Source organism: Prosthecobacter sp. (genome assembly GCF_046154365.1).
Classification (GTDB): domain Bacteria; phylum Verrucomicrobiota; class Verrucomicrobiia; order Verrucomicrobiales; family Verrucomicrobiaceae; genus Prosthecobacter.
Genome location: NZ_JBJXFV010000051.1, coordinates 1 through 41,601 on the forward strand (window position 1 = coordinate 1; position 41,601 = coordinate 41,601).

Below are 41,601 nucleotides of genomic sequence, written 5' to 3' on the forward strand. Positions count from 1 at the left end.
TGATCGAGCGCATCGAGCGTCGCCACGAGAAACGTCGTCGTGCGGCAGCCAACGCCCTCAAACGCCAACGCAAACGGGAAAAAGTTGCTCCGGCGAAGGCTTCAACCTCCTAACAAAGCAGAATTAGCCATGCTTCCGTGGCTCGCCTCGGCGGCTCCGTTTACGCCTGGCAATGTCGTGGTTTATCGCGTCGGCGCGGGTGGTGCTCCCACGTTGCTGAACACGGGCAACCCCGTGTTCCTGGATGAATACACGCCGGGCGGCACACTTGTGCAGTCCGTGGCGATGCCTACGTCCATCAGCGGGGCCAACAAGCGGCTCATCGCGTCGGGCACGGCCTCGGGCGATGGCATTCTCACTCGCTCCGTGGATGGGCGATACGTGATCGCGACGGGCTACGATGCGGCGGCTCCGTTCACGAGTTTGACCAGCACCGCCGCCAGCACGGTGAACCGCGTGATTGGCCGTGTGGACGCATCCGCAACCGTGGACACCACCACGGCCATCGCGGATGCAGCCTTTGCCGATAACCAGCGCGGTGCGGCCTCCATCAATGGCACGGCCTTTTGGACCAGCGGCGGCGCGACGAGTGGCGTGCGGTATGTGAGCAGCTTGGGTGGCACCACTTCCACGCAGCTCAGCACCACGATCACTGACATCCGGCAGCTCGGCATCTTTGGCAGTCAGCTCTATGTGGCCAGCAGCGCAGGCGCGATCCGCATGGGCCAAGTCGGTGCGGGAGTGCCGACCGCCGCCGGCCAGACCATCGTCAGCATCACGGGCTATCCCACCAGCGGCGCGAACCCCAAGGGCTTCGCTTACTTCGATCTAGATAGCGGTGTGGCAGGCGTGGACACGGTCTATGTGGCCGATGATGGAACCACCACGGGTGGCATCATCAAATATTCGCTGACGGGTGGAACGTGGACCTCACGCGGCATCACGGGCGTGGCCACGGATACGTATCGTGGCATCACAGGCTTTGCGTTGGGCAGCACCGTCACGCTTTACCTCACTCGCAAAGGGGGCGGTGCCGCAGCGGGCGGAGGTGAACTCGTGTCACTCGTGGACGCAGGTGGCCCCACAGCAAACATCACTGGCACCCCCACGCTGATCGCCACCGCGGCAACAAACACCGCCTTCCGTGGCGTGGCACTGGCTCCACAGGCCATTTTGCCCGATCTCATCGTCACTGGCATCACGGCGCCAGCGAATGCCTCCACCGGCACCAACTTCAGCTACACGATCACCGTCGCCAACAGCGGCACGGCTACCGCCAACAGCGTGGCAGCACGTTTCACCATCCCCGCTGGCCTGAACTATGTGACTGGCAGCGGCACGAGCAGCTTCAGCCCAGCGCACTCGGCTGGCATCGTGAATTTCACTGGCGGAGCGCTAGCGCCTGGTGCCGTAGCCACGCTCAGCGTGACCGTCTCCACCGCTACGGCAGCCACTTACACCGCCGCAGTCGACTCCGTGACCATGGATCCGAGCAGTGCGATCACCGAGACCTCTGAGTCAAACAACGGCAACACCAGCACCGCCGTGACAGCCGTCACCATGCCGAACACACCGCCGAGCTTCACCACGCATCCGGCCAACGTGAGCATCGCCAATGGTGCCACCACCACGCTCACCGTCCTCGCCGCTGGCAGCCCGGTGCCGACTTATCAGTGGTATCAGGGGCCGAGTGGAAACACTTCAAACCTCATCGCTGGTGCCACGAGTGCGAGCTTCACCACGCCCGCTTTGTTCGTGAATGCCACCTACTGGGTCCGCGCTACGAACACGCAAGGCACCGCAGATAGCACCGCCGCGCTCGTCACCGTGGCAGCGTCCTCGAATGCGAACCTCAGCCTGCTCACGGTTGGCTCGCAGTTGCTGCAGCCGAACTTCGATCCAGCGGACACCAGCTACATTACCTTCGTCGCCAGCACGGTCACCAGCATGACAGTCACTCCCACTTTGGCCATGCACCTCGCCAACCTCAGCGTGAATGGCACAGCCCTCGCCAGCGGAGCCACCAGTGCGCCCATCACTCTCGCTGAAGGTGCAAACGCCATCGCCATCGCCGTCACCGCTCAGGATGGCACCACGTTGAAAACTTATGCCGTGAATGTGTTCCGCAGCGCACCGCCGCTCGCAGCGGGAGCCATTGCCTTCATCGGTTTCAATGCGGATGGCCTCGATGACCTCGCCTTTGTCGCTCTCACAAACATCCCCGACAATGCGGTTATCCATTTCTCCGACAACGAGTGGAATGGCACCGCCTTCACCGACTTCCTCGAAAGCGAATTCGTCTGGATGCCGCCCGCAGGTGGCATCGCCGAAGGCAGCGTGGTCGTCATCAGCAACATCGGCGACAAACCCACCGCCTCGACCTCACGCGGCACCATCGTGTTTAGCGATGGCACGCCCGGCCTCGGCACCACAGCGGAGTCGCTTTATGCCTTCAATGGCGGCACTCGCGCACCCGAAGGCTTCCTCGCTGCGATCTCCATGGATCCCGCCTTCGTCGTCACCGGCACCGGCCTCACCCTCGGCAGCACCGCCGTGAAACTTACCGACAGCGTGGACGGCGCGGCCTATGTCGGCCAGCGCAGTGGTCAGGCCACTTATGCCAGCTATCTCAGCCTGATCGGCAACACCGCCAGCGTAGCGAACTGGTCGCAGATCACCGACGTTTCCGGCGGGCTAGGCACGGACTTGCTGCCGTTCTCCACCGCCTCGTTCTCGCTCATCGGCTCGGCTATCTACACCAGCTCAAACCGCGACGTGCTCAATCCCAATCGTGATGTGTGGACCAGCGCAGGCGTCACGCTCGGCAGCAAACTCAAGATGGTGAATCTCGGCCTGCAAGGTGTGGGCCGTGTGCCCGCCAGCCAGCTCGATCCCGTCACGGGCGAGACCATCGGCAGCATCTCCGACCTCCAGATCACCGGCTTCACCAACAACGGCAACGGCAGCTTCAGCGGCAGCTTCCACTTCATGCCTGATGGCGGTTACCGCAGCCCCAGCATCGATCCAAACTTCGCCGCTCGCATCAACACCTTCTCCTTCACCTTCACGCCCTACACCGGCAGCACCGCGATCACGGCGCAGAACCAAATTGCGATGACCTTCGGCAGCTCCACTCGCTTTACCTTTGATCACGATAGCAACAACGGCACGCCCGCCATTTTCACCACCGGCCTGACTCCGACCGGCGTCGGCACGCAGTTCGGCATGTCGGTGCCTGTTTATTCATCCAGCGCCGTGCAGAGTGACGGCAGCTTCGCCAATCGCCTCTGCTTCACCGGCGAAGGCCTCGTGCTCGATAAGCGTGCAGGCAAGACCGGCACCGGTTGGATCAGCGATGAGTTCCGCCCCGGCGTTTATCGCTTCGACAGCAGCAAACAGCTCGTCGGTCGTGTCGGCGTGCCCGAGGCACTCGTGCCACGCTCCGCCCCTGGCGTGACCGATTTCGCCACCACCTCTCCCAGCTCCGGTCGCCGCGACAATCAAGGCCTCGAAGGCCTCGCACAAAGCCCCGATGGCACGCGCCTCTTTGCCATGATGCAGAGCGCTACCATCCAGGAGAGCGACAGCGGCAATGAAGGCCGCTTCAACACACGCGTGCTGGTCTATGACATCAGCACCACCGACACGCCGACCGCTCCCATCGCCCAATACATCCTGCAACTGCCACGCATCGATGACACCGGCTCCACCACCAACGGCACCACCGTCACCCGCACCGGCGGCCAGAGCGCCATCGTCGCCCTCACCAATAGCTCCCTGCTCGTGCTGTCCCGCGATGGCAACGGACGCGGCTCCGCTGGCTCTGCCTCGCCGGTTTTTAAATCCATCCTGCTCGCCGACCTCAGCAGCGCCACCAACCTCGGCGCGGCCTACGACGCCGAAGACGGAGCCGCCGCCCCCATAGGCACGCTTAACGGCACCATCACTCCCGTCTCGTGGACTCAGGCGCTGAACCTCGTCGGCGGCCTCGGCACCTTCACCACAGAGGTCGCCAAATTTGGCCTCAATCTCAATGGCGGCCACGGCACCACCAACACCCTCAGCGACAAATGGGAAGCGCTCGGCCTCGTCCCCGTCGGCGACGCCGCCAACCCGCACGACTTCTTCCTCTTCATCGGCAACGACAACAACTTCAGCACCTTCGGCGGCAAAGCCATGAACAGCTCCGGCTCGCTCACCACCTACAACGCCGACATCGCCATGGACAGCATGGTCCTCGCCTACCGCGTGCGTCTAGCCGCCCCCACACTCACCGTGGCCTCTCAAACACCCGTGGCCAATATTCCCGACAACAGCGCCACCGCGCATGATTTCGGCTCCACCGCCATCAGCGGGCAAACCACGCAAAGTTTCACCATCACCAATGCATCGCTCTCCCGCAGCGACAGCCTCTCCGCCGCCATCACTGGTGCTGATGCCGCCAGCTACGCCATCACCGCCCAGCCCACCACTCAACTCAGCGCCAATGGCACCAGCACCCTCAGCATCCGCTTTTCACCCACCAGTGCAGGCGTGAAAAACGCCAGCGTCGTTGTCACCATCGTCATCGAAGGCATGACCACCACGCATACCTTCCCCATCACCGGCACTGGCGCTAGCCCGTCTGAGATCTCCACCTGGCGGCAAACCTACTTCGGTGAGTCCAACAACACCGGCAACGCCGCCGACACCTTTGACGCTGATGGCGACGGCATCGTCAACCTGCTCGAATTTGCCCTCAACACGGTGCCCACCGACGCCAGCAATGCCCAGGGCATCGGCGCACTCCCCACCGGCTTGATGGCTGACTCCGACTCGCTGCTGACCGACCGCTTTGCCATCACCTTCCGCATCCCATCTCCCAGCCGCTCCGCCATCACCCTCATCGTGCAAGTGAGCGACAACCTCACCACCTGGACCGACGTCGCGTCCAAAGTCAGCACCGGCGCCTGGACCTGGCTCGGCGGCGGCACCTCGCGCATCGTGCAAAGCACCGCTAGCAGCATCACCACCCTCAAAGTCGGCGACAGCGTGTCGATCAACAGCGCACCTCAAGCCCGCCGCATGATGCGGCTCAAAGTCACTTCTCCCTAAACCAACACCACTGAACCACCCCTTGGATTCCCGCCATGCTGGCTCAACGATTCGAACTCAAATACATCATCCCAGACTCCATCACTGCCGCCATTGATGCGTTCATCGCCGTGCACATGGAGCTCGACCCTTACTCGGACAAGAATCCCGAGTGCTCCTACTCCATCCACAGCGTCTACTTGGACTCAGACAGTCTGCACACCTACCACGCAGGCATCCAGGGAGACAGAAACCGCTTCAAACTGCGAGTGAGGTTCTATGACGACAATCCAGAGTCCGTGGCCTTCTTGGAACTCAAGCGCCGGCACAAAGAAGTCATCCAAAAGAAGCGCTGCATGTTGCCACGCCATGCTGTGATGGAGGCTTTAGCCGGAGACACCTCTTACGTTCGGGACAAGGACCGTGAAGCCCATGACGCCTTTTGCCATCACATGTATCTCATCAATGCGACCCCTCGAGTGCATGTCGGGTATGAACGTGAAGCCTGGGTCAGCCGTGATGGCAGCGCCGTGCGAGTCACCATCGACCGCAACGTCAGAGCCGAGGCCCAATTTGATCTGAATCTCGCCACCGCCATGGCCGAGCCTGTTTATGTCTTTGGCCAGAGCACCGTGTTGGAGCTGAAGTTCACCGATCGTGCGCCGGACTGGATGTTCGAGATGGTGCGCCTCTTTAATCTCAAACAATCTGGCGGCCCCAAATACGCCGGAGGCATTCGGCTTATAGGCGAGCAGTGTCTCCATGGACCACGCAACGAATGCTTCCAGCTTCCCTCCCTCCAGTGCGCCGACGAAAACCGAACCTCCTCCGAGTTCGAAACCCCCATTTCCCAAAGTCTGATCCATGCTTGACCAACTGCTCCAAGGCGACTTCGCCGCCAGACCCATAGATTACCGCATCGTCACGCTGTCACTGCTGATCTCGTTTTTATGCGGTCATCTGATTGCTTGGCTCTACACCTGGACGCACACCGGCCTGTCCTACTCGCGTTCCTTTGTCAAAGCGCTCGTCATCATGCCGGTCATCGTTTCCCTGGTGCTCATGGTGCTCTCCAACAGCCTCGTCACCGCCTTCGGACTCATGGCCGTGCTCGCCATCGTGCGCTTCCGCAATGTGCTGCGTGACACCTTGGACACCAGCTTCCTCCTCGCTGTCATCGTCCTTGGCATGGCCGCCGGCACCCAGCGCTTCACCACCGCCATCGTCGGCTGCGTCGTCGTTTCTGCCATTTTCCTCTACCTCTGGGGCACCGCCTTTGGCACACGCCAAAACTTCGACTACATCGTGAATCTGAACTGGAAGCGCCCGCTCGATGAACTCGACGTGCTGTCCAAGCTCCTCGCTCGTCATAGCCTGCTCACCACCTGCGCCGCGCAAAACGGCTCCCGCTCAGGCGGCACCGACATGTCCTACCGCGTCATGCTGCGTGATCCCGCTCGGGCTGAAGAACTCATCCATGAACTCCGCGAGCTGCCTGGCGTCGAACGCGTGCACTCCATCCCCGCTGAAAACGAATCCGAACTATGAGCCAAACCCTCAAACCCATCCCCGTTTCATTCAAACGGCGAAGGCACCAGTTTCAGTCCAAAGTCGTCCCACTGCTGGTCTTTGGCGCTGCTGTATTCTTAGCAGCCATGCTCTGGCGTGACGCCGTCTCTCCCGCCATGCTCATCGGCGAGGTCACCTCCGTCAAAACCAGCGTGACCAGCTCCGTCGCCGCCTCCGTGCTGCGCATGCACCCGCAGCGCCTACAAATGGTCAAAGCAGGTGACATCATCGCCGAATTGCGTCCCACCGACACCCGCGAGGCCTTGGACTTCATCCAGAGCAAACTCACCCTGCTCCGCCTCGAAGCCGGCATGGGCGACTCCACCCAGGATGTCACCGCAACTCAGCGCCGCGAGATTCTCGACTTCGAACGCCTCCGCGTGGACTGGCTCATGGAAAAAGTGAACCTTGCCATCGCCGAAGGCAAAGCCAAACGAGCCACCCTCGAACTCGAACTCGCCAAAAGCATGGTCACCGAGCCCGCCAACTCCCAGCGCTACCTGCAAGACGCCGATCTCGCCAAAACCACCGCCGACGCCGAACTCACCGAGCGCCGCTCCTTGGTCGAAAGCCTCGGGCTTCGTATCAAAGCCCTCGAAGCCAGCGGCATCCAGTTACCCCCCACCCAAAACGAACGCTTCAAAGAGGAGGTGGCCACCCTCGAAGAGCGCCTTTCCACCTTCAGCAGCAATCAAGACACCATCACCCTCCGTACACCCGCCGACGGCATGGTCACCGAGGTCCTGAAGCGCACCGGCGAAAACGTCACCGCTGGCGACAACCTCGTCGTCATCACCTCCACCCAGCCGCAGAGCATCATCGGCTACCTGCGTCAGCCACTCCCACTGGATCCCATCGTAGGCATGGAAGCGGAAGTGCGTTCGCATAACCGTGAGCGTTCGCAGGGAGTAGCGACGGTGACACGCGTGGGCGCTCATTTTGAGCCAATCCTCAATCCAGCCCTGCATCCAGCGACAACACCAGAGGTGGGCTTGCCCGTTCTGGTCTCACTACCGCCGAATCTGAAACTGCGACCCGGCGAGCTGGTCAGTATCGTCATTCGCCCTTCCTCAGGGAACAAGCCCACTCTTTGACTACCTTATGCGTGGCTCCCTAGCTCTATCCTTACTCTTCAGCGCCTCGGCATTCGCTGCCACACCAGCGGCACCTGCTCGCCCATCAGCGGCTATTCCTTCTGCCGAGTCCATCGCCGCCATGGTGCCTGCGAGTGGAAAATTGAGCGAGCGTGAATTGATCCTCATGGCCATCTCGCAGCGGCCAGATTTGGAAAAGCTCCGTGGAGCCATCGCTACGGCTACCGCGCTCAAACGAGCCGCGCGTGATCTAGAGAACCCCGAGCTGCGCTTGAGCTACGCACAAGATAGGGATGATCGCATTGATGACCCCTACACGGAGTATGAGACCCTTCGGAGCAGCACCAGCGAGACTGCCACCACAATCACCGGCGAGAGCAGTCTATCCATAGGCGCGGGCGGCGTGGGGACCGCCAAGACGTCCACCGGCGCTGAGACTAGCCTCACCAACAAAAACCGCACCCGTGTGATCGAGCGTGAGGTCACACCTGGAGCTACCAAGGATGTCATCGTTGAGCGTGTCTACGAGACCAATAGCAGCACCTCCTCATCCCGCTTCAGTGAGGCCGAACTAAAAGGCACCACGCCGACGAATACAGAGGGGACAAAACAGGAGAGAGAAAAACGCAGACTCGTCGGCACCACACGCCGTGAGATCCTGCATCCTGACGTTAGTGGCCGTGACAATGCTCTAGGCATCATGCTGCGTCTAAAGCTGCCGCATCCCTGGGAGCGCAAGGCCCGCATCCAGCGAGCCGCAGCCGAGATCAGCCTCGCTGAAGCCGAATATTACGCCGGAGAAGACACCGTGGTGAGAACCGTGCGCAAGACCTTCCAAGAGCTAGGCATCCTGCAAGGCAAGCTCACGGCACAAAACGCCCGCAAGACTGGCCATGAGGCCTATCGTGATTGGCTAGAGTCTCGCAACACACCCAAGCTCGGCCTCGATCTCGCCGCAGCACGGGCAAAGGTGCATGGCTGCATGGCTGACATCCGCAGCCTCGAAGACAACATCGCCACCATGCGCGGAGAGCTAGCCGCCTATTGCGGCCTCACCGATGCCAATCGCATCGACACCACCAGCAAGACTCGCCTGATTTACAGCCCCAGCACATTGGATGTCGAATACCTCACCAGCATCGCCATGTTATATCGCAGTGATGTCCTTGGGGACCAAGCCCGGCTCGCCATCGCCCAGGCGGAACTCGCTGAAGTCAATGCACGCCGTATTCCCTTCAGCACCTTCGTGGATTTTGGCTACACCGAGGTAGAGAGCCTGCGCCGCAGCGGCATGAGGGGTGAGTGGTTTGGCCGCGTCGGTGTGTCGATCCCGCTGTGGGATTGGATTGGCGTTAACAAGAAACACAAAGTCTTTGAAGCCACTCAGCAGTCCCTCGGCACAAAGATCGAGCTGCAGCGCCGCCTCATCGCCGCCGAGATCAGCCAAGCGGTGAAGCGCCTCGCCGCTGCTGAGGCTCAGCTCAGCAGCCAAGACAAGGATTTAGCCGAGCTGAAGGCTGATATGAAGAAGTCCATGAACGATGCCCAAATGGCCACGCTCGACGTGGATGATCTCGCCAAAGCCAAGCGCATCGATCAAGAGTTCGCCGACCTCACTCAGCAGTTTGAGCTGAGCCGATTCACCTCGCTATCCGCCTATCAAGATGCCCTCATGGCCTTGGAGAAAGCACTTGGCATCCGCCTTGAGCGCGCGCTGAGCCGGACGCATACCCCATGAATGCATCGCGAGCGCTGGTCACGCTATTCGCCATACTCAGCCTCCAATCTCATGCCGATGAGGGCTGGTTGATCCGTGCTGGCACAAGCATGAGTGTCGAAGGCACAGTTCAAGATCCAAAAGACATCAGTGGCGCCGCTAGTTACGTCGGTGGCAGCGGAGTGCTCGTGAGTGATGAAACCAGAGTCGTTCAACCCTTCCGTTGTAACCTGCCGGACGAGAAAATCATCATCGGCGAGCCAGTGAACTTGCTGGCTAGTGACGGCAAAGAGTTTGATCTCGAAGCCATCACCGCCGCACAAGAAAGCGCCTGTTATTATGCAACCGGCTCACACGGCGTCGCCCGGAAGTCCGGAAAAGTGCAGGCAGATCGCCAGCATGTCTTCCGTCTGCCAATTGAACCCTCATTAGGCAAGATAAAGCCTGAATCCATCACGGTAACGACCCTTTTGCCCGTCCTGAAGTCCGAGCCGCTTCTAAAAGACGCCATCGGCAAAAGCTCCGATGAAGGCGGACTCGACATCGAAGGCCTAGCCGAGCATGACGGCACACTTTTCTTCGGCCTCCGCTCACCCAATCTCGGTGGAAAAGCATTCATCATCGAAGTGCCAGCCAGCGAGCTATTCGCCAATGCCGAGACTGCCACGCATCGCACCCATCAGCTCGCGATAGGGAAGGGGATTGGCATTCGAGACATCGCCGCCATTCGAGATGGCTTCCTGCTCATCGCAGGTCGCGCTGGCAATGACGAATCCGTATCGGGCTTCACGCTCCATCAATGGGCCGGTCCAGGCGGTAAACTCACGAAGATAGGCGAGCTACCCGCAGCAGCCGGAAAAGCCGAAGCACTGCTTGTCGCAGATGAAAGTGAAGCGGAGGTAACCGTCGTCATCTTTTACGACGGCGTAACGAACGGAGTGCCAATGAGTCTGCGGATCATCAAACCTGGCCCCTCTGAGCCCCTTGCAAAACCTCTGCGGTGAATCCAAACCTACCCAGCGGTCAATGACTGGATTTTCACCCTCCGCCCTGACGGCCTGAAGGCCGGGAATACTCTCAGCTGCCATGCGCTCGGCTTTGGAGAGTATTCCCGGGCTTTAGCCCGCTAGAGCTTTGTATGCGGAGTGCGCCCTGAAGAATCACATCGCTCGGCCTGCGGGAGTTCGGACGGCCTGAAGGCCGGGAATACTCTCTGCGGCCATGCGCTCGGCTGTGGAGAGTATTCTCGGACTTTAGTCCGCCACAGCTTTGCATGCGGAGTGCGCCCTGAAGTATCACATCGCTCGGCCTGCGGGAGTTCGGACGGCCTGAAGGCCGGGAATACTCTCTGCGCTGGGCTTGAGACTCATTTCAGCGTCATGAGGTAGCTCATGAGGTCGGTGATCTGGGTTTCGCTGAGGGCGTCGATTAGGCCTTCGGGCATCAGAGAGCGGCGGATGTAGCGGGTGCTGCGCACTTCGGGTTTCGGGATGCGGCGGTCTTGCTGGCCGGGCTGGCGGATGACATACGCTTGCTTGTCCTCGCTGATGTAGAAGGCGTCAACGATGTCGCCGGTGGTCAGCTCGAGGCGGAAGATGCGGTAGCCGGGCTCCATGGCGGCATTGGGGGTGAGGATGTTGCGCAGCACGGCTTCGAGGCCCATGGCTCCGGCACCGCTGAGGTTGGGGCCGATCTGTCCGCCGGTGCTGCCGATGGTGTGGCAGGCGAGACAGAGGGCGGAGAGGGCTTTGCCGTTGGCGATGTTGCCAGGCTTGTGGGCGAGGGCGGTGTAGCGGGTGAATTTCTTGTCGAGGGCTTCGGCTTGGTCGTTGGTGAGGATGGGCGGGTAGTCGGTGGTCTTGGCGATGCGGGTGCCGTTCTGCAGGCCTTTGACAAGATCGAGCGAGTCTGTCTGACCCGATCGATCAAAGGCACCACGGATGTCGCCGGCGGTGCGCTCGGTTTTCCAGACTCGGAACTCGGTCATCATGCCCTGGGTGCCTTTGGCTGCGCCGCTCCAGCCGATGCGGCAGTTCTCCCACTTGGTGGGCGCGGGGACTGCGGAAACGGCGTCGAGTTCGCCATTTTGGTAGAGCTTGAGGTTGCCGGTGGCGTCGCGGGTGACGGCGATGTGGGTCCAGAGGTCGGGTGTAATAGGCTTGGTGGCGACGAGGACGTCTTTATTGAGCGGAGGGCCAGCGAAGACGCGGAACTTGGATAGGAAGAAGTTCATCTCGACGCCGCCGGGCACGCCGAGGAGTTCGTCTTCGTTGCTGATGCCTTCGCTGAGCCGCACCCAGGCCTCGACGGTGAAGGGGCCGTCGAGGGTGATGTGGGAGTCGATCCAGGCGTCGTCACTGCCATCAAAAGCGAGCACGTCGTGGAAGACGTGGCCGAGGCTGGCCATGAGCTTGGCGAGTTCTGCGTCTTTGCCGAGGACGAGGCTGAGGCGCTCGGCAGTGGGGCCGTCGAGGTCGGTGGTGGGGATGCGTTTGCTAGAGAGAGCGGCGACGATGGCTGTGGCACCGGGTTTCGATGCTGAGAGCGCGTTCAAGGCGGCGTGCTGTTGGGCGGTGTTGAGGCTGGGGTAGAGTGCGAGGAGTTGCTCGGCGGCGTTGGGGTTCTTCGAGGAGGCGAGGGCGGCGAGGGCTTCGTCGCGGAGCGTGGGGTCGGAGGATTTGGCGAGGTCGGCGAAGACATCGGTGGCACCGCTGCGCAGTTCCCGCAGGGCTTGCAGCGAGGGGAGTGCGTGGGTGTTGTTTTTCACCATGGTGAGGAGGTCGGTCTCCAACGCGGCGAGCTGAAACGCGCCGATCAAACTCACGCCGAGGGCTCGCTGGTTGTCGTCGCCGGTGAGCAATGCTTTGCCAGCTTCTGTTAACAAAGGAGCGATCTTCGTGGGATCGAGCTTGGTCTTTTGAGTGAGCAGGCTGTTGGCAACGGCTGCGCGGGATTTGGTATTCGAGAGCAGGGCTTTCAAGGCATCGCCACAGCCTGCTTCGTCGGGGAACTGGGCGAGGCGGAGCAGCTCTTCGTCGTTGGGGGCGCGGTCGAGTTGCGGTAGGAGCTTGGCGACGCGGGCGGCGCTTGCTTTGGGTTCGAGGGCGAGGGAGGCGAGAACGCGTGCTTCAACGGGGAGCTTCGCGGCTTCGTCGGTGTCGAGGAACTTGGTGACGGCTTCGGGCTGTCGCTCTAGGAACAGGCGCACGAGATAGCGCTCGAACTCGCGGTCGTAGGCTGGTCCGGTGGGGACTTGCTTGGGGTTGTGCGAGGCTTGGGTGGTGGGGCCGGGGAGGGAGGGTTTGGCCATACCGAGCAGCAGTATCATGTCGTCGGTGGCTTCTCCTTCGCCACCATTTGCCATCGTGGATCTGGCAAAAGACGAACCCGCCGATTGGATCAGTTCTCGTCTCACTTCGGATGACAAATCACTGATCAAGGTTGGCACCACTGTTTTGAATCGATACCCAAAGCTGAACGGATTAGAGGACGGAGTAATTCGCCCACTCGCAGCAATCGCCTCCCGTCTAGTCTGCCAAATAGGGTCAGACAGAAGATCTGGAGAAACGCTCTCTGCGGCAAGCGATTGGTGATTGTCGATCATACAGTGCAGTGCCCACAACGCTTGAATTCGGGAGGCTGGCTGGGCATTAGCGGCCGCAGCAATACGGCAAAGCTCTGGCACAAGCGTTTGATACTCAAAAGGGGCTCCGCCATTCCCATTGGCGTCGTTCCAGCGATCCGCCAACGTCTGCCAAGCGATATGCGCCCGCGCCGTGGGCTGAGTGCCGAGCAGGGCGAGCAGTGCCTCTGTGCTCAGCTTGGTGAAGTCGGGGATTGGAAAGTAGCCATCTCGCTCCGCGAGATGAGCATTGTGCGTCGTCGAAGCAGTTGATTTCGAATCACCGCCAGCACCCGTTGGCGATGCGCTTGGCTTTGAAGCAGCGTCATCGGTCTTCACCGTCGCTTGCTCATCTCGCGGAGCGAGATGGCTACTTTGCTTCGGCTTCACACGCCAGATGCGGCCACGCGTCTTGTCACGATCTGGGTGCGCTCTGGGCACTTCGTTGTGGCTGATGATCTTGTTATACCAGTCGGTGATGTAGATGCAGCCGTCGGGACCATTGGTCATGCCGACGGGGCGGAAGAAGGGGTCGTCGCAGGTGATTAAATCTTCTGCTTGCTCCAAGCGCCAGCCGTTGGGGGCTTTCTCGCTGCTGGGCTCGCGATGCATGGCGATGGTCTGTATCTTCGAGATGATGGGGTTGGCGACGAACATGCACAGGCCGTCGTCCTTCACGCTGGGGGTGAGTTTGCGGAACGCGCCCTCGCCCAGCGCCAGTCCGCTCAAGCCCGTGCCGCCCATGCGGATCTCGGTCTGCGGGGGCATCCCGGGCTGGTAGCTTTTGCGGTGGCTCTCCATGCCTCCGGGATAATACGCATACTCGTGGAAGGGCATGACGGGGTAGCCGTAGTCGTTCGCTTCCTGAATGAAGGTTTCGCCTTCGCCAGTGATCACGAGGCCCCAAATGTTGTTCGGGCCTACGCTCGTCACTTCGAACTGCGAGCCGTCGGGCCTGATGCGTGCCATGGAGCAGCCGGGCCAATCTATGACCTGATCGCTGCCGGGCTTGTGGACTTTGCTGTTGTTAAAGAGACCTTGCGCCATCCAAATCCAGCCGCCGGGAGCGCGGGTGAACTGATGAGGAAACAGATGTGAGTCTTGCACGCCGAAGCCGGTGAGCACGATGTCGAAGGTGTCGGCCTTGCCGTCGCCGTTGGTGTCTTTGAACAACTTCAAGTCGTGGCCGTGCTGGACGTAGCAGGTGTCGCCATTGCCCCAGGGCAAGATGCCGAGCGGGATGGCGAGGCCATCGGCGAAGATGGTCGGGCTGGTAAGTCCACCAGCGGGCAGCGCTGCGTTGAGCGATTCACGCGGATAGACCAGCACCTTGTCCTTGCCCTTGTTGGCATACACGGCCTCGGCGGCGGCGGGGTTTTCGTTGGCATCGACCGGATACTCCAGCGCGGTCTGGGTCCACATGCGCCCGCGCTGATCGAAGTAAACGCTGATGAACTTGCCGAGGCCATCGCTCTCCTTTGCAACGAGTTCGATCTCGTAGCCGGGCGGGAGATGAAATTGCTTCAACTGCTCCTCTGCGGTCAAAGCAGTGCCTTCGAGGTTGTTGTAGTTTGCTCCGGCGGACTTCTTTAGCGGGGCGGCGAGTTGTAGCGCGGCTTCGATGCCACCGAGCTTCTCCCAGGTCGGTGCATCGGGCGTGGCGGGGAGTTCCTCGATGGTGACGTCTTTGACCTGCGCGAGGCAAATGCCGCCGCTATGCACCTGCGGGGCGATGTGGCCGTCGAGGGCGATGTTTTTATCCTGCTCGGTGTAGTCGATGCACAGCACGCCGTTGATCCAAGTCTGGATGCGCGGGCCTTCGGCGCGGATGCGATACTCATTCCAACCGAAGAGGTCGATGGCCTTGTCGAGTGCGGCCTGTTGTTCGGCGGAGGGAGCCCAGATGACTTGGTTGCGTCGGGACTCGTCATAAATTTTGCCAAACCAGCCTTCACCGCAGTCGATCTGGTAACCGGTCATGTGCGCGCCGCCGGCCACGCGCTGGCTGCGGATCTGGATGCCGCTGTTGAGCATGCCGGTCTTGGGATCGCCGCTGACTTTGATTTTGAGTTTCAGCTCGAAGTTGTGGAACGACTGCTTGGTGCTGATGAAGACGTTCTCTTTGATGGTCTCGGTGGTGGAGCCGCCGGTGAGCATGCCGGCCTCGACGCGCCAGAGCTTGGGATCAAAGTCCCAGCCGTCGAGTGTCTTGCCATCAAAGAGTGGCACTGCCTTTGACGCCTCATGGGCCATGCCGGTGGCTATCGAGAAGGCGAGCAAGAGAAGGGTGAGTGCTAGATGGAGGGAACGGTTCATGCGGGGCTATGGAAGTAGTAGGCCAATGATGAGCGAACCTTGCACCAACTCCATATCGCGAATCCACAAGCGCATTTGATCACCGTCTAGCCCCTACCATCGCGATACGCCGAGGGCCGTCTTCCGGTCCAGCGCTTGAAGGCGTTGGAGAAGGTGAAGGGATTGTCATAGCCAACGACGTTGGCGATGACCTCCAACTTATCGCCGGTGCTGGTCAGCAGCGCGACGGCCCGACGCATTCGCAGGTAGGTGATGTGCTGGATGGGGCTGCGGCCCAACTGCTGCTGGGCCAATCGGCGCAAGTGCTCCTGGCTCACGTGGGCGATCTTGGCCAAGCCTTCCAGAGCCCAGTCGCGGGTCAGGTCGCGCTCGACTGCCTGCCACACGCACCACAGCCGATCATCGCCTTGGTAAGGACGTGCCGCGCGGGCGACGAATCCATGAATCAGCTCCACCCAGTGATGCAGCGTGGCAGGCTCGCAGTCTTGCCTTTGCACCTCAGCGGCGAGTCCTGCGATGGCATGGCTGAGCGGTTGGACGATGCCTTGATGAATGACCGGACTGTTGGACGACAGAATGGGTGATGTCTCCCTGGCCTCCTCGTAGCGCACCCAGGCGAAATGCCACACGTCGCCCTTCTTCGCACGAATGCCGGTCGGCGCGAAGGCAGGCAACAAGCAGATCTCGTTCTGAGCAACCGCCCTCCATTCGCCATCGATGAGAATCTCGCCCTCGCCTTCCAGAGTAATCAACGCAAAGGTCCCCGAGGCCTCCGCACGCACGACCTCGAACGGCGCAGAGGCCCACATGCGGCCTACATGCGCGATGTGATGCGTCTTGAGCAGCGGGCAAATGGGAGCATCGACAAGCCAAGAGCGCTGATCCCGCCCATCGGCACGCACCACCTCGCGGCGAGTGGATTCGCCCAGGTGCTCTTTGTCCCGAATACTGCCTGCATTTGCCATTGCTCATAGATTTCCACCCTGAAGGATGAAACTCAATACACCAGATGCTTCGGAAAATCCACCACCCGAGCACAGGCGAGCTGCTCCATGACCTGCTGCAACTGCCGCTTCAACATCGTCATGGTGTGATCGCCGCCGCGTGCTCCGAGGGCACCCACGCCATACATGAAGGAGCGGCCCATGAAGGTGAACTTGGCTCCACTCGCTAGCGCGCAGGCCACATCGGGGCCACTGCGAATGCCGCTATCCATCATGAGCGTGGTGCGTGTGCCGAACTCCTTCGCGAGCGCCGCCAGCGGCTTGATGGTGGACTGCCCGGCATCGAGTTGGCGACCACCGTGATTGGACACGATGATGCCATCCGCACCGAGTTGGATCGCCTTCTCGGCATCATCGGCATTGACGATGCCTTTGATGACGAGCTTTCCTTTCCAGCGCTCGCGGATCGCTTTGATCTTGTCCGCATTGAGCCTGCCAGAGAAGGTTTTGTTCATGAAAAGACCGAGATGCTTCATGTTTAGCCCCTTGGGGATGTAGGGCTTCATGGTCTTAAACTCCGGCGCTCCAGCGATGAGCTGACTGAATGACCAAGTCGGTCTCATCATCATTTGTGATGATGATGGGTTATGATAGGAAGCGCGGCTAGCACTATCAGTCGGTTCGGTGCATGCCGAGGCTGTTCCATGAAAGGGAATCTCTTTCCGAGATCGCTTGTGTCCCTGGGTAGGCGGCCCACCAAGCAAATTCCATGCAAACGCGAATTTGTGCTTTCCACTTTTTTCGAGCTCCAGGCCGTCATGAAGCCTTCCCACGTTCAAGCAGGCAGGCGCACACTTACCCCTCCAACGGCTTGCACCAGCACGTAAATGCTTACCAAACGAGCATCCCGCGCTGGCTTGATGTGGGACATTGCCTCTGATTTTCCGACCCCTTCTCACTTCCTCTCACCGTTAGGTTGCAGGCCGCTGCGGACGGCCATGAGGCCTGCTAAACCCTGATGAGCAAGGCTGTTGCGCACGCATCATGATCAGCCGTGATAAGCGACGGTGCAGGCGTGCTGAGGCGGCAGCGGAAGGTTCCCAAGTGTCATGGTTGTGCATCATTGTTGCGCAACAAGGTTGGAAGGGCGCGATGCAGTGGATTTCTTGGCTGAGGCTGCCTCGCCGCCGAGGCATTGCAGCACATCCGAGAACATTTCCAGCCAGCCGTTTTCGTCACCCGCAAGCCCCTGATCGAACAATTTGATCCATTGAGCCAGTTCTTCAGCCGCCATACGCAGTTGGAGGCAACCTTCGTCGGTGCGCTTGCTTCGCGCTTCGGCTTCAGCGGCAGCCTCCCGCGACTGCAACTCCGTCCTCAAGCTGTGCTGGATGGATTCAAGGTGAGATCGAAGCATCGAGGTCGCTTTCCCCATGATCTGGTGCCTAACCTCCGCGTGGGCCTGGCTCAGCAGTGTGTAGCGTTTGGTGGTGAGGCGTTCGTCAGCGAGCACGGCTAGGCGTTGCTCGTTTTCCGGGGAGGGATCAGCCTTGAAGGCCCCGTATGCGGCCTTTTGATCGAGCATGGCACGCTCCGGGCGCAACTGCTCCATCCGTTCCGAGTGCCGTTCCCAGCTGTCTTGCAGGGATTTGAGGGCGATGACCTGGGCTTTGCTGAGGGCGGGCAGTTTCAAGGATTGGATCAGGAGGTTGAGTGAGGGCGGCATGGTGTGTGTGACTGGTCGATGGTGTGAAGCGATGAGTGCTAGCGTTGTGGCGCAAAGATGGATTACAGCAATGGATGCTCAGCCGTGGTTGCGGCAGCCTGGGATGGAGTGGCTTTATCGGCGAAGAACAGGGGCAGCAGTTTGCCGCCACCGATGTCCATGGCGGCATCGGCCTGGAGCTTGCCATCCTTGAGGCGCAGTAGGAGCGTCACGCGGCTGTGGCCGGTGAGTTGAGCGAGGCGGTTCAGCGAGACGTAGCAGCGTGTGGTGGCAAGGGTGCTCATGAGAGGTTACCACCAACGGTCATGTCAACACGTGGAGCTGAAGTGTCGGCAATGATGACAGGTCGAATTCGTTCCCGGATTGGTGCCCTGCCGGACTGCCCCCATCCGCTTTGGCTGAATCCAGAGGCCACGATCTCAGCAGATCATGCTTTTTCTTGGCTGGGGACACTTGGGACACTTTTTCCAAACTCTTTATGCACGGCAAAAAAACTTTTCTTCATGCTGGTTGAGGGGGGGCTACATGTTTTTTTCGCATGTGCTAAAGGACTTCCAAAAAGGTGTCCCAAGCGTCCCCAGATCGGACTCGACTGGGCTCGATGCATCTTGAAACCGAAGCTGGGACTGGATATTGAGAGACCTGTTTTTCTCATGCCAAGCCTGTTCGTGCGCCTGGTCAGGTTGACACGGCTACCACGGGTATGAATGGCAATTCACCCCAACGCACCGGCATCTGGCTGACCGAGCATGAACTGGCGCGGCATCTGCACATCAGCGTGCGCCACTTGATGAACCTGCGCAAAGCCGGCCTGCCGCATATCCACCTTGGCGTGTCCATCCGGTACGACTTCCTTGAAGTGATGGCGTATTTGCGCGACCGGCGAATTGTCCCCTCGAAAAACCAATCCTCGACGGCTGACTCGGGGTCCACGGTCACCAATCCTCCAATTGGGAAGCAAAAGTCGTGAGCCAGGATGCCGCCACCCCCATGCGCCCAGGCATTGGGACGGTCACTTTGCAGCGACTGGGCATTCGACCGGTTTCGCCAGAGGAAGCCAAGACTCTCATCGGCCAGTCCTATGCAGGCCTCTTCATCCCCTATGGCATCCATGTTCAGGGCAGGCCCTTTGGCCGACTGCGCCTCGACCAGCCATTGAACGACCGCAAATACACCCAGGCGGCCGGAAGCGGCGTGCATCCTTACATCCCCGACTTTCCAGAACTTTTTGGTCAAGCCGATCTCGTGATCGTCGAGGGCGAGTTCAAGGCCATCTCGCTATGTGAGGCCGGTTTCCGTGCCGTTGGTATCAGCGGGTTCTATGGCTTCATGCAAGAGGGGAATCTTTGCCCGAGACTGGTCACTCATCTCAAGGACCACCCGTGTCGGCGCATTCTGTTCCTGGGCGACACAGACACGGCGCTGAACTTCCAGTTCGCCGACGCTGCCATCAAGATGGCCAAGCTGATCGCTCCGCTTCCAATCCTCCTACCCCGCATTCCGTGGTCAATGCCCAAGGGTGTGGATGACTGCCGGGAAAGGCTGGGTGCCGCCACGTTCTCGGGGTGGTGGCTGGATGTGGCTGGGCGATCCATTGAAGTCTCTGCCAAGCTGGAAGCCGATCTCCTGGCCGTGGAGCTTTTCAAAGAAGCGCTGCCAATTTTGCAGGAAACCGAAGGGCTGGAACATGCCATGGTGCTCCAGCGCCTTGGTAGAATGGCATCCTGTCTAAATCCAATCGCCCAAGGGGAACTGGCGAGGCTTTGCAAGCGAGCCTTTGGCATCAACCAAGGAACACTCAAACAAGCTGCCAAGAGTGCACGGGAAAAACCTGCTGCGGCCTTTGTGCCCAAGGAAGACTGGCATCCGGTGATGGATGATTTTGGCGCCCCCGTGGTCCTCAACGGCGAGACGGGGGCGGTGGTCGGACTCAATGAACGATTCTGGGCAGGCTTGGTGGCCCATCAGAGCGAACTGCTGCATGAACCCACGGAAAAACGGTTCTTCCGCTACCATTCGGAAACCGGGTTGTGGCGGCCTGAGAGCGAACCCAGCATGGAGCAACTGACCTGCCGGACCGTGACCAAGGAGACCGAGTTCAGAGAAGACTGCCTCGAGTTGACCAGCATGCGCTTTGCCAAGGCGGTGGTGGGCCATCTGAAGGGCATTTGCGAAAGGACCGATGTTTTTGCCCAAACACCGCTGGGAATTCATGCGGCCAACGGCTTCCTCGTCATCGGTGATGAATCCATGGAGTTGCAGGAGTTCAGCCCCTCTCACTTCAGCCGCAACTCCTCGCCGATTGCCTTTGATCCGAAGGCGCGCTGTCCGGTGTTTTTAGACAAAGTGTTGCGGCCTGCCCTGGATGAAGACGACATCAGCCTGCTGCAATACTATGCGGGACAGTGCCTGCTGGGCCGCAACTTGACGCAGACTGTGCTGATCCTCCATGGTGAGGGCGGCACGGGCAAGGGCACTACATCCAATGTGATTCAGAAGCTTGTCGGCGTTCACAACTGCCAGGAACTGCGAACCGAACACCTTGAAGAGCGTTTTGAGCTCTATCGCTACATTGGGCGCTCGCTGCTTTACGGCGCAGACGTTGATCCAGGCTTTCTGCGCACCAAAGGCGCGCATACCTTGAAGCGCATCGTCGGCAATGACCTGCTAACCCCGGAGGGGAAAAATAGCAATGAGGTCTTCAATATCCGTGGCGACTTCAACGTGCTCATCACCTGCAACAACCGCCTTTCGGTGCGGCTATCAGGAGATGTGAAAGCATGGCGGCGGCGGTTGCAGATCATCGAATTTCATAAAGCTGACGGGAACACTCCCATCATCCGTGAACTGGACAACTGGCTCATCGAACATGAAGGGCCGGGCATCCTCAACTGGGCCATCGTCGGAGCCTCCGAGGTGCTCGCGGACTCGAAGGCGGGCAGAGCACGTGAATTGTCGGCGGCCCAAACGCAGCGACTCGAGGCCCTGCTCGGCATGTCCGACTCGATTCGAGGATTCCTGCTGGCCAGGGTGGAGCGTCGCGACGGTGAATGCCTTGAGAAGAATGAACTGCTTAAGGCCTATGCAGATTACTGCGGCGACCAGAAATGGGATCCGCTGCCGGAAATGGCTGCACGCAAGGAACTGAACAACCGCATGCTGGAAATGTTCGGATCCGTGGAACGCAAAAGCGCCGGGCCGGAGCGCAACCAGCGGGGCTATTCGAACGTGGCCTTCATAGAACAAAACAACGATTATGAACAGAACCTCGTATGAAAAGCCGGCGGTGCGCCGGGTGATTCCCTTGTCGGAGCTGGGCAAGGAGCCTGCACGCCCCATCCATCCGACATCCCCGAACGCCGATGGCCCGCAGGCGATCAAAACGCGTACAGCAGGTTCCGAAATGGCAACTTTTGGCCCGCGCTTCCGCTCCTTGGACCCGCGCGTTCCGCAGTTTCGGGAGCCGCCTGCCGGGGAGTGGATTGTGGGGCTTTATCGTTCGGATGACGGCCTGTGGTTCCCGGTTTTACTTTGGGCTGATCCCAAGGTGGATCTTTTCTGGGATCCGAGCCGCCTTGAGCATGTGAAGCCCCCGGGCAGCTATCTGATGCTGGAAGAGCAGCCCAAGATTGACGGCGAAAGCGGCTATCCGATCAAAGGCGCGGTGGTCAGTCCGTTTTGACGGCCCTGGTGATCTTCGTTGCGCAACGAAGATGCCCGGTTGGTTGACATCGCACCCCGTGGATGAGCAACCACATGCAATCAGGGGCAGACAGGCCCTCTCAGGCGCAATCGCAGCCTCTATCACCCCATCTCTGGACGGCACGCGACGTGGCATGTTTCACCCGCTGTAGCCTTCGGCAGGTCGGCTATTTAAGGAATGAGGGACTGCCTTTTGTGCGCATTGGCCGCCTGGTCCGCTTTGATCCTCCTCGCGTGATAGCCTGGCTGCTGCGTCAGACCATATCGCTGAGCACCATTCAACCGAAGGAGGTGGCATTGTGAAAGCCGCGTCCACACGACATGGCGGGGATGGGGCCGACACGAATTATACCCGTCGGCAACGCAGCAGTGACTCGACCTACCAGCGTGAATACCGCGCCTGGGTGGCATCACTTTCTCCTGAGGAGCGGCAGCAACTCGCGGAATTGGGACTTGATCAACCTCAGATGTCCGACACCAGCGGGAGCGGCTTTCGTGATGCTGCGGAGAATCACCAATGCTCCATCCAGCCTGAGGAATTCGATGAACCTGCCGATGATGTCGAGTCGAATCAGGGCAATCCCGACCACGAAGACGTGCTGCACTTCGTGCGCCGACTGGTGGGTGAACTGCTTGGCCAGGACAATGTGCGGCTCTCCGTCGAGTGCCTCGCCGTTGCCACCGGCATTTCCTATATGGGGGATTCCATGACGGAAATCGCCCGTCGTTACGGCGTCACCCGCGCTGCGGTCAGTAAGCGCTGTGTGGAGTTCACCGACACTCTCGGCCTGGCCCCCAGCCGCGCCATGCGCTCCACGAAGGCGCGTCAGAGCTACCGTCGCCGCCGCATGGATGAACTCAACCAACAGAACCTCGTGCCATGAGCCTCACCCTACCTGACTCTCCCAAATTCACCGTCTCCCGCACCGGCCTCGCCGTGCATGCATCCCTCTCATTTGCCGAATGGGCCGCTCTGGCACCACGACTCAACGAGGCATCGCGCTGCATCGGCTTCCTCATCGGCGACTGGCTGGTTTATGGTCAAACACAGTTCGCCAGCCCGACTGCCAAAAAGGCGGCCCGTGTGTCTGCCGACGACTATGCTGCCGCCGTTGAAGCCACCGGACTGGACCACACCACATTGGCCACCTATGCCTATGTGGCGAGGCGCGTGCCACATTCCTTGCGCCATGAAATCCTTTCCTGGGAACACCACAAGGTGGTGGCGAAATTGGAACACGACGGCCAATCGCTCTGGCTGCGTATTGCAGGGAGCGGCAAGGCGGTGGTTTCCACCCGTCGCCTGCGCAAAAGCATTTCGGCGGGCAGGCTGCTGAAACCGGCGGACATGAAGCTTGATCCTGCCGATCGTGGCATCCCCAATCACATCCCGCCGCTCAATCGTCTCTGCGCATGGTGGTCAAATATTCAGAAAGAGCAGTGGTTGCATCGAGCCACGCCACAGCAGCGTGCGGCACTCAAGCGCGACCTGCTGCCCATCGTGAAAATCTATGAGCAGCTTTGACGCAGCATCATGGCAAAGGCGGCTCGATGAGGGCGGGCAGACGTGGATTGATCTGGCTCCAAAACAGCGGTGTTAGCTTTTTATCGAGATCACTTTCGTCTTGGCAGGTCCAAGAGCCATCGGTGAGCATGGTCGCTGCTTTCTTAAACCAGCTCAGCAGCTCGGAACTGAGATTCAATGACACTGTGAACTCGTCATCGCCGATCATGGAAGCTGCTGGGCCACAGCGGTCCCGGCGTGCCTGGTAGTCGTCCCAAACCATCAGGCCAGAGGGCATGATACGGACCAGAAACTCTCGCTCGCCAAATGATAGGCTGTAGCTGAACAAGACCTCGGGATGTTCGGAATTGGGCATCAGGGTTTTTTGCGGCGTTTGGTTTCCAACAGTTGGATCAACTCGCCACTGAGTTTCATCACCCGCCCAAAATCACGCAGCAGGGTCTCCACCTGCTCAGCTGTGGCACGCTGGGGCCACTTATTGTCCATCATGTCGCTCCACCATGCACAAAGCCTGTTGATGTATGGAATATGATTGTTTCTGCCACGATCCGCAGGATCGGCCACCATCTCATCAGGGGTGAGCACGCGCCCGGCGATGATGCTCTTGCGCAAACGCATCGTGCTGATGGCTCGCTGGTTCTTTTTGGGTGCCGCCAGCGCCAGCCAACGGCGCTGTTCGCCGGCATCGAGCTTGGCGACCACCTTGTGATGTTCCCACGCCAGGGCTTCACTGCGTCGGTTCCTGGCCACCCGCCGCGCAACGTAAGCGTAATTTTGCAGGGTGGCCCTGTCCAGACCTGTGGCTTGGATAGCTGCGTCATAGGCTTCGGTAGCTACCCGTCTAGCGATCGGACCTTTGCGGAAGGTGGCATCGCCATAGACGAGCCAGTCACCGATCACAAAAGCAATGCCGCGTGCGGCATTCCCCAAGGAAGGGGCGACTTGGCTCCATTCCTCAAAGGTTAGAGGCGCGAGGACATCCAGACCCGTGGGAGAGATTTGGATCTTGGAATGGCTGGGCAGGGCGAGACTCATGCAGGAACTGGATCACGAAACCATGACAGTGACCGCCGGACAAGCTCATCGGCGAACAAAATCAGGCAGCACCAGTCTGGTCTGTAACAGGGCCGCAATCTTCATTGCCACGGAACCAGAAACCGCTTTCCGGCCCAGTGCGCTCCGGGCAGGTAGTGGAGGGCTTGAAGCGGACGAGGTGACCCAACTTGCGAAAAGGAAGGCCCTGTCGTTCCCGCAAGGTGATGACGTGCCTGCATGACAAAACATGACAACTCAAGCTCATCACCTTGCGAAACCATGCGCATGCACCCGCGATTCCCTTTGCAGACAACGAAGGAAACACGCAGGTTTACGCATGGATCAGAAACCCAAGCAAGGCCAACGGGCTTGCGTCATGCAGCCCAGGGTTCGCAGAACCCTGGGTTCACGATCCAACGAAAAACCTCCCCAAGGACGAACCCCATCGGGGTTCCGTCCATCGTCGCCGAAGCAGGACGGAACCGCGTTGCGGTTCGCTCTTGAACAACGAGGTCGTTATCGTCGCGGACCCAGGGTAGCGCTTCGCGCAACCCTGGGCTGCATGACGGAAGGCCCTTGGCCTTCAATTCATTTCATTCCATCCACGACTCCATTTCTGTCCATCCCTCCATCCCTCCATCACTCCAAAACTCCACCACTCCCTCTCACTTCCCGCTTCTCACCTCGCACTCCCCCGCTAAAAGAACCCATGCGCCTCCTCCACACCGCCGACTGGCATCTCGGTGCCCGCCTCATCGAGCGGGACCGCTTCGCTGAGCACGCCGCGTTTCTCGACTGGCTCATTGAAACGCTCCGCAGCGAGAAAATCGACGCCCTGCTGCTCAGCGGCGATGTCTTCGATGCCGCCAACCCGCCGCAGGAGGCCGTCGCCCTCTACTTCGACTTCCTCAAGCGTCTCGCCGACCTCAAAACCGTGAAAGCCGTCATCACCGGCGGCAACCACGACTCTGCCTCGCATCTCAATGCCCCGCGCGAACTGCTGCGCCGCTTCGAGGTGCATGTCTTCGGCCACGCCGGTGACAACATCGTCGATCTCGGCGATGCCGTCATCGCCGCAGTGCCCTTCCTGCGTGAACGCGACCTCCGCCAGGCCGCCGCCGGTGAAACGACCACCACCGTACACGAGCAAGTTCGCGCCGCCATCCGCGCCCACTACACCGCGCAGCTCGCCGCATGTCGCGACATCGCGAAGGGCCGCCCCGTCATCGCCATGGGCCACCTCACCGTCCTCGGCGCCACCACCAGCGACAGCGAACGCGACATCCACATCGGCAATCTCGGCTCCGTCGGCGCGGACATCTTCGCCGGCTTTGACTACACCGCCCTAGGCCACCTGCACCGCCCGCAACGCGTCGCCGGGCAGGAAACCATCCGCTACAGCGGTTCCCCCATCCCCCTCAGCTTCTCCGAGGCCGCCGACGCGAAGTCTGTCGTCATCATCGAGATTTCAAGCCCTCACACCGCAGAGGTGGGAACGCCGCAGAGTTCAGAATCTAAAAACTCATCTCTGCGGCGTTCCAATCTCTGCGGTGTGAAACTTCTGCCCATCCCCAGCACTCGCGCTCTCATCCGCGTCACCGTCGATCGCGCCACCCTCGCCGCCGATCTCGCCAACGTGCCCGCCGGAGCCTGGGCCGAAGTCACTGTGAAGCTCGACGCCCCCGAGCCCGACCTCGACCGCCAGGTCCGCGAAGCCGCCGCTGGCCGCTTCGAAACACTCAAAGTCCTCGCCGATCTCCCCGCCACCGCCCTCACCCCCTGGCAACCCACCGGCCCCGCCCTCAGCGAACTCCAGCCCCGCGAAGTCTTCCGCGAACTGCTCAAGGAAAAGCAGATCGAAGGCGAGGAACTCAGCGCCGTGTTTGATGAACTGCTGGCGATCCGGGAGGCGAAGGTGACAACCTAATGGCAGACTTGCTTTATATGAGGAACTTGATGTCGAAATTACTTTGCGCAGCTCTATTAGTCGTTCTCGCTTCCTGCGACGACGCCCTGAATTCAAAACCTGCCAACAGCGAACTACTTGGCCTTTGGACGTGCAAGCAACTGCCTGCGAAGTTTCTCAAAAACATCGGCAGTCCTGCTTCGGTGGTGAGTTCCATTCAGTTGAATGGGGACGGATCATTCACCGCCCAATCAATTGCTAAAAGGTCGCCTGATCGCCTGACCGATCTGCAAGGAAAATGGTCGATTGTGGACCCTTCTATGACGCCGAGCGGCAAATGGTCGGTCGAAATCGACGGCTATTTCTTCCGGCTGGCACGCAAAGGGGGAAAATTGGTTCTCGAACAGAGCATTGACGTCCTTAAAGGCTATGAGGCCGAGTTTGAGCGAAAAACCTCCCGTTGACTGCACTTCATCCTGTCAGACCTCTTTATTCCCCCATGCGCCTCCTCGCCGTCCGACTCCAGAATCTCAACTCGCTCAGCGGCGAGCATGTCGTGCGGTTTGATGCGGCCCCATTGAGCGCGGCGAGGGTGTTTTTGATCACGGGGCCGACGGGCGCTTGGAGCCGTTGATAAAGGCCTTGGCAAGGCGCTTCGGAACCGTCTATATCCTGTTTTGCCATGTCATCTCGCGATCCGTTTCCTACCATTGCCAAGCTGGCCTCCGAGTGCGGGGAGTCCTGGCCCAGGTTTCAGCAGGCGGCGAATCTGACCCGACAGGCCGAGGCCGCCTTGATTCAGGCGCTTCAAGCTGAGGCAGACGGCGGCCGATTGCTCGACTGGGACTCCAGTCTGGTCTTGTGCGGGTCGTTTGCGCGCTACGAGATGGTCCCAGGCAGCGACTGCGACTGGACGCTGTTGATCAACGGTGTGGTGAGCAACCAGCATGCCCGCACCGCACGGTCAATTGAAAGGGCGATCCAGAACGCTTCCAACAAAGGACTCAAGTCTCCGGGATCGAGCGGCACATTTGGCAACATGTGCTTTTCTCATGAACTCGTGCATCGAATCGGCGGCGCGGCCGATTCGAACGCGAACCTGACACGCCGTATTCTCATGCTGCTGGAGTCCAGGCCTGTGACCCTTCCATCGGGAGATTCATCGCAGGATGTCTGGAATGCCGTGGTGCGCAGCATTCTGGAACGCTATTTCGAAGAGGACGCTCACTTCTCCGCCTCAAGCGCTCGCAAAGTGCCACGGTTTCTCCTCAACGATCTCACCCGCTATTGGCGGACGATTGGCGTGGACTACGCTGCGAAGTATTTGGAGCAAGACGGCAACAAATGGGCGATTCGCAATGCCAAGCTTCGTCTGAGTCGGAAACTGCTTTTCGCGGCTGGGATGGCCTTTTGCTTCGCTTGTCAGTTGAGGCCGCCAATACATCTGGAGGCTGGTCATGATTACCTGTTCGGTGAGTTTGCTCATGTGGATGAAGACACCACTGCGCCGTTCATCGCCGCCGCCGTGGCTTTCGCTGGCACTCCGCCGTTGGAGTTTCTCGCCGCGTTTGTGGACACCTTTGTGACGGATGCAGAGAAACGACGCACCGTCAGCAGGCGTGTGTTTGGTGCCTATGATCAGTGGCTAGCCTTGCTCGCGGACGAGAAGTCCAGAGAGGTGCTGGAGAACCTCAGCCAAGAGCAGGCCAAACAGGAGCCTGTTTTTCAACGAGTCCGGGAAATCAGCGCCGAGTTTTCTGCTGGTCTAAAGCTTCTCTTCTTTAACCGCGATCAAGACACTGATGAGATCGCCAACCTCAGCCTTGAATATGTCGCCTTTTAACGGACACACCTCTCACATCGGTTTTTCCACCGGAGCATTGGAGCGCGGCAACTATCGTGACGCCGTCCGCTGGATGGTGGGAAATAACATTCATAGCATGGAGCTGTCCGCCTTGAGATTTGACGAACTGGAGCCGCTCGTGTCGAGCCTCGGTGACCTGCCGCTGGATAAATTTGATTATGTTTCTTTCCACGCACCGAGTTCGTTCAGTCCAGACAGAGAGGAGCAGGTGATCGACCTGTTGCAGCCGGTTTACCGTCGCGGTTGGAATATCGTGGTGCATCCCGATGTTATCTACACCCCTGCGCGATGGCTGCGTTTTGGCGAGCAACTCCTCATCGAGAACATGGATCGACGTAAACCCATCGGCAGGACATCCACCGAGCTGACGGATCTCTTTAGCCGCCTGCCGAAGGCCCGCTTGTGCTTGGATGTCGCCCACGCCAGACAGATGGATACGACACTGACCTTGCTTTGGGACATCATCCGGCGCTTTGCGGATCGCGTTGCAGAGATTCACATCAGCGAGCTGGACTCCAGATGCCGTCATCAGCCCATGTCGCGTGGAGCTGTGATGGACTACAAGAAGGTCATGGCCCGTGCAGGCTGGCTGGCCCCGGTCATTGTGGAGTCCATGCTGGATCGCGATAGGTCTGAACTTCGGCAGAACGAATTGCTTCTGGCGAAAGAGGCGATGTCATCTGGATGAGTTGTGTGTTCAAGGATTCCCATCATGAGTGGAACCCGATCCGGCCATAATCCGGCCATATCCGGCCAGCGTGATTTTCCGCTGCTGACCCCATGCGCCTCCTCGCCCTCCGACTCCAGAACCTCAACTCGCTCAGCGGAGAGCATGGGGTGCGGGTTAAAATCTTCCCATCTCTGTGGTGTAAAAAATCAACGGTGAGGAAACACCGCAGAGCACCGGAACCCAAGGCGGCTTGAGGGTGGAACGGAGAGTAACTTTTTGCCCGAAACCGGGTCGGAAGAACATGCATGGCCTTGATTTTGGCAGGCGAGTGGTTGGGCGGAGGAGTTGTTCTGGTCCATTCCTCTGCCCAACCATTCCCCTGCCATTCTCAGGAAGTTATTCGGAGATTGGATGAGCGCAGAGATCAGAATCTGATTATCCAAACCGACTTGAGTGGCATAGTTTGATTCCCCTCATGCGCCTCCTCGCCGTCCGACTCCAGAATCTCAACTCGCTCAGCGGGACGCATGAGGTGCGGTTTGATGTGGCGCCGTTGAGCGCGGCGGGCGTGTTTTTGATCACGGGGCCGACGGGCGCGGGGAAATCGACCTTGCTGGATGCGATGACGCTGGCGCTGTATGGCCGCGCGGCGCGTTACGGGAACGAAAAGGCGGATGAGATGATGAGCCGGCACACGGCGGAGTGTTTTGCCGAGGTGGACTTCGAGACGGGCGGGCGTCGCTTCCGCGCGACGTGGCGGCTGGGGAAGACGAAGACGGGCAACTTGCGGCCCGTGCAGCGCACGCTGGCCGATGCCACGACGCTCGAAATCCTCGCCGACAAGGGGCGCGAGGTCGATCCGCTGATCGAATCGCTCACTGGACTGGATTACAACCGCTTCATGCGCTCCGTGCTGCTCGCGCAGGGCCAGTTCGCAGCGTTTTTGAAGGCGAAGCCAAACGAGCGGGCTGAGCTGCTCGAAAAAATCACCGGCACCGAGATCTACAGCGATCTCTCTGTGCTCGCCTACGAGACGCACAAGGCGAAGGACGAGGCGGTGATGCGCCTCAAAGCCAGTCTCGGCGCGGTGACGGTGCTCGATGACGAAGCCCGCACGAAACTCGAAACCGACCTCGCCGAGGCCCGCACGACCGCCGAACGCCTCAACACCGACAACCAGGCCGCGACGAAGCACTGGCACGACCAACGCGAACACGCGTCCATCGTCGCCGAACTCACGAAGCTCGCCGAATCCGGTCGCGTGCTGCAAACCTCGCAGGCGGAGGCCGCAGCGGAGGTTGCCAAGGCCAAAACCCTCGCCGATGACGCGAAGCAGCAGCGCACGAAACGCGAACCGGTGTGGGAACAGGCCGCCGGCCTGGCGGCGCAGAGTGATCAACTTGAAAAGCAGCTCGGCGAAAGTCGTGCGACCTATCAAACCTGGGCGAAGGAGCAGAAGGCCGCCGCGTCACGTCGCGAAGCCGCCGAGAAAGCGCTCGCTGTGCATCTGGATGCCGCACAGGCGCTCGAAGCTTGGCTCAAGCAAAACGCGGCAGATGCAGAACTCGCCGATCAACTGCCGAAACTGCGTGTAGCGGTGCGCGAATGGCGCACGGCTTTTGAAAAACTCGCTGAAGGCCGGAAGCGTCATGCAGAGGCGCAAACGCTGAACCAGAAGATCACCGAGGCGGAAGCGCAGGCGGCCGCTTTGACGAAAAAAGCCGCTGAAGGCACCGCGAAGACGAAAACGGATCGTGCCGAGCTGGAGCGGCTCACGAAAACTCTCGAAGCGCAGCGCGAGGTGACACGGCAGGCGGAGCTGGTGGCCGGTTTTGATGAGCACCGGCATGATTTGAAGGCGGGAGAGGCTTGTCCTCTCTGCGGAGCCACCGAGCATCCGTTCGCGACGAGCGGCGCGAGTTTTGAATCGCAGCTCCAGACCGCGCGGAAGCTGCTCACGACACTGGAGAAGCAGTGCGAGAAGGCAAATCGCGAACTGGCGACCTTGGAACGTGATCTGGCGAAGAACGAGGCTGAAGTGGCCGCCGAGCAGCAGCGCACCGCCGAGATGAGGAAGCGGGCGAGTGAGCTGAAGGCTCCGAGTGATGGAGTATTGGAGCAGTGGAGTGCGGATGAGGAGGAGAAGCGTGGTTCGCTGGTGGATCTTCCACGCTCTGGCGAGCGTGGCTACACTCCTATCGACGCGGAGCGTGAACTCGACGCGCTGGACAAGCGGGCGGGTGTCTTCGCCAAGAAGCAGCAGGAAGCCGCCCAAAAGTTGAGCGAGCGCCAGAAGCTCGCAGGCGACATCCAGCTCGCAAAGCAGGAGGAAGCCGCGAAGACGAAGCGGCTCGACGAACTGAAAGCCGAAGGTCTCACACTCAAATCGAAGTCCGATGCGCTGAAGCAATCACTCGCGGAACTGCTCGGCGGCCAATCACTCGCCGAAGATCGTAAGCAGCATGAAGCCCGCGTTTCTGCCGCCGAGAAATCCTGGCGTGATGCCGAAACAAAACTGAACACACTGCAAACGCAGCTCGCGGCGACGCAGGCGAAGCTGGAGCAGCTCGAAGTTCGCCGGGTGCCGTTTGAAGGGCAGGCGGTGCTCAGCGCGGAGGCTTTGAGCGAGCTGGAGACGAAGGCAAAGCGTCTGAACGATGAATTCGCGACGAAGCGCACCGAAGTGGGGTCGCTGGAACAGCAGGTGAAGAATGATGACGGAGCGCGGAAACGCCGCGAGGCCGGTGGAGCCGAGTTGCAGGCGGCAGAGATGGAATCGTTGCGCTGGGGACGCTTGAAAGAGCTGATTGGCTCCGCAGACGGCGCGAAGTTCTCGCGCTTCGCGCAATCGCTCACGCTGCGACAGCTCATCGGCCTGGCGAACGAGCATCTGAAGGTGCTGGCGGAGCGTTATCGCTTGATGGCCGCACCGGGCGATGAACTCGACCTGCGCATCGTCGATCTGTATCAGGCAAACGTGGACCGGCCGATGGAGAGTTTGTCTGGTGGTGAGAGCTTCCTGGCGAGTTTGGCGCTGGCGCTGGGTTTGAGTGAATTGGCGAGCCGCCATCATCCGATTGACTCGCTCTTCATTGATGAAGGCTTCGGCACGCTGGATACGGAGACGCTGGAGGTGGCGCTGAGTGCGCTGGAAAATCTGCGCTCACGCGGGAAGACGATTGGACTGATCTCGCACGTCGATCTGCTCAAAGAGCGGCTGACGACGCAGGTCCAAGTGATTCGCAAGCCGGGAGGAACGAGCGAGATCAAGGTGGTGGCGTGAGCATGTAGGATGGGTGTGGCTTTAGCCCGCCCGTCTCTCAGCGTTCACGATAACACTCATGCGTCCAAACCGTCGGGCGGTGCTGCGGCAACGACTTGGGGAGTGGCATCGCGTTTTGGCGCAGCACACACCCGACCTACGTCACTTCTTCTCAAACACCACTTTACCGCCCAGCCACGTCTTGAGCACCTGCGTCTGCACGAGGTCGTCGATGGGACAGGTGAGCGGATCGCGATCGACGAGGATCATGTCGGCGAGTTTGCCAGTTTCGAGGCTGCCGGTGTGCTGCTCGTTTTTGAGGAGGAAGGCGTTGTTGGTGGTGTAGAGGCGCAGGGCTTCTGCGCGGGTGAGGGCGTTTTCGAGGTGGACGTGGTTGTCGAGCTTGCGGGCTTTGCGGGTGATGGCGGTCCACATGCCGAGCCAGGGGTTGTAGGGATTGATGCTGCGGAAGGAGCCGATCTTCTGCATGTGGTCGCTGCCACCGCCGACGATGACTTTTTGGTCGAAGCAGGCGCGCAAGGGCTGGAAGCGGGTCATGCGCTCGTCGCCGAAGTGGTGGGTGAGCGTGCGACCGTCCATGTGCAGCCAGATGGGCTGCAAGTCGATGCAGACGCCGAGTTTGGCGGCCTTGGCGATGGAGTCGGGGTGCATGAAGTTGCAATGCGTGACGCTGCTGCGCGCGGCGCGGACGCTGTGGCGCTGGTTCACGTCCTCGTAAGTGTCGATGAGGAGCTGCACGGCGGCATCGCCGACGCTGTGGGCGGTGAATTGCAGTCCGGCGGCGGTGACTTTTTCAACGAGCTGCTTCAAGCGGTCGGCGGTGATTTTCTGCACGCCGTGATACTGCGGATCGCTGATGCCGTAGGCTTCGCTGATGCCCCAGGGCTGGATCATCCACGCACTGCCGGTGAGCATGCCGCCGTCGAGATAGACCTTCGTGCCGATGATCTGCAGCATGGGATCAGGCTGCGTGCGCGGATGCTGCACGACTTCGTCGATGGCCTTTTCGCACGCGGGCCAGAGGCTCATGCTCGCGATGCCAGGCGAGACGCGCATGCGCACGGTGAGATCACCTTTCGCGAGCATCTTCTCGTAATTCTCGACACTCTTGAGGCTGGAATCGCGATCCGCGACGGTGGTGAGGCCGACGGCGTTGTAATCGCGGAAAAGCTCGACAGTGCGGCGATACGTATCCTCGGCGGTGGGTGATTTGGCGGAGGTGGGCGCTTTGACGTTGTGACTGAGGCTGCGCAGCAGACCGGTGGGTTCGCCGGTGGCAGAATCGACCTCCATCTTGCCCGCGCTGCCTTCCGGCACTTTGAAATCGCGGCTATAACCACCGAGTTTGAGCGCGAGGCTGTTGAGCATCGAGTCCGGGCCGGTGGAGAAGACGATGGGGTTGTTTGGCGCGATGCGATCGAGTTCAGCGCGGGTGGGATAGCGTTTCTCTTCGAGCCGCGTGATGAAAATCTGGCGCACGCTGATGAGTTCACCAGGCTTCGAGGCCTTCACACGAGCCGCGATGTAAACGAGCACATCGGCGATGGTTTCCATCGTCGGAATCTCATGATCGAACTCGGTCATCGCAGCGCCGGGATGGACATGCGAGTCCATGAGGCCTGGAAGCAGCGTCTTGCCAGCAAGATCGAGAAGCTGGGTGGAATCGGCCTTCAGCGCGAGAACTTCGTCGTTCGTGCCCACGGCAGCGATGCGGCCATCCGAGTCGATGGCAATGGCTTCGACGATGCGGAAGGCTTGATCGACGGTGATGACCTTGCCGTGATGCAGGATGATCGACGGGGCAGATTGGAGGGAGGTTGCGAGGAGAAAGGCCAGGAGATGCTGCATGAGAGCCATACGGCATCTAAGGCAAAAAGATGGCAGGTAAAAACGACGCTGATCTGACTCAAACGCGATGATCCCCGGATGCACATCCGAGAGGTAGATGCCCAAAGACCTCTCGATGACTGTTATGAACGCCCAGATGACTTACCAAAGTAGAAGTAAGGGTAGCCTCCGGAGTTCTTTGTGATCGCCACGATAGCAGGTTCGGTGATTGTCACCGGGCAGTTCTTCTGCTTCACCGGAATGGTGATCGCCTGACGGCATTCGTCTTCATTCAAACGCCGCAGTGTAACCCCATGAAACATGCGCTCCGCGAAGGTGCGCGCTTCAACGAGCTTCGGAAACAAGGTAGGCAGGCCCGTGAGCACCATCAGGAAAGGCATGCCCTTCTTCTGGATGGACTGGAACACATCCAGCAGCAACGAGAGCGGATACTGATTCCGCTCCGCCTGATCGCCAAGATTCTGCGCCTCGTCATAGGCCAGCACGATGCCTTTGCAGGGAGTGGTGGCGAGGCAGCTCCACACCAGCTCGAGCACCGCTTTGAGCTTGTCCGCTGACAGTCTCGGTGTGCCGTCATAGACCCGCTTGAGCAGGTCGAAATCGAGGTGGACCTTGATTTTTTCAGGCTGCGCCCCGAATCCGAGCTTCTGCTTCTATACCTCCTGCACCACGACACCAATGGCGCAAGGTCGGCCAGGATGCGGATGGCGATGTTGTCCTCGCTCACACTGGCGGATTCGGACAGGTCCGTGCCTGCCCAAAGCCAGTCCGCCTGCATGGCGATGGGCTTGAATGTCTCCAGCAACACGGTTTTGCCTACACCACGCAGTCCGGTGAGCACCATGTTGGTCATCACGAGGCTCTGCGTCAGCAGTTTGGCAAACTCGGCCCTCTCGTCTTCACGACCAGCCAAGTAAGGCGGCGGATGCCCGGCACCGGGACGGAATGGGTTCTGGAAAACTGAGGCGCTCATGGTTTTAGGAGCATTCAACCACATGGCTACATTTATCTCAGCGACTAAATGTAGCCAAACAATGCAGTGAAGCTAAATCAACCCTGCGAGCGCTCTCGCAGCCGCCCCCCCTCGCCCTATTTCAGCGCACCTTCGTCCTGGCTGTCCACATCGAGCTGGCGGACGCGTTTGCGGTCGCGTTCGTTTTGGACGGCGGTGCGGAGTTTTTCGCGGACGACTTCGACACCGGGAATGGCGCGCATGGGGACGGTGGGGGTGGTGGCATCGGAGGTGACCATGGTGAGATTGCCGAGGCCGACGAGGCGCAGGAGCAGCGGTTGCTCAATGGCGTAGTCTTTGACGCGATAGAGTTCGAGTTCATCGACCCGCTTGTTCAAGATACCGCTGCGGATGCGCAGGCGCTGCGAGGTCAGCTCATAAAAGGTGCATTTGGTGACCCACCAGCGCACGAGCCACATGATGAGCGGAATGACCAGCGCCACATAACTGAGTGCACCGACTCCTGCGGTGGCTAGGCCGAACATGGTGGCGGCGAAGGCAATGCCGACGGCGAGCACGATGCAGAACAGATAATACCAGAAGTGAACCCACTGGGAGGTATGGCCGCTCCAGAGAACGGTTTCGGCAGAGGCTGGGACAGAGGAGTCGTCGTTGTTCATGAGTGTGGATGTTGGTGGTGATGCTGCGTGGTTGGAAAATCAGAGCATGGAGCAGAGTTCGTCGAGTGCCTGCTTGGTGCGCTTGATGCCTTCGATCTCGGGGTGCTTGTCGCCTTCGTATTCGATGCCGATGTAGCCCTTGTAACCGGCTTTGACGACAATGTCGATGAGGCGCTGGAAATCGAGGGTCATCTCGCGGCCTTCGCGGCGGTCTTCGGTGTAGAATTTGCCGGCGCCGGTGTCCCAATCGTAGGCCTTGGCGCTGACGGCCTGTTTGACCCACGGCATGAACTCGCGCAGGCCTTTGTAGGGGTTGTAGAGTTCGCCTTTGACGCGGTCGGTGTAAAAATTGCCAAAGTCTGGCAGGATGCCGACGCGGGCATGATCGGCGGCTTGCATGACGCCGGTGAGCCACAGACCGTTGCTGGAAAGACCACCGTGATTTTCGACGACCACAAACAGGCCGCGCTTGTCACCTTCAACGCACAAACGGTGCAGGCCGTCGGCAGCGAGTTTCATCTGCTCGTCCGCGCTGAGTTTCGGATCGCTGGCGGCGTTCACACGAATGCTATGGCAGCCGAGCGTGGCGGCGGCATCAAGCCATTTGAGGTGGTTCTCGATGGTCTTTGCCCGCTTCGCTTCATCGGGATCGCCAAGATTGCCCTCGCGGTCGCACATGATGAGCAGGCCCTTCACGCCTTCGCCGTCCTGGCGTTTTTTCATCTCGCCGAGGTAGGCGGCGTCCGCGGCCTTGTCGAAGAACATCTGGTTCACATACTCGACGCCGTCGATGCCGAGGCTGCGGGCGATTTTGGCAAAGTCGAGGTGCTCATGCGGCGCGGCGTTGCCTTTCTTGAACATGCCTTTGTTCAACGACCATTCGGCGAGCGAGATCTTGAACGGCGGCTCCTTGTCTGCGGCGATCACGTGGCGTGAACCCGCAGCAGCGATGGTGGCGGTGGCGAGTTGCAGAAAATGGCGGCGGGAGGAGGTGTGGGTGCTCATGGGCGTGACGGCGCGCATTATGGCGTGCGGTCACACGAAAGCTCCAGCAGAATTTTCGCCCCGGCTTTGTAACAATGGCCTACGCCGCCTTGCGCTCGACGCGCTTGCGCAGCATCGCGGCACGTTCGCCTTTAACGACGCCTTCGTTGATGGTGACACCGCGCACGTCCAGACGGCTGGGCACGTCATACATGACATCGAGCATGATGCGCTCAAAAATGCTGCGCAGGCCGCGTGCGCCGGTGCCGCGTGACACGGCCTCCTTGGACATGGCGAGCATGGCATCGCGGGTAATAGACAGTTCGACGCCGTCCATGTGCATGAGCTTGGCGTACTGCTTTGTGAGGGCGTTTTTCGGCTCGGTGAGCACGCGCATGAGTTCCTGCTCGGTGAGCGCCTCCAGGGAACAGATGACGGGCAGACGTCCGATGAATTCCGGGATCAGGCCAAATGACAGCAGATCTTCCGGCTCCACATCCGACCTAATTTTAGGCTCTGCCAGCTTCGCCGCGTGGGACGTAGCAAAGCCCATCGTTTTGCTGCCACGGCGGCGCTCCATGAGCTTGTCGAGGCCGACAAACGCCCCCCCGCAGATGAACAGGATGTTTTCCGTGTTCACCTGGATGTACTCCTGCTGCGGATGCTTGCGCCCGCCCTGCGGCGGCACGTTGCACACCGTGCCTTCAATAATTTTTAGCAGCGCCTGCTGCACGCCTTCGCCAGAGACATCCCGCGTGATGCTGACGTTTTCGGTCTTGCGGCCGATCTTGTCGATCTCATCGATGTACACGATGCCCATCTCGGCGCGTGAGACATCATAATCAGCGGCCTGCAACAGCCGCAGGATGATGTTTTCGACATCTTCGCCGACGTAACCCGCCTCCGTGAGCGTGGTGGCATCCGCGATGCTGAACGGCACATTCAGGATGCGTGCGAGCGTCTTGGCGAGCAGCGTCTTACCGCAGCCGGTGGGGCCGAGCAGCAGCACGTTGCTCTTTTCGATTTCAACATCATGCGCATCGGGCAGCGTGGCGGCAATCTTCTTCGGCGCGCCGCCGCTGCGTGCGGCCTGCTGCTGCGAGTGCAGGAGGCGCTTGTAGTGATTGTGGACGGCGACGCTCAGCACCTTTTTCGCCTGCGGCTGGCCGATCACATGCTGATCGAGCAGCGCAGCGATGTCCGCCGGCCGCGGCACCAGCAGCGACGGGCCGCCCTCTGAATCCTGCGAGGACTCCTTGTCGAGGATGTTTTTACAAACGTGGATGCAGTTGTCGCAAATGTACACGCCCGGCCCAGCGATGAGCTTTTTCACCTCCGCATGGCTTTTGCCGCAGAAGGAGCAGAGAGTGACGTTGGAACCGCGAGCCATGGTTGTTTTGGGGTGACTGATTGTCGCACGAAAGCGTGAGTGCCGTCAAGGCATCGCTTCAACAGAACGTAAAACGATCTGTCCTTGGTCATTCCGTCCATAACCGGCGTTGATTATTAATCCCGACGGAGCACGAGCGGTCAAAACTTGGTCCCGCATATCCCATTCATGACCGTTAACACGCTCCAGTTGATCCCAAGCGGTGATGCCAAGACCATGAATCACCGCACCGGGTGGCACTGGAGCAGAATCCATGAGCCATACCGGCGGCACGAGGGCTTTGAGCGCCACAAAGTGCTGCTGCCGCAGTTCATTGCGCCAAAACGAGCGCAGCGCAGGCAGATGCAGCAGCGCATGCTCCAACGGCGACGCGGCAAGTGATTCGCTGCCACCGGCAAGCCGGATCTGCTTCGGCATGACAGCGAACGTCAGCATCCATTCATCCGCAATGGCGGTCACCGGCACCACCGGCAGCCAACGCGCCAAAAACTCGCCCACTGCACCGGTGATGCGGCCTTTCGTGACACGCGTCTGCAACACCTCACGCGCAGCGGCCCAGCGCACGACACGATAGCCTGCGGACTCGACCGCTGCGCGCAGCGGGCGTGGCAAGGCTTCCAGCAGGGCATGGTTCATCATCTCGGCGGGTTTCCTAGCCGCAGAAGCAGCCGGATTCAAAACGAGAAATTGCACAGACGGGAGGAGCATGGACATTTTCAGTTCATGATACGCTTCTCACTTCATTCCAGCACACCATCCGTCACCTTCGACCGGAATGTGCGCGGCTTTTCGCTGCTGGAACTGCTGATCGTCGTCACCGTGATCGCCATCATGTGCGGACTGCTCATCACCAGTTACGGCGGCGGCCACCGCGAAGCGATGCAACGCATGGCCAACCAACGCAACGCCCAGGAAATCGTCTCGCTCGGCGTCTGTGCGACGATGGGCGGCGCCGACTTCGTGGTGAAAAATAACAAGCAAGCCACGGTGGAGAACCTCATCACCGGCACGGTGGGTCGGGATGGCATATGGAAGGGCAAGACCTTCCGCCTCGGCGGTCTTGATCCCCAGCGCCTGTCAGCCGCGCTGAACTTTGTGAAATTCGACGCCGGACTGCTGCTCTACGAACCTGCTGGCGGCCAGCTTTGATGGGGAAGTTGATGGTCTATGGTTGATAGATCAGAAGCCGGAAGATGTGAACACAGCACGCGCTCAGATATCTGGCTATCAACCATCAACTATGCCTCGGATTAATCCGCTTTGACCTCCAGAGTCAGCGTGGGGGGTAGCTTCATCTGTTCCCCGGCACTTTTTGCCGCCGCTTCGTCCGGAAAAACGACCACGATCTCGCGGATGCCGCTCTGGGCTTGATTCGTCGGTTCCTTCAAAATCCACTGCTGCACAAACTTCGCCACCGACTGGCGGCTGGCCTCACGCACGCTGCGGAGCTTGCTCGGCACCCCCGCGCGCGCCTCCAGAATCTTCGTCAGGCCCTTCTCCAGCGCCGCCAGATTTTCCGCCGCATTGAACCGCATCCAGCCCGCCGCCGATTTTTTCTCCATCGTCTCGGTGCGGATCGCCGGCGGCAGCGAGGGCCGGATCGCCGGTGCCACCACGATGCAGCGCCCGTCCTGAACCTCCAGCCGCCACTCGTCAGACAGCTTCAAATGGTAGCGATAGACCACCACGCTGCGGATTTCGGACTCCGTGGTGCCGAGGTAAACCACATCGAACAGCGTCTTCGAATCAAACTTCGTGATCGTCTCCTCGCTCTCCAGCGTTGCCAGTTCCAGCACGTCACCGTTTGTCGAGACGATGCGCTTCACATTCTCACGAAACACCTCGGTGATGGTCTGCTGCTGAAATTGCTCCGCCAGCCACTTCAGGCCGGAACCCAGCTTATAAAGCATCGTGCTGCTGGTGAGCCATACCACCAGAACCATGAGGGCCAGTATGACAAAACAGCCGAACCGACGACGCGGAGCTGGAATAAGGGCGGCATTGGGTTCGGACATGACTTGGCGAACATGCCCGGCCCACTGGCGCTGCCAAACACGAATCTGGTGAAAGTTGCTGCATGCGGCTCGTGTCGGGATTGGGGTGGCGATAATTTGCCTTGATTCATTACCTTCAGTAGTGGCATCTTTGCTGCTGTCATAAGACAGCCCCCCTCCCGGCCATGCAATCACCGCCCCGCTCCCTCCCTGCCCGCTTCGTCTGCGGCGGCAGTCTCGTACCCATTCTCATCGTCGTTGCCGCGCTTGCGCTCAGCACCGCCATCTTCTTTTTGTTCACCAAGAAAAAGATGCTGGCACAGCAGGACGCAGCAGCACCTGTGGTGGCTGAAGCCAAACCTGCCGCGCCAGACAAGAAACCCGCCAAGGACGCCCCATCAACCCCACCTGCGCCCGTCACACCGCCAAAACCAGCACCACCCGTGCCTGCGCCAGCCCCAGTGGCCTTCGGCTTCGCCCGTCCGCTAGATCTGGGCAAACAGCTCGTGCGCAGCCTCGCCACCGGTGATTTTGCCACCGCTGGCAAGCTCGCCGCCTCCGCCGATGCTGCGCAGTCGGACAGCGCCGCGAAGCTCTTTGAAAAACTGGCAGGCATGGGCTTCAAGCCCGGCACAGAAGATCAGGTAGAATTCCTCGGCCTCGTCGAAAATCGCACCCGCATCGCGGTTCCCTTCACCAAGCCCGGCACCAACGAAACGGTACGCATCCAACTCGATCTCGAACGTGACGAGCGCATGGGCTGGAAGATCGCCAAAGCCACGCTGCCCAAGGCCATGAGCAGCGCCATCGCGGCGTTGCCGGCCATGATCGTCCCCTCTGCCGCAGGCACACCGCCGCCCGCACCCGGCACGCTCGCGCCTGCCGCACCGATGAAGCAACTTTTCACCGTCGAAGACGGCACGGACGCGCTCGCCTTTGCCAGCGACTTCGTGCGCCTGCTTCTGAAGCATGATTTCGCCGCCGCCCGCGCCTTTGTGGATGACGCCAAAGTGCCGGTCGAACGCCTCGTCGGCCTCTGCATCGTGTTTGAAGAAGGCCAGTATGCGCTGAACACCAGCAAACCGCTCATCGTCACCATCGCCAATCCCGAGGTGTCGTGGGTCATTGCACAGGTGCAGTCGGAGACGCTTCAGCAGAACACCGAGTTCGGCGTCGAACTCAAGCGTGGCGACATCGCGCAGCCATGGAAAGTCGTCGGCCTGAATCTCTCCGACATCCTCGGCTCCTTCGCCAAAAACGCCTCCAAACTCGGCGTGCCTTACACCCCCATCGTGAAGAATCCAAAAGGCGGCGAATCGCTCGCACTCTACTTTGAATACGACCGCGCCGAGTTGCATCCGCGTGCCTTGAAGCAGCTTGAGGTCATCTCCGCGCTGATGCGGTCTGATCCCTCCAAAAAACTGCGCATCGCCGGCCACACCGACGAAAAAGGCCGCGATGACTACAATGTGGGCCTCTCGCACGACCGTGCCGAGGCCGTGAAAAAACAACTCGTCACCCTTGGAGTCCCCACCGACCAAGTGGTGACCACCGCCCTGGGCAAAGCACAGCCCCTCAGCCCGAATAAAAAATCCGACGGCACCGACGATCCTGAAGGCCGCAGCCACAACCGCCGCGCCGAAATCTATCTCGATTTCTAAGCCGCCCTCGCGTCTTGCGTCATCCTCGCGTCCGCCTAGTCTGGCG

33 protein-coding genes are annotated in these 41,601 nt (G+C 60.1%); 19 read left to right on the plus strand and 14 right to left on the minus strand.

From position 1 onward, the window contains the following. Positions 1-129: 129 nt before the first annotated feature. The 6 genes from ACKVY0_RS05225 to ACKVY0_RS05250 all read left to right on the plus strand — a co-directional run bounded on the left by ACKVY0_RS05225 (position 130) and on the right by ACKVY0_RS05250 (position 10,457). The gene (locus ACKVY0_RS05225; protein ID WP_409213732.1) at positions 130-5,094 is read left to right on the plus strand and encodes an esterase-like activity of phytase family protein; all 4,965 of its coding nucleotides are present in this window, start codon (positions 130-132) and stop codon (positions 5,092-5,094) included. A 35-nt stretch (positions 5,095-5,129) separates the two neighbouring features. Then, positions 5,130-5,945 carry a VTC domain-containing protein gene (locus ACKVY0_RS05230; RefSeq protein WP_409213733.1) on the plus strand — a complete coding sequence of 272 codons (816 nt, stop codon included), beginning with the start codon at positions 5,130-5,132 and terminating at the stop codon, positions 5,943-5,945. Next, positions 5,938-6,621, plus strand: a complete 684-nt coding sequence (locus tag ACKVY0_RS05235; protein WP_409213734.1) for a DUF4956 domain-containing protein — start codon at positions 5,938-5,940, stop codon at positions 6,619-6,621. Before ACKVY0_RS05230 ends, ACKVY0_RS05235 begins: the two co-directional genes overlap by 8 nt. 107 nt (positions 6,622-6,728) lie before the next feature. Then, positions 6,729-7,736, plus strand: coding sequence for an HlyD family secretion protein (locus tag ACKVY0_RS05240; protein ID WP_409213736.1), 1,008 nt, complete (start codon positions 6,729-6,731; stop codon positions 7,734-7,736). Positions 7,737-7,743: 7 nt separating this feature from the next. Next, on the plus strand, positions 7,744-9,474 hold the full coding sequence (locus ACKVY0_RS05245) for a TolC family protein (RefSeq protein ID WP_409213737.1): 1,731 nt from the start codon (positions 7,744-7,746) through the stop codon (positions 9,472-9,474). Continuing rightward, positions 9,471-10,457 carry a DUF3616 domain-containing protein gene (locus ACKVY0_RS05250; RefSeq protein WP_409213738.1) on the plus strand — a complete coding sequence of 329 codons (987 nt, stop codon included), beginning with the start codon at positions 9,471-9,473 and terminating at the stop codon, positions 10,455-10,457. Before ACKVY0_RS05245 ends, ACKVY0_RS05250 begins: the two co-directional genes overlap by 4 nt. A gap of 362 nt (positions 10,458-10,819) precedes the next feature. Here the strand turns inward: ACKVY0_RS05250 and ACKVY0_RS05255 are convergent, their stop codons facing one another. The 5 genes from ACKVY0_RS05255 to ACKVY0_RS05275 all read right to left on the minus strand — a co-directional run bounded on the left by ACKVY0_RS05255 (position 10,820) and on the right by ACKVY0_RS05275 (position 18,345). After that, positions 10,820-15,391, minus strand: a complete 4,572-nt coding sequence (locus ACKVY0_RS05255; protein WP_409213739.1) for a PVC-type heme-binding CxxCH protein — start codon at positions 15,389-15,391, stop codon at positions 10,820-10,822. A gap of 86 nt (positions 15,392-15,477) precedes the next feature. Beyond that, complete coding sequence (locus ACKVY0_RS05260; protein ID WP_409213740.1) at positions 15,478-16,356, minus strand: helix-turn-helix transcriptional regulator; 879 nt, start codon at positions 16,354-16,356, stop codon at positions 15,478-15,480. Positions 16,357-16,388: 32 nt separating this feature from the next. Next, the gene (locus ACKVY0_RS05265; protein WP_409213741.1) at positions 16,389-16,964 is read right to left on the minus strand and encodes an alpha-hydroxy-acid oxidizing protein; all 576 of its coding nucleotides are present in this window, start codon (positions 16,962-16,964) and stop codon (positions 16,389-16,391) included. Between the two features lie 491 nt (positions 16,965-17,455). After that, positions 17,456-18,061, minus strand: coding sequence for a hypothetical protein (locus ACKVY0_RS05270; protein WP_409213742.1), 606 nt, complete (start codon positions 18,059-18,061; stop codon positions 17,456-17,458). Positions 18,062-18,123: 62 nt separating this feature from the next. Further along, positions 18,124-18,345, minus strand: coding sequence for a hypothetical protein (locus tag ACKVY0_RS05275; protein ID WP_409213743.1), 222 nt, complete (start codon positions 18,343-18,345; stop codon positions 18,124-18,126). A 419-nt stretch (positions 18,346-18,764) separates the two neighbouring features. On the opposite strand from ACKVY0_RS05275, the gene ACKVY0_RS05280 reads away from it, so the two are divergent. The 5 genes from ACKVY0_RS05280 to ACKVY0_RS05300 all read left to right on the plus strand — a co-directional run bounded on the left by ACKVY0_RS05280 (position 18,765) and on the right by ACKVY0_RS05300 (position 23,288). Continuing rightward, positions 18,765-19,031: a helix-turn-helix domain-containing protein gene (locus tag ACKVY0_RS05280; protein ID WP_409213744.1), complete on the plus strand. Its 267-nt coding sequence runs from the start codon at positions 18,765-18,767 to the stop codon at positions 19,029-19,031. A gap of 20 nt (positions 19,032-19,051) precedes the next feature. Then, on the plus strand, positions 19,052-21,337 hold the full coding sequence (locus tag ACKVY0_RS05285) for a DUF3854 domain-containing protein (RefSeq protein ID WP_409213745.1): 2,286 nt from the start codon (positions 19,052-19,054) through the stop codon (positions 21,335-21,337). Beyond that, a complete protein-coding gene (locus tag ACKVY0_RS05290; protein ID WP_409213746.1) occupies positions 21,318-21,743 on the plus strand; it encodes a hypothetical protein in 426 nt (141 codons plus the stop codon). Before ACKVY0_RS05285 ends, ACKVY0_RS05290 begins: the two co-directional genes overlap by 20 nt. 319 nt (positions 21,744-22,062) lie before the next feature. Beyond that, positions 22,063-22,647: a hypothetical protein gene (locus ACKVY0_RS05295; RefSeq protein WP_409213747.1), complete on the plus strand. Its 585-nt coding sequence runs from the start codon at positions 22,063-22,065 to the stop codon at positions 22,645-22,647. Beyond that, positions 22,644-23,288 carry a hypothetical protein gene (locus ACKVY0_RS05300; protein WP_409213748.1) on the plus strand — a complete coding sequence of 215 codons (645 nt, stop codon included), beginning with the start codon at positions 22,644-22,646 and terminating at the stop codon, positions 23,286-23,288. Before ACKVY0_RS05295 ends, ACKVY0_RS05300 begins: the two co-directional genes overlap by 4 nt. Before the next feature lie 7 nt (positions 23,289-23,295). Here the strand turns inward: ACKVY0_RS05300 and ACKVY0_RS05305 are convergent, their stop codons facing one another. After that, positions 23,296-23,643, minus strand: coding sequence for a hypothetical protein (locus ACKVY0_RS05305; RefSeq protein WP_409213749.1), 348 nt, complete (start codon positions 23,641-23,643; stop codon positions 23,296-23,298). Beyond that, complete coding sequence (locus tag ACKVY0_RS05310) at positions 23,643-24,323, minus strand: hypothetical protein (protein WP_409213750.1); 681 nt, start codon at positions 24,321-24,323, stop codon at positions 23,643-23,645. Before ACKVY0_RS05310 ends, ACKVY0_RS05305 begins: the two co-directional genes overlap by 1 nt. A gap of 709 nt (positions 24,324-25,032) precedes the next feature. Here ACKVY0_RS05310 and ACKVY0_RS05315 point away from each other — a divergent pair. The 6 genes from ACKVY0_RS05315 to ACKVY0_RS05340 all read left to right on the plus strand — a co-directional run bounded on the left by ACKVY0_RS05315 (position 25,033) and on the right by ACKVY0_RS05340 (position 32,046). Further along, complete coding sequence (locus ACKVY0_RS05315) at positions 25,033-26,250, plus strand: exonuclease SbcCD subunit D C-terminal domain-containing protein (protein WP_409213751.1); 1,218 nt, start codon at positions 25,033-25,035, stop codon at positions 26,248-26,250. Between the two features lie 29 nt (positions 26,251-26,279). After that, a complete protein-coding gene (locus ACKVY0_RS05320) occupies positions 26,280-26,693 on the plus strand; it encodes a hypothetical protein (protein WP_409213752.1) in 414 nt (137 codons plus the stop codon). Positions 26,694-26,728: 35 nt separating this feature from the next. Continuing rightward, the gene (locus ACKVY0_RS05325) at positions 26,729-26,863 is read left to right on the plus strand and encodes a hypothetical protein (protein ID WP_409213753.1); all 135 of its coding nucleotides are present in this window, start codon (positions 26,729-26,731) and stop codon (positions 26,861-26,863) included. A gap of 198 nt (positions 26,864-27,061) precedes the next feature. After that, complete coding sequence (locus tag ACKVY0_RS05330) at positions 27,062-28,072, plus strand: hypothetical protein (RefSeq protein WP_409213754.1); 1,011 nt, start codon at positions 27,062-27,064, stop codon at positions 28,070-28,072. Then, the gene (locus tag ACKVY0_RS05335; RefSeq protein WP_409213755.1) at positions 28,059-28,781 is read left to right on the plus strand and encodes a hypothetical protein; all 723 of its coding nucleotides are present in this window, start codon (positions 28,059-28,061) and stop codon (positions 28,779-28,781) included. Before ACKVY0_RS05330 ends, ACKVY0_RS05335 begins: the two co-directional genes overlap by 14 nt. Before the next feature lie 457 nt (positions 28,782-29,238). Further along, positions 29,239-32,046, plus strand: a complete 2,808-nt coding sequence (locus ACKVY0_RS05340) for an AAA family ATPase (RefSeq protein WP_409213756.1) — start codon at positions 29,239-29,241, stop codon at positions 32,044-32,046. Between the two features lie 141 nt (positions 32,047-32,187). On the opposite strand, the gene ACKVY0_RS05345 is transcribed toward ACKVY0_RS05340, so the two are convergent. The 6 genes from ACKVY0_RS05345 to ACKVY0_RS05370 all read right to left on the minus strand — a co-directional run bounded on the left by ACKVY0_RS05345 (position 32,188) and on the right by ACKVY0_RS05370 (position 38,614). Further along, entirely contained in the window at positions 32,188-33,894 is a 1,707-nt protein-coding gene (locus ACKVY0_RS05345) for an amidohydrolase (RefSeq protein WP_409213757.1), read from the minus strand. Between the two features lie 122 nt (positions 33,895-34,016). Beyond that, positions 34,017-34,430 carry a hypothetical protein gene (locus ACKVY0_RS05350; protein WP_409213758.1) on the minus strand — a complete coding sequence of 138 codons (414 nt, stop codon included), beginning with the start codon at positions 34,428-34,430 and terminating at the stop codon, positions 34,017-34,019. Between the two features lie 553 nt (positions 34,431-34,983). Further along, complete coding sequence (locus ACKVY0_RS05355) at positions 34,984-35,526, minus strand: PH domain-containing protein (RefSeq protein WP_409213759.1); 543 nt, start codon at positions 35,524-35,526, stop codon at positions 34,984-34,986. Between the two features lie 39 nt (positions 35,527-35,565). Further along, entirely contained in the window at positions 35,566-36,531 is a 966-nt protein-coding gene (locus ACKVY0_RS05360) for a sugar phosphate isomerase/epimerase family protein (protein ID WP_409213760.1), read from the minus strand. A gap of 79 nt (positions 36,532-36,610) precedes the next feature. Then, entirely contained in the window at positions 36,611-37,900 is a 1,290-nt protein-coding gene (gene clpX, locus ACKVY0_RS05365) for an ATP-dependent Clp protease ATP-binding subunit ClpX (RefSeq protein ID WP_409213761.1), read from the minus strand. A 45-nt stretch (positions 37,901-37,945) separates the two neighbouring features. Further along, positions 37,946-38,614 carry a hypothetical protein gene (locus ACKVY0_RS05370; RefSeq protein WP_409213762.1) on the minus strand — a complete coding sequence of 223 codons (669 nt, stop codon included), beginning with the start codon at positions 38,612-38,614 and terminating at the stop codon, positions 37,946-37,948. A 9-nt stretch (positions 38,615-38,623) separates the two neighbouring features. On the opposite strand from ACKVY0_RS05370, the gene ACKVY0_RS05375 reads away from it, so the two are divergent. Then, positions 38,624-39,049, plus strand: coding sequence for a type II secretion system protein (locus ACKVY0_RS05375; protein ID WP_409213763.1), 426 nt, complete (start codon positions 38,624-38,626; stop codon positions 39,047-39,049). 101 nt (positions 39,050-39,150) lie between these two features. Here ACKVY0_RS05375 and ACKVY0_RS05380 read toward each other — a convergent pair whose 3' ends face one another. After that, entirely contained in the window at positions 39,151-39,915 is a 765-nt protein-coding gene (locus ACKVY0_RS05380; RefSeq protein WP_409213764.1) for a hypothetical protein, read from the minus strand. A gap of 164 nt (positions 39,916-40,079) precedes the next feature. Here ACKVY0_RS05380 and ACKVY0_RS05385 point away from each other — a divergent pair, with 164 nt between their 5' ends. Continuing rightward, positions 40,080-41,555 (plus strand): OmpA family protein, encoded by a 1,476-nt coding sequence (locus ACKVY0_RS05385; protein ID WP_409213765.1) that lies wholly within the window; start codon positions 40,080-40,082, stop codon positions 41,553-41,555. Positions 41,556-41,601: the final 46 nt, after the last annotated feature.

Coding starts and splice junctions, on each gene's coding strand:
- ACKVY0_RS05340 (WP_409213756.1), top strand. CDS start 29,239: ATGCGCCTCCTCGCCGTCCGACTCCAGAATCTCAACTCGCTCAGCGGG.
- ACKVY0_RS05320 (WP_409213752.1), top strand. CDS start 26,280: ATGTCGAAATTACTTTGCGCAGCTCTATTAGTCGTTCTCGCTTCCTGC.
- ACKVY0_RS05315 (WP_409213751.1), top strand. CDS start 25,033: ATGCGCCTCCTCCACACCGCCGACTGGCATCTCGGTGCCCGCCTCATC.
- ACKVY0_RS05310 (WP_409213750.1), bottom strand. CDS start 24,323: ATGAGTCTCGCCCTGCCCAGCCATTCCAAGATCCAAATCTCTCCCACG.
- clpX (WP_409213761.1), bottom strand. CDS start 37,900: ATGGCTCGCGGTTCCAACGTCACTCTCTGCTCCTTCTGCGGCAAAAGC.
- ACKVY0_RS05235 (WP_409213734.1), top strand. CDS start 5,938: ATGCTTGACCAACTGCTCCAAGGCGACTTCGCCGCCAGACCCATAGAT.
- ACKVY0_RS05385 (WP_409213765.1), top strand. CDS start 40,080: ATGCAATCACCGCCCCGCTCCCTCCCTGCCCGCTTCGTCTGCGGCGGC.
- ACKVY0_RS05260 (WP_409213740.1), bottom strand. CDS start 16,356: ATGGCAAATGCAGGCAGTATTCGGGACAAAGAGCACCTGGGCGAATCC.
- ACKVY0_RS05255 (WP_409213739.1), bottom strand. CDS start 15,391: ATGAACCGTTCCCTCCATCTAGCACTCACCCTTCTCTTGCTCGCCTTC.
- ACKVY0_RS05345 (WP_409213757.1), bottom strand. CDS start 33,894: ATGCAGCATCTCCTGGCCTTTCTCCTCGCAACCTCCCTCCAATCTGCC.
- ACKVY0_RS05240 (WP_409213736.1), top strand. CDS start 6,729: ATGCTCTGGCGTGACGCCGTCTCTCCCGCCATGCTCATCGGCGAGGTC.
- ACKVY0_RS05280 (WP_409213744.1), top strand. CDS start 18,765: ATGAATGGCAATTCACCCCAACGCACCGGCATCTGGCTGACCGAGCAT.
- ACKVY0_RS05370 (WP_409213762.1), bottom strand. CDS start 38,614: ATGTCCATGCTCCTCCCGTCTGTGCAATTTCTCGTTTTGAATCCGGCT.
- ACKVY0_RS05300 (WP_409213748.1), top strand. CDS start 22,644: ATGAGCCTCACCCTACCTGACTCTCCCAAATTCACCGTCTCCCGCACC.
- ACKVY0_RS05265 (WP_409213741.1), bottom strand. CDS start 16,964: ATGATGATGAGACCGACTTGGTCATTCAGTCAGCTCATCGCTGGAGCG.
- ACKVY0_RS05335 (WP_409213755.1), top strand. CDS start 28,059: ATGTCGCCTTTTAACGGACACACCTCTCACATCGGTTTTTCCACCGGA.
- ACKVY0_RS05305 (WP_409213749.1), bottom strand. CDS start 23,643: ATGCCCAATTCCGAACATCCCGAGGTCTTGTTCAGCTACAGCCTATCA.
- ACKVY0_RS05275 (WP_409213743.1), bottom strand. CDS start 18,345: ATGAGCACCCTTGCCACCACACGCTGCTACGTCTCGCTGAACCGCCTC.
- ACKVY0_RS05285 (WP_409213745.1), top strand. CDS start 19,052: ATGCGCCCAGGCATTGGGACGGTCACTTTGCAGCGACTGGGCATTCGA.
- ACKVY0_RS05230 (WP_409213733.1), top strand. CDS start 5,130: ATGCTGGCTCAACGATTCGAACTCAAATACATCATCCCAGACTCCATC.
- ACKVY0_RS05325 (WP_409213753.1), top strand. CDS start 26,729: ATGCGCCTCCTCGCCGTCCGACTCCAGAATCTCAACTCGCTCAGCGGC.
- ACKVY0_RS05290 (WP_409213746.1), top strand. CDS start 21,318: ATGAACAGAACCTCGTATGAAAAGCCGGCGGTGCGCCGGGTGATTCCC.
- ACKVY0_RS05250 (WP_409213738.1), top strand. CDS start 9,471: ATGAATGCATCGCGAGCGCTGGTCACGCTATTCGCCATACTCAGCCTC.
- ACKVY0_RS05245 (WP_409213737.1), top strand. CDS start 7,744: ATGCGTGGCTCCCTAGCTCTATCCTTACTCTTCAGCGCCTCGGCATTC.
- ACKVY0_RS05270 (WP_409213742.1), bottom strand. CDS start 18,061: ATGCCGCCCTCACTCAACCTCCTGATCCAATCCTTGAAACTGCCCGCC.
- ACKVY0_RS05225 (WP_409213732.1), top strand. CDS start 130: ATGCTTCCGTGGCTCGCCTCGGCGGCTCCGTTTACGCCTGGCAATGTC.
- ACKVY0_RS05380 (WP_409213764.1), bottom strand. CDS start 39,915: ATGTCCGAACCCAATGCCGCCCTTATTCCAGCTCCGCGTCGTCGGTTC.
- ACKVY0_RS05355 (WP_409213759.1), bottom strand. CDS start 35,526: ATGAACAACGACGACTCCTCTGTCCCAGCCTCTGCCGAAACCGTTCTC.
- ACKVY0_RS05360 (WP_409213760.1), bottom strand. CDS start 36,531: ATGAGCACCCACACCTCCTCCCGCCGCCATTTTCTGCAACTCGCCACC.
- ACKVY0_RS05375 (WP_409213763.1), top strand. CDS start 38,624: ATGATACGCTTCTCACTTCATTCCAGCACACCATCCGTCACCTTCGAC.